Below are 47676 nucleotides of genomic sequence, written 5' to 3'. Positions count from 1 at the left end.
GCGGCCATGTCGAGTTCGCGTCGCTCAACCACGGGACGTTGGCAGCCGCGACGGTGGATGCGCTGAAACTGGCGGAACAGTCGCCGCAATTGCAGGGTAAAACCGTGGAGCTGCGCGTGTTATTCATCTCGGCACTGCACGTTGTGGCCATCTGGCTGCACGCCGACGGCGAAGAGCTGCTGATCCCGATTGAACCGACCCCCAAGGAGCTGGCGGTCACTCAGTTGTACAGTGAGGTGGCGCTGCTCGCTTTGCTCAAACCGGCGGCTGATCAGGCCCGTCAGCGCTTCGACGCAGACACCCGTGGCGAGTTGGGCAGTTGATAAAACCCTAGGGTAAGAAAACCCGGACAGTGTCCGGGTTTTTTATCGAAACGAGTCAGCTAACGCAGGTCCGTCAGGCGTGATAAGGACCCAGAGGCGGGCGGAGTAAAACTCACATAGGTTTTTTGAGATCATCCGGCGGTTTTTTTCTACTGGACTCAGCCAATGCTTTTTCTTTTTGCCACTGACGGCGTAAAGACCGTATTTTCTGAAACGCACGCTGGGTGGTATTGATCCAGCCAGTGGGCCTGGGGTCTACCAGCATACTGAGCGCCCGCGCATAATCGAGTGCCAGGCCTGGCGTCCAAGCCATGGTTTGCGCGCGTTTACGGATTTGAATGGCCACCCATAATTCCGGCGTAGTGAATATTTTTCCCAGAATACGGTAGAGGCCGTAATGCCCCCAGATACGCCCTAAAGACCCTTCCAGAGCCGCTTCAAGCACCTGTATGACGCTGCTGGAACAATTGCGGTGGGTGAGGTTATAGGTGGTGTCTTTACGGTATGTCTCCCAAAAGTCATGCAAGTGCTGTGGGTCATAGTTACGCAGGTGTACTTGAACGGTAGACGGGCACCATGCCTGCGATTCCGTGAGGTAATCGGACTGAAACTCTCCCGGCATGTTGTTATCGTCGGTGGCCCGCAACAGGCGCATGAACTGGTCGGGCGAATGGTCGATGTCCTCCGCTGGGTAAAGGCTCACGTACAGACCATCCGGCGCTTCCAGTGCGGCGTGCCCCGTTGATATCACCCCATTCTTGTCCACGGCGGCGATATACCGTTCTATCAATGGGCGGCGCACAACTTCAGCATTCGCTACACCGAGGGGCGTCCATATATGGACGATAAGGGCCTGGGCATTGTCGCCTGTCGCACTGTCCCGCTCGGTTGGCTTTTTGTGACTTGGCCCAGGAATGGGACTCTGCGCATCACCCTCCAGCGCAGGGTTGGAGACCATTCGGCGGGCGCGGCCAGCAACAAGCAACATATTCCAACCTGCAAAAAACAATCCCAGCCCGAGGCAGTAGGGGACCGTGCCGATATAGTCTGTCGGGTAGGGTTGAAAGAAGAAGATGGCCAAAGCGATTTCGACCCCGCCGCCGAACATTGCGATGCGCCAGGTTCGGTAGCGGACAACATAAGCGGACACGATCTGCAGTAAGCCGTCGGCTAAAAACAGCGTGCCGAATATCATCGAAAGAATAAAGTTGCCGTGGTGGTGGCCCGCCAGGATCAGTGATGCCGCCAGCACAAAAGAGAAGCCTTTGAGGTAGCGCAGCTTGCGCTGCCCGACGATCCCACTGTGAGCGACGATCAACGTCGCACTGCCCTCGAGCAACAATAACCAGGCGAAGGGGTTTATCGGGAAGTACAGTGCATCATCCAGTGCATCAATAAACACGATGCTGCCGGCAAGGATGCCGACAACCCCAATGGCTGTCAGCGTGCGCCAATATGACCGAAGGTAATCAACCCCTAATAGCAGTATGACAAGCCTGACCATTGCATCATCCTCTACCTTTCAGACAGGCGTGGAGGGCGCCACGAAGTCATGAATGCCGTGGTATTGCGAGCGTCGTCCGCGCATGGCCGGTTCCTCGAACTGCCCCCCTGAGCGTAGACGATGGATTTACAGCGGGGTCAGCACATTCATCACGGTGTCCAGCGCCACGCGGGTGTCATCCAGTTGCACCAGCGAGGCGTGCCGGGCGCCGAGGGCGTCACGGTTCTGGATGGCGGTGAGGATGGCCTTGTGGCGGGGCAGGCTGAGGCCCTGGATGTCCGGGCGGCGGTTGGTGATGTTGATCGACTCGCGCAACGGCAGCGACAGCATGTTGCACATATAGGCCAGCAAGTCGTTGCGGGTGGCGTCGGCAATCGCACGGTGGAAGTCCAGGTCGGCCTGCAACAGGTCGTCGTGAGTCTTCGCGGTTTCCATGCCCACGTAGGCTTTTTCGATAGTAGCGATGTCTTCGTCGGTGGCGGTGGTCGCGGCCATGGCGGCGATTTCCGGTTCGAGGATGCGCCGCACACCGGCCAGGGTGTTGAAGAACTCACTGTGGGGCGTGGACTGCATCAGCCAGGACAACACGTCCGGGTCCAGCAGGTGCCATTTCAAGCGTGGCCGCACCACCGCGCCCACCCGTGGCTTGGAATACACCAGGCCCTTGGCGCTGAGCACCCGCGTCGCCTCACGCAACACCGAGCGGCTGACCTTGTACTCCTCGCAGAGCGTGGCCTCCATGGGCAGGCGTTCTTCGGGTTTGAAGCGGCCGGAAACGATGTGCATGCCCAAGTCCTGAACGATCTGGGCATGCATGCTCTTGCGCGGCTTGGGCGGCTGGTGATCCATAACGAACGGGAGGCTCTGGCTAAATAGGCGGCATCATAGCATCCCAATTAGTGGGAATGACGCGGGACTTCAGCCCCACGGCAGCCCACCAGGAAGTCAAAGTCGCAGCCTTGGTCCGCCTGCAGCACGTGGTCGATGTACAGCTGACGGTAGCCCCCGACGATCAGCTTCTGCGGTGGCGCCAGGTCGGCCATGCGCGCGGCCAGCTCTGCGTCGGGTATGTCCAGGTGCAGGCGGCCATTGGCGCAATCGAGTTCAATCCAGTCGCCTTCCTTCACCGTGGCCAGCGGGCCGCCGGCAGCGGCTTCCGGCGCCACGTGCAGCACCACCGTGCCGTAGGCGGTGCCGCTCATGCGCGCGTCGGAAATACGCACCATATCGGTCACGCCCTGGGCCAGCAGTTTGGCCGGCAAACCCATGTTGCCGACTTCGGCCATGCCCGGGTAGCCCTTGGGTCCGCAGTTTTTCATGACCAGGATCGAGTTGGCATCCACGTCCAGCGCCGGGTCGTTGATGCGCGCCTTGTACATGTCGAAGTCCTCGAACACCACCGCACGGCCTCGGTGCTGCATCAACTGTGCGCTGGCGGCCGACGGTTTGAGCACGGCGCCCAACGGGGCCAGGTTGCCGCGCAGCACGCAGATGCCACCGTCAGCGCGGATCGGGTTGTCGAGGGTGCGGATCACTTCGTCCTGGCCGTAGATCGGCGAGTCCTTGGTGTTCTCGCCCAGGGACTTGCCGTTGACGGTCAAAGCATTCGGGTGCGGGATCAGGTTGGCTTCGCCGAGGCGGCGCAGCACGGCAGGCAGGCCGCCGGCGTAATAGAACTCCTCCATCAGGAAGCGCCCCGAGGGTTGCAGGTCGACGATGGTGGGTATGCCACGGCCCATGCGTGTCCAGTCATCGAGGTCGAGCTCGACGCCGATACGCCCGGCAATGGCTTTCAAGTGGATCACCGCGTTGGTCGAGCCGCCGATGGCCGCATTCACGCGGATCGCGTTTTCAAACGCTTCCTTGGTGAGGATCTTCGACAGCTTCAAGTCTTCGCGCACCATCTCCACCGCGCGCATGCCGGACATGTGCGCCAGCACGTAACGCCGCGCATCCACCGCCGGGATCGCCGCGTTGTGGGGCAGGGAAGTGCCCAGTGCCTCGGCCATGCACGCCATGGTCGACGCGGTGCCCATGGTGTTGCAGGTGCCCGCCGAGCGCGACATGCCACCCTCGGCCGCGAGGAAATCGTCCAGGGTAATCGTGCCGGCCTTGACCTGTTCGCTGAGCTGCCACACCACGGTGCCCGAGCCGATGTCCTGGCCCTTGTGCTTGCCGTTGAGCATCGGCCCGCCGGTGACCACGATGGCCGGCACGTCGCAACTGGCCGCGCCCATCAGCAAGGCCGGGGTGGTTTTGTCACAGCCGGTCAACAGCACTACGCCGTCGATGGGGTTGCCGCGAATGGCTTCTTCCACATCCATGCTCGCCAGGTTGCGGGTGAGCATGGCGGTGGGGCGCAGGTTGGATTCGCCGTTGGAGAACACCGGGAATTCCACGGGGAAGCCACCGGCCTCGATCACTCCGCGTTTGACGTGCTCGGCAATCTGGCGGAAATGCGCGTTGCACGGGGTCAGCTCAGACCAGGTGTTGCAGATACCGATGATCGGTTTTCCGTGGAACTGATGGTCGGCGATGCCCTGGTTCTTCATCCAGCTGCGGTACATAAAGCCGTTCTTGTCGGCGGTGCCGAACCACTGGGCGGAGCGGAGGGCGGGCTTTTTATCAGGCATGATGGCTTCTCTTATTGTATGACTATATGTTCTATATGTGGCTAAACATAAGCGCAAAATCGAGGCTTTGGAAGTGTTGTTTTGTAAATAGTCCTACTATATAGTCCGTCTTAACTGAGGCATGGCCCTGGCGGATTTTCGCGAGAGGCAGCTCCCGAGCTTCTATAAAAACAACAATCGGAGATCGACCCCATGAGCCAGGAACTGCGGCTTATTCGGCGCATCACGCTGAAACTGATTCCCTTCCTGATCCTGCTGTACCTGGTCGCCTATGTGGACCGCTCGGCAGTGGGCTTTGCCAAGTTGCACATGGGCGCCGACGTCGGTATCGGTGACGCCGCGTATGGCCTGGGCGCGGGGCTGTTCTTCATTGGCTACTTCCTGTTCGAGATCCCCAGCAACCTGATGCTCGACCGCTTCGGTGCCCGGCGCTGGTTTGCCCGCATCATGCTCACGTGGGGCGCCATCACCATCGGCATGGCATTCGTGCAGGGCCCCCACAGCTTCTATGTGATGCGCTTTTTGCTCGGCGCGGCGGAAGCCGGGTTCTTTCCGGGCGTTCTCTACTACATCACCCAATGGTTTCCGGTACGCCATCGCGGCAAGATTCTCGGGCTGTTCATCCTGTCCCAACCCATCGCGATGATGATCACCGGCCCGGTGTCCGGCGGCTTGCTGGGTATGGACGGCATTCTTGGGCTGCACGGCTGGCAGTGGCTGTTTATCGTGATCGGCACCCCGGCGCTGCTGCTCACCTGGCCCGTGCTGCGCTACCTTCCGGACGGCCCCAAACAGGTCAAGTGGATGAGCGAGGACGAAAAGACCTGGCTCACCGGCGAACTCAATAAAGACCTGCAAGCCTACGGCCAGACCCGCCACGGCAACCCACTGCATGCGCTGAAAGACACACGCGTGTTGTTGCTGGCGCTGTTCTACCTGCCGGTGACCTTGAGCATTTATGGGCTGGGGCTGTGGCTGCCGACGTTGATCAAGCAGTTCGGCGGCAGTGACCTGGTCACCGGGTTCATCTCCGCGGTGCCGTACATCTTCGGCATCATCGGCCTGCTGATCATCCCGCGCAGTTCCGACCGTTTGAACGACCGCTACGGCCACCTCGCCGTGCTCTATGTGCTCGGCGCCATCGGCCTGTTCCTCAGCGCCTGGCTGAGTGTGCCGGTGCTGCAAATGGCCGCGCTGTGCCTGGCGGCGTTTGCGCTGTTTTCCTGCACGGCGGTGTTCTGGACCTTGCCGGGCCGGTTCTTTGCCGGTGCGAGTGCGGCGGCGGGCATTGCGCTGATCAATTCGGTGGGCAACCTCGGCGGCTACATCGGCCCGTTTGTGATTGGTGCACTCAAGGAATACACCGGCACCCTGGCTTCCGGTTTGTACTTCCTGAGCGGGGTGATGGTGTTCGGGCTGGTGCTGACCGGCGTGGTCTATCGCCTGCTGGAGCGCAAGCACGTGCTGCCTGTCGACCAATTCGCCGCCAGCGCGCGTGGCGCCACACGTACTTAATCGAGGAGTCACTTCATGCGTTTAGTTCAGTTCGAGTTACGTAACGGCGAGCGCCGCGTCGGCGTGGTGGAAGGCCGCACATTGCGCGAAGTGCAGAGCGCCCGCAGCGTGCGCGAGTTGGCGCTGGCCGCTATCGAAGCCGGCGAGGGCCTGGCGCAACAGGTCAAGCGCCTGGGCCTGGGTGACAGCTACGACTACGCGGCCCTGTTGGCCGACCTGAAAATCCTGCCGCCACTCGACCACCCGGACCCGGCGCACATGTTGATCAGCGGCACCGGCCTGACCCACCTGGGCAGTGCTTCGGCGCGAGACAAGATGCACAAGCAAGTCGGTGACGACAGCGCCATGACCGACACCCTGCGCATCTTCAAATGGGGCGTGGAGGGCGGCAAACCCGCCGCCGGCCAAGCGGGCGTACAACCCGAATGGTTCTACAAGGGCGACGGCAGCATCGTCGTGCGCCCGGGCGCAGCATTCCCGGTGCCGCCGTTTGCCGAAGATGCCGGCGAAGAGCCGGAGATCGGCGGCCTCTACGTGATCGGCCACGACGGCAAGCCTTATCGCCTTGGCTTCGCCGTAGGCAACGAGTTTTCCGACCATGTGATGGAGCGCAAGAACTACCTGTACCTGGCTCACTCCAAACTGCGCAGTTGCAGCTATGGCCCCGAATTGCGCGTGGGCGAGTTGCCCCAGCACCTGGCGGGCACCAGCCGCATCCTGCGCGACGGCGAAGTGATCTGGCAGAACGAATTCCTCAGTGGCGAAGCCAACATGTGCCACAGCCTGGAAAACCTCGAATACCACCACTTCAAATACCGCCAGTTCCTCACGCCGGGCGATGTGCATATTCACTTCTTCGGCACCGCCACCTTGTCATTCGCGGACGGTATACGTACCCAGCCGGGGGATGTGTTCGAGATCAGCCAAGCCGAATTTGGCGCGCCGTTGATCAACACGGTAGGTAAGGCCGATGCGGTGTTCGAACCCGGCAATGTCATCAGCCTTTAAGGAGAACAACATGACCTCGTTTCTCGGCCACAACTACATCGGCGGCCAGCGCAGTGCCAAGGGCAGTGTCACGCTCAACAGCGTCGACGCCAGTACCGGCGAATCCTTGCCCCAGGCCTTCTACCAGGCCACGCCCGAGGAGGTCGACGCCGCCGCCCGGGCCGCCGCCGCCGCTTACCCGGCGTACCGCACGTTGAGTGCCTCGCGTCGCGCGCAATTCCTGGACGCGGTGGCCGACGAGCTGGAGGCGCTGGGTGATGATTTCATTGAGTTGGTCTGCCGCGAAACCGCGTTGCCGGCTGCGCGTATCAAAGGCGAGCGCGGACGTACCAGCGGGCAGATGCGTTTGTTTGCCACAGTGTTGCGCCGTGGCGACTTCTACGGCGCACGTATCGACAACGCCTTGCCCGACCGCCAGCCGCTGCCGCGCCCGGACTTGCGCCAATACCGTATCGGCCTCGGCCCGGTCGCAGTGTTTGGCGCGAGCAATTTCCCCTTGGCGTTTTCCACGGCGGGTGGCGACACCGCTGCCGCGCTGGCGGCGGGTTGCCCGGTGGTGTTCAAGGCCCACAGCGGGCATATGGCGACGGCCGAGCGCGTCGCCGATGCAATCATTCGGGCGGCCGAGGCCACCGAGATGCCGGCGGGTGTATTCAACATGATCTTCGGCGGCGGCGTCGGCGAAGCACTGGTCAAGCACCCGGCGATCCAGGCAGTCGGCTTCACTGGTTCGCTCAAGGGCGGTCGCGCACTGTGTGATATGGCGGCGGCCCGCCCGCAGCCGATCCCGGTGTTTGCCGAGATGTCGAGCATCAACCCGGTGATTGTGTTGCCCCAGGCGTTGCAGGCTCGCGCGGAAACAGTCGCCCGCGACCTGACCGCGTCGGTGGTGCAGGGCTGTGGGCAGTTTTGCACCAACCCCGGCCTGGTGATCGGCATCGCCTCGCCGCAGTTCACGGCATTCACCCAGCAAGTGGCACAACTGATCGGCGATCAACCGGCGCAAACCATGCTCAACGCCGGCACCTTGAGCAGCTACGGCAAGGGCTTGGAAAAACTGCTCGCACACCCTGGTATTCAGCACCTGGCGGGTAATGCCCAAACCGGCAATCAGGCGCAGCCGCAGGTGTTCAAGGCCGATGTGCGTTTGCTGATCGACGGCGATGAAGTGCTGCAGGAGGAAGTGTTTGGCCCGACCACCGTATTTGTCGAAGTGGCCGACCAGGCCCAACTCAGCAAGGCTTTGCACGGCCTGCACGGGCAACTGACGGCGACGATTATCGGCGAGCCCACTGACTTTGCGCAGTTCGCTGAACTGACGCCGTTGTTGGAACAAAAGGTCGGCCGCATCCTGCTTAACGGTTACCCAACCGGTGTTGAAGTGTGCGATTCGATGGTCCACGGTGGCCCATACCCGGCGACCTCCGATGCCCGTGGCACCTCGGTCGGTACCCTGGCCATCGACCGTTTCCTGCGCCCGGTGTGCTTCCAGAATTACCCTGATAGCCTGCTGCCCGACGCGTTGAAAAACGCCAACCCGTTGCGTATTCAGCGGCTGGTGGATGGCACGCCTTGCCGCGACCCGCTGTAACACGTACCTGAGAACCCTGCTCCAGGAGGCAACATGCCGTGTACCGCAGTCACCCCGCACCGTGCGCAGTTGGGCGAAGGCCCGTTCTGGGACGTGCCGACCCAGGCACTGTATTGGGTCAATATCGCCGGCAAACAGGCGCTACGCCTGATGGGCGGGCAATTGCAGGTCTGGCAGTTGCCGGAGCATGTTTCGGCATTCATCCCGTGTGAAAGCGGCGATGCGCTGGTGACGTTGAGCAGCGGCGTGTATCGCCTGAACCTGGCAACAGAGGCCTTGACCCTGCTCTGTGTCGCCGACCCGCAACCCGGCAACCGGGGCAACGAAGCGCGCTGTGATGCTCACGGCCGGCTGTGGCTGGGCACCATGCAGAACAACATCGGCGAGCAAGGTGAGGACCTGCCCATCACGCGGCGTTCCGGTGGCCTGTTTCGCATCGATGCCGACGGGCACGTCACGGCTTTGCTGCATGGCCTGGGCATTCCTAACACCTTGCTGTGGAACGAGGACGGCACCCAGGTGCATTTCGGCGACAGCATGGACGGCACGTTGTATCGGCATTCGATCCAGGCGGATGGCCAACTCGATCCGGCACAGGTGTGGTTCGGTCCACATGCTCGTGGCGGCCCGGACGGCTCGGCGATGGACCGCGAGGGCTATATCTGGAATGCGCGCTGGGACGGCAGTTGCCTGCTGCGCCTGACGCCCGAAGGTGAGGTGGACCGCATCCTCGAACTGCCTGTCAGCCGGCCCACCAGTTGCGTGTTTGGTGGCCCCGACCTCACCACGCTGTATATCACCAGCGCCGCCAGCCCCTTGGACCATCCGTTGGATGGCGCGGTATTGGCCATCGAGGTCGATGTGCCAGGCAAACCCTGTCACCGCTTTGCCGGTTAAACCCAAGACTTAAAAAACAACAACAAGGAGTCACCCCTATGAATCGTCGTCGTGGTATCCGTTCCCTGTGCTGCGCCGCTGTCGCGGTGTCGGCCCTGAGCTTGAGTGGCCTGTTGCTGGCCGCTGAAGAAGTGAAGATCGGTTTCCTGGTCAAGCAGGCCGAAGAGCCCTGGTTCCAGACCGAATGGGCCTTCGCTGAAAAAGCCGGCAAGGAGCATGGTTTCACCGTGATCAAGATCGCCGTGCCCGATGGCGAGAAAACCCTGTCGGCCATCGACAGCCTGGCTGCCAACGGCGCCAAGGGCTTTGTGATCTGCCCGCCGGACGTGTCCCTCGGGCCTGCCATCGTTGCCAAGGCCAAGGCCAACGGCCTGAAAGTGATTGCGGTGGATGATCGCTTCGTCGACGCCAAGGGCAACTTCATGGAAGACGTGCCGTACCTGGGCATGGCGGCCTTCGAAGTCGGCCAGAAGCAGGGCGCCGCGATGGCGGCTGAGGCGAAAAAACGCGGCTGGGACTGGAAGGAAACCTACGCGGTGATCAACACCTTCAACGAACTCGACACCGGTAAAAAACGCACCGACGGCTCGGTCAAATCCCTGGAAGACGCCGGCATTCCCAAGGACCATATCCTGTTCACCGCCGCCAAGACCCTCGACGTACCGGGCAGCATGGACGCGACCAATTCGGCGTTGGTCAAACTGCCCAGTGGCGCCAAGAACCTGATCATCGGCGGCATGAACGACAACACCGTGCTGGGCGGCGTACGCGCCACCGAAAGTGCCGGCTTTGCCGCGGCCAATGTGATTGGCATCGGCATCAATGGCACCGACGCCATCGGCGAATTGAAGAAACCCAACAGCGGCTTCTTCGGCTCGATGCTGCCGAGCCCGCACATCGAGGGCTACAACACCGCGAAGATGATGTTCGACTGGGTTACCACCGGCAAGGAACCGCCGAAGTACACCGCCATGGACGAAGTCACGCTGATCACCCGCGAGAACTTCAAGCAGGAGCTGGAAAAAATCGGTTTGTGGAACTGATGCATTTCCTCGGCGGCCCCGGCAGCGGGGCCGCCTGATCCGTGTGACGAGGTGGTTATGCACGCGCAAGTACAGACACACAACGCCGCTGCCCGGTTGTGCTTTAACGGTATCGGAAAAACCTTTCCCGGGGTCAAGGCGCTGGACGGCATCAGCTTCACCGCCTACCCGGGACAGGTGCACGCCTTGATGGGCGAAAACGGCGCAGGCAAGTCGACGCTGCTGAAGATTCTCGGCGGGGCCTATGTGCCCAGCAGCGGTACGTTGCAGATTGGCGAGCAGGTGATGGCGTTCAAATCCGCCGCCGACAGCATCGCCTGCGGCGTCGCGGTGATTCACCAGGAATTGCATCTGGTACCGGAAATGACGGTTGCCGAGAACCTGTTTCTGGGGCATTTGCCATCACGCTTTGGAGTGGTCAATCGCGGCCTTCTGCGCAAGCAGGCATTGGCGTGCCTGAAAGGCCTGGCCGATGAAATCGACCCTGAGGAAAAACTCGGTCGCCTGTCCCTCGGCCAGCGTCAACTGGTGGAAATCGCCAAGGCGCTGTCCCGTGGCGCGAGCGTGATTGCTTTCGATGAGCCGACCAGCAGCTTGTCGGCACGGGAAATCGATCGGCTGATGGCGATCATCACGCGCCTGCGTGACGAGGGCAAAGTGGTGCTCTACGTGTCGCACCGCATGGAGGAAGTGTTCCGTATCTGCAACGCCGTCACGGTGTTCAAGGATGGCCGCTACGTGCGCACCTTTGACGACATGAACGCGTTGACCCATGACCAGTTGGTGACCTGCATGGTCGGTCGCGATATTCAGGATATCTACGACTACCGTGCGCGCGAACATGGCGAAGTCGCGCTCAAGGTTGAGGGGCTGCTGGGCCCGGGCTTGCGTGAGCCAGTGAGCTTTGAGGTGCGCAAGGGCGGGATTCTTGGCCTGTTCGGGCTGGTGGGCGCGGGGCGTACCGAGCTGTTTCGGCTGCTCAGCGGGCTGGAGCGCGCCAGCGCCGGCCACCTGCAACTCTGTGGGCAACCACTGCAGTTGCGCTCACCGCGCGATGCCATCGCAGCCGGTGTGCTGCTGTGCCCGGAAGACCGCAAGAAGGAGGGCATCATCCCGCTCGCCAGCGTCGCGGAAAACATCAATATCAGCGCACGCGGTGCCCACTCTGCGTTCGGTTGGCTGCTGCGCGAGGGCTGGGAAAAGGGCAATGCCGACCAGCAGATCAGCGCCATGAAAGTCAAAACCCCGAACGCGGCGCAGAAAATCATGTACCTGTCCGGCGGCAATCAGCAAAAGGCCATTTTGGGCCGCTGGTTGTCGATGCCCATGAAGGTCTTGCTGCTCGACGAGCCGACCCGTGGCATCGACATCGGTGCCAAGGCCGAGATCTACCGGATCATCCACCACCTCGCGGCGCAGGGCATTGCGGTGATTGTGGTGTCCAGCGACCTGATGGAAGTCATGGGCATTTCCGACCGCATCCTGGTGCTGTGCGAAGGCGCCCTGCGCGGCGAACAACGCCGTGAACACGCCACTGAATCCAACTTGCTGCAGCTGGCCTTGCCGCGCGGCCCGGCGAACTGAGAGATGACGATGACAACCCAACACAACGCGTTGCCCACGGCACGCAAACCCCTCGATGTGCGTGCGCTGCTCGATAACTGGGCAATGTTGCTGGCGGCGATAGGGATCTTTGTCCTGTGTGCCTTGCTGATCGACAACTTCCTCTCGCCGCTGAACATGCGTGGGCTGGGCCTGGCAATTTCCACGGTCGGTATCGCCGCCTGCACCATGCTGTTTTGCCTGGCGTCGGGGCATTTCGACTTGTCGGTGGGCTCGGTGATTGCCTGCGCCGGGGTCGTGGCGGCCATCGTGATGCGCGATACCGACAGCGTGATGCTGGGCATTGGCGCAGCGCTACTGATGGGGCTGATCGTCGGCCTGATCAACGGCATCGTGATCGCCAAGCTGCGGGTCAATGCGTTGATTACCACCCTGGCAACCATGCAGATCGTGCGCGGCCTGGCCTATATCTTTGCCAACGGCAAGGCTGTGGGGGTGTCCCAGGAGCAGTTTTTCATCTTCGGCAACGGCCAGTTGCTGGGGGTGCCGGTGCCGATCCTGATCACCATCGTGTGTTTCCTGTTTTTCGGCTGGCTGCTCAACTACACCACCTATGGGCGCAACACCATGGCCATCGGCGGCAACCCGGAAGCGGCGTTGCTGGCCGGGGTGAATGTGGACCGCACCAAGATCCTGATCTTTGCCATGCATGGCGTGATTGGTGCGCTGGCGGGGGTAATCCTGGCTTCACGCATGACCTCCGGCCAGCCGATGATTGGCCAGGGTTTCGAGCTGACGGTGATTTCCGCCTGCGTGCTCGGCGGGGTGTCGTTGAGTGGCGGGGTGGGCATGATTCGCCACGTGATTGCGGGGGTGTTGATCCTGGCGATTATCGAGAATGCGATGAACCTGAAGAACATCGACACCTTTTACCAGTATGTGATTCGCGGTTCGATCCTGCTGTTGGCCGTGGTCATCGACCGCATGAAACAACGCGGATAGCCCGGCTCTGTGAAGGTCAAAAGTGTGGGAGCGGGCAAGCCCGCTCCCAGCGTTTACTTGGCGGTGAACTTCAGGATGGTGTTTTGGCTGTAGGTCTGGCCCGGGTTCAGGCGTGTCGACGCAAACTTCGGCTGGTTAGGCGCATCCGGAAAGTGCTGGGTCTCCAGTGTGAAACCGCTCCAGTGCTGGTAAGTCTTGCCGGCCTTGCCCTTGACCGTGCCGTCGAGGAAGTTGCTGGTATAAAACTGCACGCCAGGCTCGGTGGTGTAGAGCTGTAAATGCCGGCCAGACGCTGGGTCGTGTACTTCGGCGGCAAGTTTTTTGATATCGCCCTGGGTGTCCAGCGCCCAGTTGAAGTCAAACCCGCCCTGTTTCGGCTCGGCGAATTTGAGCTGCGGATGGTCGTCCTTGATGTGCTGGCCGATCGGCGTGGGTTTGAGGAAGTCCATCGGCGTGCCCTTGACCGGCGCCAGTTCGCCGGTAGGAATCAAGGTGGCATTCACCGGCGTGTAGTGGCTGGCGTGCAAGGTCGCGACGTGCTTGAGGATGTCGCCGTTACCCGCGCCGGCGAGGTTGAAGTAACTGTGGTTGGTGAGGTTGAGCACCGTGGGTTTGTCGGTGGTGGCCGTGTAATCGATGTGCAGTTCGTTGTTGTCGTTGAGGCTGTACGTGACCTCGGTTTTCAGGTTGCCCGGGAAGCCCATCTCGCCGTCCTTGGACAGGTAGGTGAGGGTCACGCCGACCGAGTCCTTGCCCTTGACTGGCTTGGCTTGCCACACGTGCTTGTCGAAACCCTGTGCGCCGCCATGCAGCGAGTTGGGGCCGTCGTTGAGCGGTACCTGATAGTGCTTGCCGTCGAGTTCGAAGGCGCCGCCCGCGAGGCGGTTGCCAAAGCGCCCGATGGTCGCGCCAAAAAATGCGCTGCCGGCCTGGTAACCCTGTACATCGTCAAAACCGAGCACCACGTCCTCGGCCTTGCCGTTTTTATCCGGTACTTTCAGCGACTGCAACACGCCGCCGTAGGTGATGACCGTGGCTTGCATGCCATGGCTGTTGCGCAACACGTACTGTTCGACGGCGGTGCCGTCATTGGTTTTGCCGAAGGGTTTTTGCTCGCTGGTGAGGCCTGCGGCCTGGACACCGCCGCTGGCAATCATCATGGAAAGGGCAAGGCCGGAAAGCAGGTGACGAGGGTGCTTCATGGTCGAACTTCCTTTTGTTGTTTTCAGTGGAATAGTTCTACTAATGTGCGATATTTTGTCGATGGGACAGCAGATTTATAGCCTTTTACTGCCTTTTTGCAAAATAAAATAAGACTAATTGAGTGAGGCAATCGTTATATGAATATTCCGCAGGCTGTGTATCCCGACCTTAAGGGTAAGACCGTGCTGGTCTCTGGAGGTGCCTCGGGCATTGGCGAATTCATGGTCCGGGCCTTCGCCGCGCAGGGCGCCAGGGTGGGCTTTGTGGACCGCGCGCAAAGCCAGGGCGAGCGATTGGCGGCGTTATTGAGTTCCCAGGGGCACACCGTGCAATTCGTGCAGTGCGACATCACCGATGAAATCGCCTTTCAGGCAGCGATAGAGCGTTTCGAACACTCGCTCGGCCCCATCACCGTGCTGGTCAACAACGCCGCCAATGATGTGCGCCACACCCTGGAAGAAGTTGATTCGGCGATGTTCGACAGGTTGATCGCGGTCAACCTCAAGCACGCCTTCTTCGCCGCCAAGGCGGTGGTGCCGATGATGAAAAACGCCGGCGGCGGGGCAATCATCAATTTGGGCTCGGTCGGCTGGATGATGGCCTCTGCGGGCTACCCGGTATACGCGGCCAGCAAGGCCGCCGCCCATGGCATGACGCGGGCGCTGGCACGGGAGCTGGGCCCCAGCCGCATCCGAGTCAACACCCTGGTACCTGGCTGGGTCATGACGGAAAAACAACTGGCGATGTGGGTAGACGACGCGGCCCGGGAGCTGATCAGCCGCAGCCAGTGCCTGCCGGGCAGTGTGCTGCCGGAACACATCGCCAATATGGCGTTGTTTCTCGCCTCTGATGTGTCGGCGATGTGTTCGGCGCAGAACTTTATTGTGGATGGCGGTTGGGTGTAGATCCGTTATTCGATCGGATAGTTGCGAAAGGCCGGATGTTGCTCGAGCCGACTGGCATGGCGTTGCAGGTTGGGAAACGCATCGACCTCGAGCACCGTCGGCAGTTTGAGTTGGGTGAACGACCAGGCGACAGCGGCGGTCAGTGCAGCCTGGGTCAACGGTTCGTCGGTGGGTTGGGCGAGGTGTGTTTCCAGCAGCGAATAGGCCGCCACCAACTGCCCGGTCACGCGCTCGATCCACGGCTCGTGCAGTTTTTCTGCTGGGCGCAGGTGGTGTTCATAGACGATCTGCACGGTTTTCTCACACGCTGCCAGGGCCAACCCGAGCACTTGCAGCGCGTGGGCGCGTGCCTCGGCGTGTTGGGGCAAAAGCTTCTTGTCGGCCGGCGCGAGGGCTTCGAAATAGTCCAGGATCAGGCTGGAATCCATCAGCACCGTGCCATCCTCCAGCACCAGGCTGGGCGCCTTGACCACTGGGTTGATCCGTGCGAATTCGTTGAAGGTGCTGAACACGGACAAGGGTTCATGCACAAAGTCTACGCCGTACAACTCCAGGGAAATTGCCACGCGGCGAACGTAAGGCGAATCCAGCATACCGACCAGTTTCATGCAGCCTCCATTGCTATCAGGATCATTGGCTCAAGAGAGTAAGGGCGCTTGATCGGCGTGCGCAATGGCCTAACGCAACTGCCCATAGGCGCTCACCAATTGCTCCAGGCTGAACGCCAGGTTGCGCCCACTGGGGTTGGGCAACACCCACACCGACGCATCGCCCAATAATTGCGCTTGCAAGCCCCAGGCTATCTCGCGCTGGCCAGACAGCGCGCTGTAACCGGCCTTGCCGAGAAATGCCACGACGCGTGGCCGGTAGTGGCGGATTTTCTGCTCAAACGCTGTCGCCGCTTCCTTGAATTCATGCCGTGCCAACTCGCTCGCACTCGCCGTCGGGCGCTCCACGACAGTGGTCAAGCCGCAGTGGTAGTGCAGCAAGGTGTGACCGTCCTCGGGAAGCATTTCATGGGGCGTGAAACCGGCCAGGTGCAGGGTGCGCCAGAAGCGGTTGCTGCGGTTGGCAAAGTGCTGGCCGACCGCGGCAGAACCCTTGCCGGGGTTGATCCCGCAAAACACGACGGTCAGGTGCTCGGCCAGGATGTCTTCGAGTCGTTCGCTCATGTCGCGTCTGCCTGTAAATGGGTCAGCAGCCATTCGGTAAAGCGCCGCGCCTGCGGGGCATATTCGCTGTCACGATGGGTCAGCAGCGCCCAGTTTGGGCCACGAATGGTGGCATCTACCAATGGCGTGAGCAAGCCATCTGGCTGAGCAATTGGCTGATGGCCCGGGCACCGGCATCATGACCGAAAGCAGTTTGATCAACCGCAACTGCAACCCTGGCTGGAGCAAGGTTATCAATGCGATTGCAGCGGGCGGTGGTGGTATCCACTGCGTGACAAGCCATCAGCCGATGGCTTAGACGTCCTTGGCCAACAGGGGCTGGCACACTCCGCGGAGGCGATAACGTCCAGGCCCGGTGCAGTTCACGCAGGCGCACCTGCAAAACCCGCAATTAAGCGCTAATGTGGGCCTGATCAAGGCGCTGGGTGGCGGCTGGAACGTGGCCCGATTGGCTGCGTCGAACCGTATTGAAACCAAGGAGAATTAAGCATGACCGATTACGTACCCCCGAAGGTGTGGACCTGGGACACCGAAAGTGGCGGCACCTTCGCCAGCATCAACCGGCCCATTGCCGGTGCGACCCATGACAAGGCATTGCCGGTCGGCAAGCACCCGCTGCAACTGTATTCCCTGGCCACGCCCAATGGGCAGAAGGTCACCATCCTGCTGGAAGAACTGTTGGCCCTGGGGCATACCGGTGCGGAATACGACGCCTGGCTGATCAAGATCGGTGATGGTGACCAGTTCGGCAGCGGGTTTGTGGCGGTCAACCCGAACTCAAAGATCCCGGCATTGATGGACCATAGCGCTGACACACCGATTCGGGTGTTTGAGTCTGGTGCGATCCTGCAATACCTGGCGGAGAAGTTCGGGGCGTTCTTCCCGACTGAGCCTGCGGCCCGTGCTGAGTGCCTGTCGTGGCTGTTCTGGCAGATGGGCAGCGCGCCGTATCTGGGCGGGGGCTTCGGGCATTTCTATGCGTATGCCCCGAGCAAGATGGAGTACCCGATCAATCGGTTTGCGATGGAAACCAAGCGCCAGTTGGATGTGCTGGACCAACGCCTGGCGGTGAGTGCGTACATTGCCGGGGATGAATACACCATCGCCGATATTGCGATTTGGCCCTGGTACGGTGGCTTGGTTAAAGGCCGCTTGTATGGGGCGGCAGAATTCCTTTCGGTGCAGGATTACACGCATGTGCTGCGTTGGGCTGAAGCGATTGAAGCGCGACCGGCGGTGCAGCGCGGGCGCAGGGTGAATCGGGTTTCCGGGGAACTTGCGGAGCAGTTGCCGGAGCGGCATGCCGCAAGCGACTTGGACTGATTGCAGTCACCCTGGCGGCCTTCGGGCCGTCCTTTGCGATTGCCAGGGCGTATGGCCGACCAGCTCGGAGCGCTGGCCGACCGCACGCCTGCGGCTTAGCTCAATGCGTCTTAACTTAACAGCCCGGTGCTGACTGCGACGATCAGGAAGATCCCCAGCAGCGCGCGGTAGATCACGAACGGCCAGGTGGAGAACCGTTCCAGGAACTTCATCAGGCCCCAGATCGCGAAGAACGCCGAGACGCTGGCAACCACCAGGCCGAAGATCAAGTGCGACCAGGCGTGAGCGGGCAGGTCGGCGTGCAGCAGCACCCACAGCTCTTTCAAACCGGCGAGGGCGATGGCCGGCAAGCCCAGCAGGAAGGAAAAGCGTGCGGCTTCTTCACGTTTGAAGTTGAGGAACAGTGCGGCGGTCAGCGTGGAGCCCGAACGCGAGACACCGGGAATCAGCGCGCCAATCTGTGCAATGCCGACAATCAGTGCATCGCGCAGGCGCATTTCGCTCATGTCCCGCGTGTGGCGTGCCCGCACTTCGGCGACTGCCAGCAACACCGCCATGACGACACAGGAAATGCCGATCACCATCAGGCCGCGCAACGGCGAGTTGCAGGTGTTGAGGGTCGAGGACAAGGCCAGCCCGGCAATCCCGATCGGGATGGTCGCCAAAACAATCGCCACCGCCAGCTTGAACCACCGGTCGTTGTAGTCACCCCGGCGCACCGCGCTGATGCTACCCGTGGTCACCTGGCGCACATCGCGCCAGAAGTAACTGACCACCGCCGCCAGCGCCGCCAACTGCATCGCAGCCGAAAACGCCGAGCCCGGGTCTTGCCAGCCGAGCAGGGCAGGCACCACGCGCATGTGGGCGGTGGACGACACGGGCAACAGTTCGGTAATGCCCTGGATCACGCCCAGGATGAAGATCTGCAGGTAATCCAGGGAAGCAAAACCCACATCCAGGCCGGCGGAACAGACGTTTGTCAAAGTACATGTCCTTGAAAAAATAGGGGAGAGCGAGCAAAGTTTATTCTAAATGTTTCAGGATTTTGGACGGGCCCCGACAAATCCGCAATCGGTTCAGCAAACAGAAAGGTTAGGCAATGTATTGGCCTGCCGCCGTGTTTTGTGAACAATGGCGCCCTGCTTTTTCTGACCGAGAGCCTCATGCCTGAAACCACTGTCGAATTGATCCAGACCGGCCCCGAAGCGTCTGAGCTGATCCGCAATCTTTACCAGTACTACGCCTACGAGTCGTCGGACTGGGAGCAGGAAGATGTGGAGGCGGACGGCCGTTTCTACATCCATGACGAGCACCTGACGCGTTATTGGCAGGACCCGCTATGGAGCGCCAATCTGCTGCTGGTCGATGGGTATATCGCCGGCTTCCTGTTGATTGAAGGCAGCGAACTGCCCGGCATCAATGCCCTGGAACTGGCTGACCTGTTCATCCTCAAGCGCTATCGCCGCAAAGGCATCGGCCGCGCCATCGCGACCCAGGTGTTGAGCAGCGGCCAGAACAATTGGCTGGTGCGTTTTTACGATCAGGATGAAGTGTCCCAGGCGTTCTGGCGCGCCGTGCTGGACGACCTGCCACGCCCGGCGCAGACCATTGAGCTGGATGATGACCCGCAGTTGGTGAATTACTTGATTACGCGGGCGGCGCTGCATTGAACGCTTGCTGCATCGCCTGAGGCGGCTGCCCGAACGCGCGCAGAAACGCCTGGCGCATACGCTCGCGATCACCGAAGCCGGTTTCGCGGGCCACCACTTCGACCGGGTGACGGCTGGTTTCCATCATTGCCCGGGCGGCTTCCACGCGCAGCGATTCGATGGCCTTGGCGGGTGTTTGCCCGGTTTCTTCGCGAAACACTCGGCTGAACTGGCGCGGGCTGAGCCGGGCCACATCGGCCAGGGCCTCCACTGACAGGTCGTGGGTCAGGTTTTCGCGGGCATAGGCCAATGCCAGTTGCACGCGGTCTGACTTGGGGTCCAGTTCCAACAAGGCCGACAATTGGGATTGCTCACTGCCTCGACGTTGGGCAATCACCAGTTTGCGCGCAATACGCCGGGCGAGGTCGCTGCCCAGGTCGGCTTCTACCATCGCCAGTGCCAGGTCCACGCCGGCGCTCATGCCGGCGCCCGTCCATACTTGGCCGTCGACCACGAACAACTTGTCTTCTTCCAGGTGAATATCCGGGTAGCGCTTGCGAAACGCGGGCGCGTGAATCCAGTGGGTGGTGGTGCGCTTGCCTTCCAGCAGGCCCGCTTCGGCCAGCACGAAGATGCCCATGCACAAGGAGGCGACCCGCCGTGATTGAGCGGAGGCGGCCTTTACCAGTTCCAGCAGGTTGGCCTCCGGCAGACGAAACTCCAGATAGCCGCTGACAATCAGCGTGTCATAGCCCTGCGGCCGGATGGGCGTGGTATTCACCGAAAAGCCCTGGGACGTCATGACGGCGCCGCCGCTCTCCGAAACCAGGTGGAACTCATAGGCTGACTCACCCCTCAGCAGGTTCGCGCACTCGAACACCGAACCCAGGCTGAGGCTCAGGGACTGGAAGTTCGGGTAAACCATCAGCGCAACGCTGTGCATCGTCATTCTCCAAGGGGGCGGGAGAGGGGATTGTCGGCGGGTGTCGGCGAAACGGCAACCGACTTTGCGTCATGTCCGGAAACCTTGCGGATATGACATTGTTGAAGTTTTTCTCGACGCCTAACATTCCCTCAACGAACTAGACGACTGGTCTAATCGGACGGGAAGAACAATGAATAACGACACTAAAAGTACAAGGCAGGCGATCCTGGATACGGCGCAATTAATTGTCGGCCGCAAAGGGTTTTCTGCGGTGGGGTTGAACGAAATACTTCAAGCCGCTGACGTACCGAAAGGCTCGTTTTATCACTACTTCAACTCTAAAGATGCCTTCGGCGTTGTCTTGCTGGATACCTACTTCGATCACTATGTGAAGGGCATTGAGCAACTGTTTCAACAACCCGAACTGTCCGGCTGCGCCAAATTGATGCGTTATTGGCAAACCTGGGTCGACAACCAGACCGGCTGCACCGATGCGGGCAAATGCCTTGCCGTCAAACTCGGTGCCGAGGTGTCAGACCTTTCAGAGCCCATGCGTTTGGCCCTGGATCGAGGCACCGCACGTACGATTGCTTTGCTTGCGCAAGCCTTGCTGCAAGGCGTCGAAGACGGCTCGCTGACGGTTCAGCAACCCCCGCAACGCCTGGCCCAACGCCTGTACGCGCTGTGGCTGGGGACCAGCGTGATGAGCAAGATCACCCGAACATCCGCGCCGTTTGACGAGGCGCTGCTTTTGACCCGACACCTGTTGGGTTGCCCTGCACACACCGACGCTTACACCTACTGAAACCCATCGATCGAGGCACTGGAAAATGAAAGTATTAATGGTACTGACCTCTCACGACCAGCTTGGCGATACCGGCCGTAAAACCGGCTTCTGGCTTGAAGAGTTTGCGGCTCCCTATTACACCTTCAAGGACGCCGGGGCCGAGTTGGTGCTGGCCTCTCCGGCGGGCGGCCAACCACCGCTGGACCCAGTCAGCGACCAGCCTGACGCGCAGACCGAGCAAACCCGACGTTTCGCCGCTGACCCGGCTGCGCAGCAGGCCCTGGCCAACACCGTCAAGCTGGACACGGTCAACGCCGATGACTTCGACACCGTGTTTTACCCAGGTGGGCACGGGCCGCTGTGGGACCTGGCGGAATCGAGCACGTCCATCGCGCTGATCGAGTCCTTCGAGCGTGCCGGCAAGCCCATCGGCTTTGTCTGCCATGCGCCCGGCGCATTGCGTCACGTCAAGGCCGTCAATGGCGAGCCGTTGGTCAAGGGTCGTCGCGTTACCGGCTTCTCCAACGCTGAAGAGGCTGCGGTTGGCCTGACCGATGTGGTGCCGTTCCTGATCGAAGATGATTTCAAGGCACTCGGCGGCCACTATGAAAAGGGCGCCGATTGGCAATCCTTTGTACTTGAAGATGGTTTGCTGGTGACCGGGCAGAACCCTGCCAGTTCCAGTGATGTGGCTAAAGCACTGCTGAAACTCACCGCATAACTTAATTAAAACGCTTCATTCATTGACGGCTCTCAAGAGCCGTCAATGCGTTAGCGCGCCTTGAATTTGGAAGTTCTTAGATGACAAGTAGTTTGAATACCCCAATAAAACTGGGTCACCACACCTTGAACAACCGCGTTGTGCTGCCGCCGTTGACGCGCCAGCGCAGTGCCCAACCGGGTGATATCGCGACCGACTTGATGGCCGAGTATTACCGCCAGCGCGCCACCGCCGGTTTCATGGTCAGCGAAGGCACGCAGATCGAGCCGCGCGGCCAGGGTTACGCCTGGACGCCAGGTATCTACAGCCCGGCGCAGATCGACGGCTGGCGCAAAGTGACTGACGCGGTACACGCCGACGGCGGGGTGATCTTCGCCCAGCTGTGGCATGTCGGCCGCGTGTCCCACAACGCGCTGCAGCCAGAAGGCGCCGCACCGGTCGCGCCGTCGGCTATTGCAGCAGAGCAAGCAAAGGCCTTTATCGAAACCGGGCCTGGGGTTGGCGAGCTGAAACAGCCGCCTGTGCCACGCGCCTTAAGCGTGCTTGAGATCGAGGAGTTGGTGGGGCATTACGCCCAGGCCGCGCGCAATGCGTTGGACGCCGGGTTTGACGGGGTGGAAATCCACGCGGCGAATGGTTACCTGGTCAACCAGTTCATCTCGGCCCACGCCAACCAGCGTGATGATGAATACGGCGGCTCGCTGCACAACCGCCTGCGCTTTTTGCGCGAGATCGTCGAAGCCGTGACGGCCGTCGTCGGGCCGGAGCGTCTTGGTGTGCGTTTTTCACCGTTGTTCAGCGGCACCGACCAGGACCGCGTGTATATCGGCCTGGTGGAAGAAGACCCGCATCACACCTACATCGAAGCGATCAAGGTGCTGGAAGCGTCGGGCATTGCCTACGTGTCCATCGCCGAAGCCGATTGGGACAACGCGCCTGACCTGCCTGAAACCTTCCGCCAAGCGGTACGCAGCACCTTCAGTGGCCGGATCATCTACGCCGGGTGTTACACCGCTGAACGCGGTGCAACACTGGTGGAAGCCGGGCTGGCAGACCTGATTGCATTCGGACGTCCGTTCATTGCCAACCCGGATTTGCCGCGGCGGCTGTTCAACGGCTGGCCGCTGAACCCGCTGCGCGCCGAGGGCATGTACGGCGGTTCGGAGCAGGGCTACACCGATTACCCGGAGTACGCCGAGTAATCACTCCACCCGCAACACAATCTTGCCAATGTGGTCGCCGCCTTCCATCCGCGCATGGGCCTGGGCGGCGTCGGTGTATTCGTAAACTTTGTCGATGATCGGCAGGCATCGCCCGGCGGACAGCACTGGCCACACGTATTCGCGCAGTTGTTCGGCGATTGCGGCCTTTTCGTCCTGGGTGCGTGCACGCAGCAGCGAGCCGGTGATGACGGCGCGTTTGCCGAGGATGGTCAGCAGGTCGACGTCATTGGCCTTGCCGCCGCCGAGGAAACCCAGCATCACCAGGTGCCCGTCCATGGCCAGGGCCTTGAGGTTGTTGTTGAGGTACGAGGCTCCCATAATGTCCAGGATCACGTTCACGCCTTTGTCGCCGGTCTTCTGTGCGATGACCTCGGCGAAGTCCTGCTCGCGGTAGTTGATGGGCTCTGCGCCCAGCTTGGCAATCGCCGCGCATTTGTCGGCACTGCCGGCGGTGGCGAATGCCTGAATCCCATACTCGCGGCAGAGCATCAGCGCGGTGGTGCCGATGCCGCTGGTGCCACCGTGGATCAGCACGCTCTGGCCGGTGTGCGCGTCGCCAAGGCCGAACAGGTTGGCCCAGACGGTGAAAAAGGTTTCCGGCACGGCAGCGGCTTGAATCCAGTCCATACCCTCGGGGATCGGCAGGGCCTGGCTCGCAGGCACGGCGCAAAACTGCGCATAGCCACCGCCGTTGGTCAGGGCGCAGACCTTGTCGCCCAGGCTGTAGTCGGTCACGCCATCGCCCAGTGCGACCACTTCACCGGCCACTTCCAGGCCGGGGATCGGGTTCATGCCGGGTTTCATCGGGTACTTGCCGGCGCGCTGCAGGGCGTCAGGGCGATTGACCCCGGCGGCATGCACGCGAATCAGGATTTCACCAGCGCCTGCCACGGGCACGTCGGCTCGGCGTGGTTGCAGGACTTCTGGGCCGCCGGGGGCGGTGATTTCGATCAGGGTCATTTCTTTGGGCAGGGTCATTGTGTAATTCCTATAACCGGGAGCGTATGGAGTGGGACCACAGTACGCGAGCGTTGATTCAACCGGAACGCTGTCATGTCAGCACATGCCTGCAAGTCTACCGGCGTTTGTGCCGACACAATCGCACCGGCTCCGGCGCACAGGCGCCGGGGGATTCTACGGGGACAGGCATTTATGAACGAATCAAAGTACCAGGCTCTGGGGCTGTTGTTTCTGCGCGTCAGCGGCGCGGTGTTTCTGTTGTGGGTACATGGTTTGCCCAAGCTGCTGCACTACAGCGACCAATTGGCGTTGATCGAAGACCCGTTTCACCTCGGCGCCCACGTCACGCTGTGCCTGGCGATTGTTGCCGAAGTGCTGTGCCCGCTGCTGATTATCGTCGGTGTGCTGGCGCGCCTGGCGTGCTTGCCGATCCTGGCCGTGCTGTGGGTGGCCTTGCTGGTGGTGCATCCGCAATGGACTTTGTTTGAGGGGCAGTTTGGCTGGCTGCTGCTGATTATCTTCACCAGTATTCTGATCGCAGGACCGGGTCGGTTGGCGCTCAGCCAGCGGTATGCCTGATAAAAAAGGCCGGGCAAGCCCGGCCAACAAGGAGCGGGTGGTTCAGCCGTTTCAGCGCTTCAGGAACGCCAGCAAGTCTTCGTTCAACTGCTGGGTATGCGTGGCCGCAAAACCGTGCGGCGCATCCTTGTACACTTTCAGTTGCGCGCCCTTGATCATCTCGGCTGCCACTTTGCCGGTGGTCTCGAAGGGTACGACCTGGTCGCCGTCACCGTGAATCACCAGGGTCGGCACGTCGATCTTGGCCATGTCCGGGCGGAAGTCGGTTTGCGAGAACACGGTGACGCAATCAACAGTCGACTTGAGCGACGCCAGCAACGCGATTTGCAGGGTCTGGGTCAGTACGCCCTCGGAGACTTTCTGACCCTTATTGATGCCATAGAACGTCGGGTTGAAGTCGGCGATGAATTGCGCGCGATCTTTCAGTAGCCCGGCCTTGATGCCGTCGAACACTTCGGTCGGCACGCCCTGCGGGTAATCCGGTTTCTGGCCGAAGATCGGCGTTACGGCGCCCAGCAATACCAGGCCGGCCACGCGAGCCGTGCCATGGCGTGCGATGTAGCGTGCCACGTCGCCGCCACCCATGGAGAAACCCACCAGGGTCACGTCCTTGAGGTCCAGGTGTTCGATCAGTTGGGCAATATCGTCGGCGAAGGTGTCGTAGTCGTTACCGGTCCACGGCTGGTCCGAACGGCCGAAACCACGGCGGTCGAACGCAATGGTGCGAAAGCCACGGCTGCTCAGGTATTCCATCTGGTATTCCCACATGTCGGCATCCAACGGCCAGCCATGGCTGAACAGCACGGGTTTACCGCTGCCCCAGTCCTTGAAATAGATCTGGGTACCGTCTTTGGCAACGAATGTACTCATGGAAAACGCCTCGCGTGTCGGGGGGGAATGTCAGCCTCACTATTGCGTTAAACCGGACGAAGGGCTTGTACGGATGTGCTCGGTTGAACGGTTCAGCGTCTATATTGGTCCACTGATCTCTACCGTCAGTTCAACAGGTGAACCAAATGGCCAAGACTTACAGCTACGCCGCTCGGGATTCCAAGGATGCGCTCAAACCCTTTACCTTTGAGCGCCGTGCGCCAGGGGCGGATGACGTCCAGATCGATATCCTCTACTGCGGCGTATGCCACTCCGACCTGCACACCGCGCGCAATGAGTGGCACAACACCTTGTACCCGTCGGTGCCCGGCCATGAGATTGTCGGCCGCGTGACAGCGGTCGGTGCCAACGTGACGAAATTCAAGGTGGGTGACCTGGCCGGCGTCGGTTGTATGGTCGACAGCTGCCAGCACTGCGCCTCCTGCGCCGAAGGCGAGGAGCAATACTGCGAGAACGGTTTTACCGGCACCTACAACGGCCCGGTGTTTGGTGGGGAAAACACGTTCGGTGGCTACTCGGACACTATCGTGGTCAGGGAGAAGTTCGTCCTGCGCATCTCCCATGACGATGTCAACCTGGCGGCGGTGGCGCCGCTGCTGTGCGCCGGCATCACCACCTACTCGCCGTTGCACCATTGGAAGGTGGGCCCCGGCAAAAAAGTCGGCGTGGTCGGCCTCGGCGGGCTGGGGCATATGGCGGTGAAGATCGCGCATGCCATGGGTGCCCATGTCACGCTGTTCACCACCTCACCGAACAAACGCGAAGATGGCCTGCGCCTGGGCGCCGACCAGGTCGTGGTGTCGAAGAACCCCGACGAAATGGCCAAGGTCGTCAACAGCCTGGACTTCATCCTCAACACGGTTGCCGCGCCGCATAACCTTGATCCTTTCCTCAACCTGCTCAAGCGTGACGGCACCATGACTCTGGTCGGCGCCCCCGACAGCCCGCACCCGTCGCCTACGGTATTCAACCTGATCTTCAAGCGCCGCAGCCTCGCCGGCTCGTTGATCGGTGGTATCCAGGAAACCCAGGACATGCTGGATTTCTGCGCCAAGCACAAGATTGTCTCGGACATCGAGATGATCGATATCCAGGGCATCAATGAGGCGTATGAGCGGATGCTCAAGGGCGATGTGAAGTATCGCTTCGTGATTGATATGGAGAGTTTGAAGAAGGAAAGCCACGCGGCTTGATAGAGCCGTCTATTCACAGCAGCACATTGCTTTTTGTGGGAACTGGCTTGCCTGCGATACAGGCACCTCGGTCATTCAGTTGCATCGAGGTGATCCCATCGCGGGCAAGCCCGGCTCCCACATAAAGTTATCCGCCATTTTGGTGTTTGGTTTTTTAAGCCGACAAGTGCTCATACAAAATCGTCGCACCCACCAGCATCAGCACCACGCCACCGACCATCTCGGCGCGCTTGCCGACCACCGTCCCCAGCACCCGACCGAGCATCATGCCAAGGGTCACCATGGTCATGGTCGCAAGGCCTATCGCCGCTGAAGCCAGCAGAATATTCACGTCGACAAATGCCAGGCCCACGCCCACCGCCATTGCGTCGATGCTGGTCGCAAATGCCGTCACGGCGAGGATCATGAACGAATGCTGAGTGGGTTTTTCAACCTCGTCATCATCCGGCTTGAGCCCGTTGTAGATCATGTGCAAGCCCAGCGCGACCAGCAGGCTAAAGGCGATCCAGTGGTCCCAGCTTTCTACCCAGCGCGTGGCGGCATGGCCGATAGCCCAGCCGATCATCGGCGTGATGGCTTCGATCACGCCAAAGATCAAGCCGGCGCGCAGGGCTTCGGTCAGGCGTGGTTTGTGCAGGCTGGAGCCTTTGCCGATGGCCGCCGCAAAGGCGTCCGTGGACATGGCAAGGGCGAGAAGAATGAGGGAAATGGGGTTCACGGTAAGGCTTCCAGTCGGGCTGTATGAGTCAACGACACAACCACACGCCCGACGTTAGGCATGGATGTGTCGCTGGTCTCACCAACCTCAACGGTGTTCGTACCACGGCAGGTTGCCGAATATGTTGATACGAACGCTTCTGCACGGGTCAGAAGCCGGTTACTCCCCAACGAAGCGCAGCATCCTAGACGATCAAATATGAAAAAACTGTCAACGCCCTTCAAACGCCGGTGGGCGACGTTCGGCAAATGCTGCCAGCCCTTCACCAAAATCTGCACTGGCGCAGGCCTGGCGGCGCAGTTCGGCGATCTGCTCCATGGCCTGCACGGGTATGGGTTGCAGGTCTTCGAGAATGCGCAATTGCTCCTTCACCGCCTGAATCGCCAACGGCGCCTTGGCGGCGATGCCTTGGGCGATTTCCAGGGCGGTGGCTTCCAGGGCCTCGGTGGGTACCAGGCGGTTGATCACGCCAAAGCGTTCGGCGCGTTCGGCGTCGAGTTTCTGCGCGCAGAAGAACAGTTCCTTGAGCACATGAATCGGCAGGTTGTTGAAGAATCGCAGCAGGCCGCTGGTGGTATAGGGCAAGCCGATGTTGGCCGGGGTCATGGCGAAGCTGGCGCTGTGGTCGGCCACCACCATGTCGCAGCTCATGGCCAGGTCGACGGCGCCGCCCCAGGCCGAGCCCGAAATCGCCGCGATCACCACGCCGGGGTAGGCGCGGATTCGCCGCAGTACTTGCTCCAGCGGTTTGCCATAGGCAACGGGGTCGCGGTCGCGGGCCACTTCGCCAATATCATGGCCGGCGCTCCACACTGTCTGGCCGACGTCGGCACCGAGAATCACCACGCCGATGCGCTGGGCGGCGAGGGTGACCAGGCTTTCATCCAGGCTGTCGAGCAAGTGCGCACTGAGGGCATTGCGCTGAGTGGGGTTGCTGAAGGTCAGGCGTGCGATGCGCGTGTCGATAAGGTTGAGCGTCACAGTGGCAGTCATGATGCGGTTCCTGATGAACATTCGGATGGGCTGGCCTGCACGAGCACGTTGGTCTTGAGCAGGCTCTGTATGGACGCCGGCTCAAAGCCCGCTTCGCGCAATACCTCGATGCTGTGTGCGCCGGGCAACGGCGGTGGCCACGTCACGCCACCATAATAATTTTCGACACCAACTCCACCACCGTCTTGGCCTGCAACTTCCTCATCAACCGCGCCCGATGCACTTCCACCGTGCGGTGGGAGATTGCCAGGCGCAGGGCGATTTCCTTGGACTTGAGGCCGTTGACGATGTGCATGGCAATTTCCCGCTCCCGGGGCGTGAGGTCGCCGGTGCCCTGGTGGGTGCGATCGAGGCGTTCGAAGTGCCAGATCATCAGCTTGAACGGGTCTTTGGGCGTGAGCGTGTAGCCGTGGGACTTGGCCCAGAACACTTCGCCGCTTTTGTGCTGCATGAAACGTTCGTCGGAGTAGCGGCCGTTTTCACTGTCCAGCAACCAATCGTGGCTGCGCTTGCCGATGGCGTGGTAGTCAGCCTGGGAGGGGTAGATCAGCAGGGTCAGTTGGTTGACCAACGCGTCGCGTGAATAGCCGAACAACTGCAGGAAGGCTTCGTTGCAGTCGACGATCACACGGTTGCTGGTGACCAGTTGCGGTGCGGGGGACAACTGGAACGCCAGACGCCCGATATCTTGGAGTTGTTGTGCAAACACAGTCATTGGGCATCCTGCCTCGTTGTTTTTCTCACCTCGGGCTACTTATCCATGTAAGTAGTTACACGAATTGGCGCCGGCCCAGTGGTGGGTCATTGTAAGGAATGTCCGTATCAAGAACAGAAGAAATTGATTATGCCTGCTGATTGCGTCTCCATTGTTGCCGCCGGTCATTCGCGTTTTGGTCGCCTGGAAGGCACCACCCTTGAAGACCTGATCGTGCAGGTTACCCGCGAAGCCCTCACGGATGCGGCGATTGACGCGTCAGAAATCGATGCGTTGTTCCTGGGCCACTTCAACTCGGGGCTGGTGCCTGACGGGTTCGCCTCTTCGCTGTTGTTGCAGGCCGACCCCGGCCTGCGCTTCAAACCGGCCACCCGCTGTGAAAACGCCTGCGCGTCCGGCTCGGCGGCGATCCAGGCCGGGATCAATGCGATCCTGTCCGGCAGCGCGGAACTGGTGTTGGTGGTGGGCGCCGAAAAGATGACCCACACCTCCACCGCCGAGGTCACCCAAGCCTTGGCCGGCGCCGGCTATCAGAACGACCCGGCCGAAGCCGGCATGAGTTTCCCGCAACTGTTCGGTCGGGCTGCCCGGCAATATGCCGAGCGCTACCATTGCCCGCTGGGCTCGATGGCGGCCATCGCCACCAAGAACCACTCCAATGCCATGGCCAACCCGTTGGCGCAGATGCACCGGGTGATGGATTTCGAACACTGTAACAACGTGTCCAAGAGCAACCCGTTTGTGGCCGAGTCATTGCGCCTGACCGATTGCTCACTGATCAGGGACGGCGCCGCCGCGATCATTCTGGCCTCGCCCAAGCGCGCGCGGGCGTTTCGCCGCGATGTACAGATCTGCACGATGACTCAGGTCAACGACTGCCTGCCGATCGCCCAGCGCGACATCCTGGCCTTTGAGGGCCCGCAAAGGGCGATCCACACGGCATTGCGCGGCGCGAATATCACCCTGGCCGACTTGAGTTTCGCCGAGGTGCATGACTGCTTCACCATCGCCGAACTGCTGATCTACGAAGCCATGGGCCTGGCGCCCAAAGGCGAGGGCCATCGCGTGCTCGACAGCGGCGTGGTGCGCGCCGGTGGGCGGCTGCCGGTGAATCTTTCCGGTGGGCTCAAGGCCAAAGGGCATCCGGTGGGCGCCACGGGGGTGTCGATGCATGCCCTGGCGTTTCGGCAATTGACCGGTGAGCCGATTGGCCTGGCGGTGCCTGACCCGGAGTTTGGCCTGGTGTTCAACATGGGCGGCATGGCGGTGGCCAACTACGCCTCGGTCCTGCACGCACGCAGGTGCTGAGCCATGAACATTGCCAACTGGCTGCACGATACCCAGCGCCGTGATCCGCAACGCCCGGCGTTGTTCGAAGGTACCCGGCAAATCGCCGATTACGCCACCTTTGCGGCCCATGTTCGTCAACGCGCCGCGCACCTGGTGGACCAGTACGGCGTGACGGCGGGGGATGCCGTCGCGGTGCTGATGAAGAACAGCTGTGACTACCTGGAATTGCTCTACGCCATCTGGTGGCTGGGCGGGGTGGTCGTGCCGATCAACGCCAAGCTGCATCCGAGCGAAGCGGCCTGGATTGCCGATAACGCCCAGGCGCGCCTGATCTTTACCGACGGCGGCCGGGTGTTTTCGTCATCACGGGACTTGCCTCAGCGCTGTAAGGAGCTGGACGGCCACACGCTGCCGCCGACCCGCGGCTGGCCGACGCTGGAGCAGCCGGTGGCGCGTGAGGATAAGGACCTCGCCTGGCTGTTCTACACCTCCGGCACCACCGGGCGTTCCAAGGGGGTGATGCTGAGTCATGGCAATCTGGTTGCCATGTCGCTGTGTTATGCCACGGATGTCGACCCGGTCAGCGCCGCTGACGCCGTGGTGTATGCCGCACCAATGTCCCACGGTGCCGGGCTCTACAACTTTATTCATGTGCGTTGTGGCGCGCGGCATGTGGTGCCTGCGTCCCATGGTTTTGATGCGGCCGAGCTGTTCGGGTTGGCCGTCGAGTTGGGCGATGTATCGCTGTTTGCCGCGCCGACCATGGTCAAGCGCATGGTCGAACAGGCGCAGCGCCAGGGTTATGGCGGCGCAGGCATCAAGACCATCGTCTACGGCGGCGGCCCGATGTACCTGGCTGACCTGTGCGCGGCCGTCGATACGTTTGGCCCGCGCCTGGTGCAAATCTACGGCCAGGGCGAGAGCCCGATGACCATCAGCGTGTTGCCCCGCGCGCTGATCGCCGACCGCCAACGCGAGGGTTGGTCGACCCTGGCCGCCTCTGTCGGCCAGGCGCACGCTTGTGTCGAAATCCGCATCCTCGACGCGCAGCACCAGCCGGTGCCGACGGGGGAGCGCGGCGAGATTGCAGTGCGCGGTGCCACGGTGATGCAAGGCTACTGGCGCAACCCAGAAGCCACCCGCCAGACCCTGGTCGATGGCTGGCTGATGACCGGCGATATCGGCTTTCTCGACCCGGCCGGCTACCTGACCCTGACGGACCGCTCCAAGGACGTGATCATCACCGGCGGCAGCAACGTGTACCCGCGCGAAGTCGAGGAAGTGTTGGCGCAGCATCCCGAGGTGTTCGAGGTGTGTGTGGTGGGTGAGCCGGATGCGCAATGGGGCGAATCGGTGGTGGCTTTTGTGGTCACGCGCAACGGGCAGACGCTTGACGATGCCCGGCTCACCGCGTGGTTTGTCGAGCGCATGGCCTCGTTCAAGAAGCCGAAGAAATACGTGTTCCGCGACGAGTTGCCGAAAAACAGCTACGGCAAAATCCTCAAGACCGACTTGCGGCAGTGGTTGAAAGCAGCGAGTATCGCCGCGCTTCCCTAGACCCGCTATTCATGGACAGATCATCAGACAAGGAGTCCCTTCGATGGGCAATCAAGCGCAAGACACGGTCCGCAAGCGGCGCCGTGCGTTTCTCGGTGCCACTTCCGGTCACTTGATCGAGTGGTACGACTACGGCGTCTACGGCTTTCTCGCCGTGTACATCGGCCAGGCGTTTTTCGTCTCCGATGACCCCACCACCAGCCTGCTCGCCAGCTTTGCCGCCTTCGCCCTGAGCTTTTTCATCCGGCCCTTGGGTGGGCTGTTCTTCGGCCCGCTGGCGGACAAGATCGGCCGCCGCAAAACCCTGATCATGGCGCTGGTGATGATGACCGGCTCGACGGTGATGCTCGGCGTGTTGCCGACCTACGCGACGCTGGGCATCGCGGCGCCGATCCTGCTGATCCTGGTGCGCTGCGTGCAGGGTTTTTCGGCGGGCGGTGAGATCGGTACTGTTACCAGCTTTATCTCGGAATACGCCGGGCCGGGTCGACGCGGGTTCGCGACCTGCTGGTTAATGGTCACCGCCGTGCTCGGCCTGCTGCTGGGCGGCGCCGTGGCCAATGGCATGACCTGGATCCTCGGCGCCGACGTGATGCAGGAATGGGCCTGGCGCGTGCCGTTCCTGATCGCCGCGCCGTTGGGCTTTATCTCCATGTACATCCGCCTCAAGCTGGAAGACAGCCCCGAGTTTCTCGCCCTGCAACGCGCCGGCCAAACCTCCCGCGCACCGCTGCGTGAAGTCTGGCAATGGAAGCGGGCGATCGCCCTGGTGTTCTTTATCATCACCTTGCACAGCTCGATCTTTTACCTGGTGCTGACCTTCGCTTCGACCTACATGGCCAAGATCCTCAAGTTCGACAGCGGTACCACCTTGCTCTACGTATTTGTCGCCAGTTTTTCGGCGGCCTTCGTGATGCCCTTTGGCGGCGCATTTACCGATAAATACGGGCGCAAGCCGTTCCTGATGGTGATTGGCACCTTGGCCACGTTGGCGATGTTCTGGCTGTTCAAGTCGGCGCCGACCGCAACGGCCGCGTCGTTCTTCGCGCCCTTGATGGCAGTGGCGATTCTGTTCGGGCTGTATGCCTCGTCGACGTATGCGCTGATGAGCGAACTGCTGCCGACACGCATCCGCTCCACCGGCATTGCGGTGGCGTACAACGTGCCGGTCGCCGTGTTTGGCGGCAGCGCGCCGCTGATCTCTACCTGGCTGATCAAGGTGACGGGCGATATAACCTCGCCGTGGTATTTCTACGTGGCCACCGGCGTGGTGTCACTGATTGCCCTGGTGGCGCTGCGCAAAGAAGATTTTGTCGCCAGCGGCAGTCCGGTCGTGCCGTCGGTGGGGGCCACACAGTTACAGGCCCGGGCTGCCACCGCCACGGTGAGTGCAGAAGCCCCAGTGGCGTAACCTCAGCGCGGCAACACGCCGCGAAACGTTGCGCTTAACGTGCGCAATGTTTCGCGGGACCGCAGGTCACTGATGCGGCTGTGAAGCACCACTTCACTGACGGGCAATGCGGGCAAACCGCATTGCTCGCTCACGTCCACCGCCCCGGCCGGGGCCACTCGGTGGGCGAGGGCGGCGACACCCAAGCCGGCGCTCACCGCCGCGCCCACCGCCATCACACCACCGCCGACAAACACTTCAGTCCAGTCGATATGGGCTTCATCCAACGCCCTGACCGCCAGATGCCGAACCCCACACGGCGGCGCCATGGTTGCCAGGCGCAAGGGCAGGCCGGGGTTGTGTTGCCAGGTCGGCGCAGCAAACCAGCCAAAGCGTTCCACTGCCAACACTTCGCCGTCCCGGCGGTCGCCTTCGTTGCGCACGATCACCGCGTCCAGCTCGTTGCGGTCGAACGCGGCCACCAGATCGCGGGAGGAGGCGATGCGTATTTCGAGGATCAGCAAAGGGTCGTACGCGGCGAGGCGGCCGAGCCAGGTGGGCAAGTCCGGCCCGGCGACGTGGTCGCTGATGCCGATCACCAGACGCCGCGAGGGCTGGGTACCCATGTCGCCCAATGCGCGTTCATGGGCGTTAAGCAGGGCGCGAGCGGCCACGATGAACTGCTCGCCCTGGGGCGACAGCCTTACGTGGCGGGGCGTGCGCTCCAGCAGTCGATAACCGAGGCGTTCTTCCAGGCGCTTGAGCTTGAGGCTGATGGCGGCCTGGGACGTGTCGAGGGCCTCGGCGGCACGGGTGAAACTGGCGAAGTCGGCGACCCGGACGAAGGCCTGCACGGTGTCGATATCCAGGGGTTTGAGCGCATCAGTCATATCAAATCCTTATCGCACATATATCGGCTGATATCTTGTTGAAATCACTGCCACTGCGCAAGCTCAAACCTCATCTTGCACAGGAGCTTCGCCATGTTTGCCAAACAGTATTCACACCGCCTGCCTGCCGATTACGACATGGGGGTTATCCGCCGCCGCGCTGAGCAATTGGGGCCGTTGTGGGATCACGCTGAAGGGCTGCTGTTCAAGGCATTTATCGCCCAGGAACGCGGGCAAGCGACGGGCAATGTCTATGCGTCGGTGTACCTGTGGGCAGACCCGTTGCAGGCCGCCGACTTCTTGTTGGGCGAGCGTTTCCAGAAGGTGCTCGACAGCTTTGGCCGCCCGCACATCGAAAGCTGGTTGCCGCTGGACGTGCAGCAAGGGCCCGCGCGGCACGCGTTGAGTTTGTACCGGGAGCAATGGTCATTGGAGCCAGGGGCGGATCGAGCCGGGATATTGACCGAGGAAAAACGACGTAACCAGCAGTTGGCTGACAGCCCGGATACATTCGCGGTCTTCCTGGCGCTGGATGTGCAAGCGTGGCGCCTGGTGCGGATCACGCTCTCGGCCAAGCCGCTGCAGATGGACCACCCGGGCACGGGTTACCAGGTGCTCTATCTGGCGCAAGGCGTTGCGCGATAGCGTCAACTGCGCCAGTCTTGCAGGCTTCTAACTCGTTACCGGAGCGATCTGCGGTGCCAGCCACGCGTTTGACACTGATCTGCCATGCCGCTACGGCGTCGCAAAAGCTGGGGCGGTTTGCCGATGACGAGTCTGTCAGCATGGATTGGCAACACGCAGTGTTGTCCCTGGCCGGGCGCTTCAAGAAAAACCCGCGCCTGGTGTGCGGGCCTGAAGCCAGGACCCGCCAGACGGCCGGGCTGTTCGGCGCTGACGCGCAAGTCGAAGATGCCTTGCGCGATGCTGACTTGGGTGCCTGGAAAGGCCAGGCGATCAACCAGTTGGACGGCGATGCATTGATGGCCTGGGCGACCGACAGCACCAGCACGCCCCACGGCGGCGAGTCGGTGGAACAGGTTTGTGCGCGGGTCGGGCAGTGGCTGCAATCCCTCGAAACCCAACCCGGTCATGTGTTGGCCATCACCCACCCGTTGGTGATTCGCGCCGCCTTGCTCTATGTCATGCAGTTCCCGGTGTCGATGTTCTACCGGATCGACATCGAGCCCCTGTCCGCCACCGAGCTGCGCTTCAACACTGTCTGGCGCCTGCGCCTGGAAACTCACGCCTGACCCGGCGAACATGGCAAAATCCACGCCCCGCAATGAGAGCAAACCATGAAACGCATCCTGATCATCGGCATTGGCGCCGGCAACCCTGACTACATCACGATGCAGGCCGTGAAGGCGCTGAACCGCACCGACGTGTTTTTCCTGATGGACAAGGGCCAGAGCAAAGACAAGCTGATCGACCTGCGCCGCGAGATCTGCGAGACCTACATCACCGAGCCCGGCTACCGCTTCGTCGAGGCCGACTGCCCCGAGCGTGTGCGCGGCGACATCGACTACACCACCGCCGTGCAGGACCTCAACCGCGACAAGCAACACACCTTCGAGCGCATGATCAATGAGCACATGGCGGATGGCGAAGTAGGCGCCTTCCTGGCCTGGGGCGACCCTGCGTTGTACGACAGCACCATCCGTATCCTGCAGGCGATCCTCGCCAGTGGCCACTGTGCGTTTGAGTTCGAAGTGATACCCGGCATCACCAGCGTGCAGGCCCTGGCGGCCCAGCACAAGGTGCCGCTGAATCGCATTGGCCGCTCCATCGAGATTACCACCGGGCGCCGGTTGGCGGCGGGGCAGGCGAGTGATGCGGACACGTTGGTGGTGATGCTCGATGCCGAAGATTCCTACCGTACCGTGGCTGATCAAGACCTGGATATCTACTGGGGCGCCTACCTGGGCACACCGGACGAAATCCTGATCAGCGGCAAAGTCAGTGACGTGGCTGAAGAAATCGAACGGGTGCGCAAGGCCGCACGCCTGGAAAATGGTTGGATCATGGACACTTATTTGTTGCGCAAACCCTGAGGAAACTTCCCCATGTTCAAGCTGTTTGCCCTGGCGCTGACCCTGATGGCCGGTGTCGCCCATGCCGATGCCACGCTGCACACCGACTTGCCGTTGGCGTACCTGGAACAGACGCAGAGCGATTCACGCAACCAACCGTTGGTGATTTTCCTGCACGGGTTCGGCAGCAACGAGGAAGACCTGTTTGGTATCAAGGACGCGTTACCTTCCAGCTGGACTTACCTGTCGGCGCGTGCGCCGATGCCGGTGGACCCGAACGGCTATCGCTGGTTTACCAAGACCGCGGGTGACGGCGATTACAATGGCGAGACCGCCGACTTGCAACGCAGCGCCAGGCTGATCGAAGACTTTGTCGGCAAGGCCACGGCCAAATACCACACGCAAAGCGATCGGGTGTTCCTGGTGGGTTTCAGCCAGGGCGCGATCATGTCCTACGAAGTGGGCTTGCGTCAGCCCGAGTTGGTGCGCGGGATCGCGGCCTTGAGTGGCAGTGTATTGCCAGTGCTCAAGGCGGAGCTCAAGCCCAATGAATCACTGGGCAAGCTGGCGATTTTTATTGGCCACGGTACGCTGGACCAGGCGCTGCCGTATGTGTCGGCGACGCGTGCGAATGAGGTGTTGGTGGGGCTGGGGTTGAAGCCGGAGTTCCACGGGTATCCGGGGATGCCGCACACCGTGAGTGAGGCGGAAGTGCAGGACCTGAAGGCGTGGCTAGAGAAAACCTTGAAGTAAGCGCGATCAAAAATGTGGGAGCGGGCTTGCTCGCGAATGCGGTGTGTCAGTCAACTCATCTTTAACTGATCCACTGTATTCGCGAGCAAGCCCGCTCCCACATTTGATTTGTGTTGTCAGGGATGAGGCTTACTTGCCGCCGGTAATCTGCTTCACCAGTTCGGCGTGCCCCTTCACATCATCCGCCCGCGAAATGGCCTGGATCACCAGCAAGTGCTTGCCGGAACCGCCGAGGAACGTGGAGTTCAAGGTCTTGCCGCCGCCCTGGGTGGCGGTGCTGTCTACCTGGCGCAGGCCCAGGCCTTTGAAGGTCAGTTTTTTCTCGTTTTGCTTCTTGAAGTCGGGCAGGGCGGCGCTCTGGTCCTTGACGAAATCAGCCACGGCGCCATCGAGGAACTGCGGGTCATTGTCTTTGATGGTTGCCCCGTCGTTACGCACGGTTTCGGCGACGATCACCACACTTTTAGTCGCCGAGTTGGCGTACAGCGTGCCTTGGGTGTCGGCGGTGCCGTCGTCAGCCTTGCCGGTTGGCAGCGTGTCGGCGGTGTAGGCCTTGGGCAGGTTAAAGGTGAACTTGCCGCCCAGGGTCGAGATGGTCTGTGTGGCAGCGGGCTTGCTGGCGGCGAACACGCTACCGGCGCTAAGCGCAAGGGCCAGCAGGACGGCGGTCTTGGTGAAAGTGGCCATGAAGCGCTCCAGAGATGAACGAAATTGCGGCGTATTCTGTCAGAAAACTCGCAAGATCGTTCATACATAGCCTCACACCTTGTCGGACTCTTCTTCGAGACGGTCCATCTCAAACAGCCGCGCCAGTTCCGTACGGGCTTCCTGGGCGGACTGCATCACTTTGGCCGCGTCGTCATACACCGCGTGTTGGGCGGCGAGTAACTGCAGGTCGTGATTTTTGAAGCGGGTGATGCGCGCATCGGCCTGGGCCTGGCTCAAGCCGAGGCCGACCAGGGTGCGGCGGCTCATTTCCAGGCTGGAGTAGAACGTTTCGCGTACGGGTGAGGCGTCCAGGTCCACCAGGCGGTGCACGTGCTGGCGGTTACGCGCGCGGGCGATGATTTTCATGTGCGGGTAGCGCGTGCGCACCAATTCGGCGGTCTTGATGTTGATCTCCGGGTCGTCCATGGCGATCACGAAGAATTCCGCCTGATCGACCTTGGCGGCGTGCAGGATCTCCGGGCGCTGCGGGTCACCATAAAACACCGGCATGCCGCCGAAACTGCGGGTCAGTTCGATGGTTTCGACCGAGGTGTCGAGGGCGATGAACGAGATGTTTTGCGCGCGCAGAATCCGCGCCACTATCTGGCCCATACGGCCCATGCCGGCAATCACCACACGCGGCGCATCGCTTTCGATGGCGCGGTATTCCTCGGGCACTTCCACGGGTTTGGCCTTGGACTTGAACAGCTTCGGGCATACCAGTAACAGCAGCGGGGTCACGGCCATGGACAGGGTAATGGTCAGTACCAGCACATCGTAAAGATGCGGCTCGAACAAGCCCTGGTCGCGGCCGATCTTGAACACCACGAAGGCGAACTCACCGCCTGCCGCCAGCACCACGCCCAGGCGCAGCGCACTTTCGCGATTAAGGTCACCCACCAGGCGGCCGACCGCATACAGCAGTGGCAGTTTCAGACCGATCAGCAGCAGGGTCAGGCCGATGACCACCAGCGGCGAGCTGAGCAGCAGGCTGAGGTTGGCGCCCATGCCCACGCTGATAAAAAACAGGCCGAGCAACAGGCCCTTGAACGGCTCGATCTGGGATTCGAGTTCGTGACGGTACTCCGAGTCCGCCAGCAGCAGCCCGGCGAGGAATGCACCGAGGGCCATGGATACGCCCACCAGTTCCATCAGCCAGGCGGTGCCGATCACCACCAGCAGCGCAGTGGCGGTAGACACTTCGCGCAGGCCGGTCTTGGCGACGATACGAAACACCGGGCGCAACAGGTAGCGCCCGCCAATGATCACCACGGCGATGCTGCCGAGGATCTGCAAGACGTGTTGCAGGCCTTGCGCTTCGGTGGTCGGGTGGTCGCTGCCGGCGAGCAGCGGCACCATGGCGATCAGCGGGATTGCGGCGATGTCCTGGAACAGCAGAATCGCAAAGGCCAGCCGCCCATGCGGCTGGTTCAGTTCCTTGCGCTCGGCCAGGCTTTGCAAGCCAAAGGCAGTGGAGGACAACGCCAGGCCCAGGCCCAGCACAATCGCGCTGTTCCAGGTTTGGCCAAACAGCCACAGCGCCACCGCGCCCATCACCAAACCTGTCAGCAACACCTGGGCCAGGCCGACACCGAACACCGCCTTGCGCATCACCCATAACCGTTTCGGCGACAGCTCCAGGCCGATGATAAACAGCAGCAACACCACGCCCAACTCAGAGAACTGCGCCACGCTTTGCGGGTTGCCCACCAGGCCCAAGACCGACGGGCCGATGATCACACCGGCGAACAGATAGCCCAGCACGGCACCCAGTTGCAGGCGCTTGGCCAGGGGCACTGTCAGCACGGCGGCGAGCAGGAACACCACGGCTGCTTGTAACAGGTTGCCTTCATGGGGCATTGCGAACTCCAGAATCTTTAAAACGAATCAACAGGGGGCTATTAGAGCGCTTTTTTACATTTCGAAACTTGTATTTTTGACGCGAAAGCCAATGGCTACTAGCTGTAATCCCATTCTTACACGGGGCTTACGAAAGTATTAATACCATTTAATTCAATGGCTTCTCTGAGGGTCGACTACCGTTTCGAAAAACCAGATCAGTTGTCACCGCGGTCAGGTATTTCGCACTCAATGCGTGTGAGTCAATAGGGTTGGGCTTCTGCGCATTCATGGATGAAAGGCTTGGACCACCAAGGAGTTGGACGTGGATAGAAGACTTGCGACTGCCGTTACACCGCGTATTTCTGCGCTTTCGCTTGCTATCCGCCTCGGCGTGGCGGGGCTGGTGATCGGCCTGGCGAGCCCTCAGGCCTCGGCAGCGTGCACGCCGGCCAGCCCCGCGTTGGGTGACGCCGTGACCTGTACGGGCACCGCAACAATCCTGCTGGACAATACCTTTTCCAGCGCCGTGAATAACCTGACTGTTGGCGTAACCGTTGGCTCCACCATCAATGCGCTGCTGGGTGGAACCGCGATGAACCTCGCGGGTAACAACATCACGTTGAACAACGCGGGCACCATCGACCCCTCGATATTGGGGTTGATCACGCTGCTCAGCAACGGCACGGTGATTGGCAGCGGCGCGTCGGGTACGGTGAGTGTCACCAACCTTGCCACCGGTATCATGAAAGGCACCTCGGGCCTCCTGGGTGTCGGCCTGAGTACCCTCAACGGCATGGCGCTGAATATCAACAACGGCGCCACCGGTACCACCACCATTACCAACAACGGTGCCATCGGCTCCGCTGCGTTGCTGGGCCTGAGCCTGTTTGCTTCCGACGCGCCGGTGATAGCGGTGCAGGGTGGTTCCCGGGTCAACATGACCAACACCGGTACGGTGACCGGGCGCATGGCATTCGAGGCGTCGGCAGGCGGCAACACCTTCTTCAACAGCGGCAACATCATTGGCGGTTTGTCGATGGGGGCCGCCAGCACCAACACCTTTACGGCGGTCACCGGCTCCACTGTTTCCAGCGGCGGTGGTCTTGGGCTTGCCCTGGGCGGCCTGCTTGGGGTCAATCTGGGGTTCGCGCCCACCGGGCAGATTGATGGTGGGTTGGGCGGCAGCAACACGTTGACTCTGCAAAACCCTCTCGGTGTTGGGGGCGGCACGTCGGGCGCGGCCACGGCCTCGAGCGCCACCTACGTCAACTTCAACAACCTGACCGTCAACAGCGGCACCTGGACCTTGCAAGGCCCACTGGTCAGCGGCAGCACCACCCTCAATGGCGGTGTTGCGCAGTTCAATGACAACGGTACGTTCGGCACCGGCGTCCTGACCGCCAATGGCGGGGCGATTCAAGCCAGCACCGCGGGCCTGATGCTCAGCAACTTGATGACCCTGGGCAGCGGTGGCCTGACACTGCTGGGCGCCAATGGCACCACCTTGGGCGGCGTACTTTCGGGTACCGGCGGGCTGATCAAGTCCGGCACCGGCCAACTGATCCTCACTGGCGCCAACACCTTCAGCGGTGGGACAACGCTGAATTCCGGCAGTGTGCAAGTGGGCAACACTCTGGCGCTGGGCTCCGGTGGCGTAACGGTCGCCGGGGTGTCGACCCTATCGGCACCCGGCACGGTGAATCTGGCCAACGCGTTCACCCTCAACAGCGCCTTGACCACGACCGGCACAGGCGCGTTGACCCTCAGCGGCAATCTCGGTGGTAGCGGTGGCCTGAACATAAACGGCAGCGGTGGCCTGACGCTGAGTGGCAATAACGCCGGTTACACCGGCCCTACCAGTTTGAACGCGGGTGGCTTGATCCTCGGCAGTGCCAACGCCCTGGGTTCGGGGGCCTTGAGCGTCAACGGTGTCGCCAGCCTGGACACGACTGCCGCCGGCACGTTGAACAACGACGTGACCCTTAACGCCAACCTGACCACCGTTGGCAGTAACCCGTTGACCCTGGCAGGCGTAATCTCCGGAACCGCCGGTATCATCAAAAATGGCACTGCGGCCCTGACGCTGTCCGGCAACAACACCCAGCAAGGCCCTACCGCATTGAATGGCGGCACCTTGTTGGTAGGCTCCAACACCGCATTGGGTACGGGTGCCTTGAATGCGGCGGCGGGCACCACACTGGATGCTACCACCGGGGTTTCTCTGGGCAACGCCGTCAACCTGGCGGGCAACCTGACGCTCGGCGGCAGCCAGGCAATGACTCTCACAGGTGTCGTCAACGGCATCGGTGGCCTGATCAAGAACGGCACCGGCGCCCTGACCCTCAGCGGCAATAACGGCTTGCTGGGAAATACAACGCTGAATGCGGGCGCTTTGATCCTGGGCAGCAACAACGCATTGGGTCTGGTCGGCACCTTGAATACCGCCAACAACACTACCCTGGATACCACCGGGGCGGTGACAGTGGGCAATGCAGTGAATGTCTCCGGCAACTTGAATCTGGGCGGCAGCAACAACCTGACGTTGAACGGTGCGATCGGTGGGACAGGCGGCCTGACTAAAAACGGCGCGGCCAACCTGATTATCAATGGCGCCAATACCTTTCTGGCGGGCACGGTGCTCAATGGCGGGACTTTGACCGTCAACACTAACAGCGCACTCGGCACCGGCAACTTGACTGTCGGCGGTGCAGGTACCCTGGACAGTGCGGCCGGTATTAGCCTGGCCAACGGCATCGACCTCAACGCCGACCTGACCCTGGCTGGCACCAACGACCTGACCCTGGGCGGCGTGATCGGTGGCACCAACCAGTTGATCAAGAACGGCGCAGGGCTGCTGACCATCAATGGCGCCAACACCTTCCAGGGTGGCGTTACCCTGAATGCCGGCGGCCTGAACCTGGGTAACGGTGCGGCGCTCGGCACGGGCGCGTTGACCGTGGCCGGGGCGAGCAGCCTGGGCAACACAGCGGGGTTGACGGCCAACAATGCAATCAACCTCAACGCCAACCTGACCGTCAACGGCACCAACCCCCTGACCCTGGGTGGCGTGATCGGCGGTGTGGGCGGCTTGATCAAAAACGGCGCGTCGAGCCTGAACCTCACCGGTGCCAACACCTACAGCGGCCCCACCGCGTTGAACAGCGGTTCACTGATTGTCGGCGCCAATACTGCGCTGGGCTCCGGTGCATTGAACGCAGCGGCGGGTACTACGCTGGATGCCAGCGCCGACTCAGCCCTGGGCAATGACATCAACCTGGGCGGCACCCTGACACTCGGCGGCAGCAACGCCTTGACCCTCAATGGCGTGGTGAGTGGCGTCGGCGGCTTGATCAAAAACGGCGCAGCCGACCTGGTCCTCAACCACGCGAATACTTATCTGGGCACTACCACGCTGAATGTCGGCAAGCTGGTGGTCGGTGCCACTGGCGCGCTGGGTAGCGGTGCATTGAATGCGGCGGCGGGCACTGCCCTGGATGCCAACACGGCCGCCACACTGACCAATGCGCTCAATCTTGCCGGGAACCTCAGCATCGGCGGCACGGCCGACCTGTCACTCGGCGGCGTTGTGAATGGCGCAGGCAGCCTGACCAAAGAGGGCGCGGCCAACCTGACCCTCAATGGCAACAACGGCTTCCTGGGCGGTACCACGCTGAACGCGGGTACCCTCACCATCGGCAGCAACTCGGCCCTGGGCCTGGGCAACCTGACCGTCGGCGGTGCCGCTACGTTGGACAGCAATGCGGCCGTCACCCTAGCAACAACGTTGCTCTCAATGCAGGCCTGACCGTGGGCGGCACCGATGCGTTGACCCTGGGCGGCGTACTCAGCGGCGCCGGCCCGTTGATCAAGAACGGCGCGGCCAACCTGACCCTCAACGGCAATAATACCCTAAGTGGCGGCACCACGTTGAATGCCGGGACATTGACCCTGGGTAACGCCAATGGCCTGGGCAGCGGTGCGTTGACCGTCGGCGGCGCGTCGACCCTGGACAACAGCGCGGCCTTTGGCCTGGGCAATGCCATTGCGCTGAACGCCGACCTGACCGTCGCCGGCAACAACAACGTGAGCTTGAGCGGCGTGCTCAGTGGTACCGGTAACCTGATCAAAAATGGCCCGTCAGACCTGACGTTGAGTGGCAACAACACGTTTACCGGTGGCGTGAATGTCGTATCCGGCAGCGTGACCACGCTCAGTACCGGTGCGCTGGGCAACACCTCCGGCGCCAACATCAGCGCCGGGGCCGCACTCAACCTCGGCGTGGACACCAGCCTGGCCGCCCTGACCGGCAGCGGTTCTGTTCAAGTGGGCGCAGGCACAACGTTGAGCGTGGGCGGCGTCAACGCCACCAGCACCTTTGGTGGCGACCTCAATGGCGGCGGCGGTTTGACCAAGGTCGGCAGCGGTACGCTCAATCTCACGGGTATCAATGGCATCACCGGTAACACGGCCATTAATGCCGGCACCTTGAATCTCAGCGGCTCCCTGGCGAGCAACCTGGTCAACATCAACAGCGGCGGTACGCTGACCGGCACCGGGTCAGTGTTGAACGCTATGAATGTCAACAATGGCGGGCACCTGGGCCTGAGCAGCGGCAACACCTTGTCGGCCGGCTCTCTGGTATTGGCGTCGGGTGCCAATCTGGATGTGGCATTGAATGCACCGTCCACCAGTTCCTTGCTCAACGTGGGCGGCAACCTGACCCTCGACGGCAACCTCAACGTGACGGATGCCGGTGGCTTTGGTGTGGGTGTGTATCGCCTGATCAATTACACCGGTGGCCTGACCAACCTGGGCCTGGATGTGGCCAGCGTACCGGCCGGTTATGCCTTGGGCGACCTGGTGGTACAGACCTCCGTCGGCAACCAAGTCAACGTGGTGGTTTCCGCGCCGACGGGCAACATTCGTTTCTGGGATGGCAGCCAAACCATTGCCAACGGCAGTGTGGATGGCGGCACCGGCACCTGGACCAGCGCGGGCACCAACTGGACCAATGCCGGCGGCACGCTTAATCAGCCATGGGTCGGTGACTTTGCGGTGTTCCAGGGCGCAGCGGGCACGGTCACCGTGCAGGGGCCACAACGCTTCACCGGCCTGCAATTCGCCACCGACGGCTACAACCTGGTCAGCGGCACCGGTGCGCAATTGACCGCCGTCAATGGCACCACGGGCAACACCGCCATCCGGGTTGACCCAGGCGCTACGGCAACCATCGGCGTGAATATCGACGGCGTTGGCACCCTCAATAAACTCGACACCGGCACCCTGGTGCTGGGCGGCGCCAACACCTACTCCGGTGGCACCACGCTCAATGGCGGCACCCTGGTGGTCGGCAGTAACACGGCGCTGGGTTCCGGCCAGTTGACGACGGCGGCCGGTACGACACTGGACAGCAATGCCGCGATAGCACTGGGCAATACCGTGCTCTTGAACGGCAACACAACCGTGGCGGGCAGCAACGCGCTGGCCCTCAATGGCGTGATCGGCGGCGTCGGCGGATTGATCAAAAACGGCTTGGCCAATTTGACCCTGGGCGGCAATAACACCTTCCTCGGCCCGGTGGCCTTGAATGCGGGTGGGCTGATCCTGGCTTCAAACAGTGCCTTGGGCACCGGCGCATTGAATGCGGCGGCGGGCACCACGCTTGATACCGGCAACGCAGTGGTCCTGGCCAATGCGGTAAACCTGGCAGGCAACCTGGGCATTCTCGGCAGCGCCGACCTGACCCTCAACGGGCTGGTCAGCGGCGCCGGTGGCCTGACCAAAAGCGGGGCGGGCAACCTGACCCTTAACGGCGGCAATGCCTACCTCGGCGGCACGCAGTTGAATGCAGGCTCGTTGACCTTGGGCAACGGCTCGGCGCTTGGCACTGGCGGTTTGACCGTTAACGGCGCGGCGACGCTGGATAACAGCGCCGCGCTGGCCCTGGCCAATAACACCACACTGAATGCTGCACTGACGGTGGCTGGCAGCAACGACTTGACCCTGGGCGGTGTGGTCGGCGGCACCGGTTCGCTGGTCAAGAACGGCAGTGCCAACCTGATCCTCAACGGCGCCAATACCTACAGCGGCGGCACCACTCTCGCCGGCGGTACGCTGACGGTGGGCAACGTGACCGGCCTGGGCTCCGGCGGCTTGACCGTCAGCAACGCAAGCACGCTGGCCAACAGCACGCCGCTGGTGCTGGCGAATGCTGTCAACCTTAACGGCGACCTGACCGTGGCCGGTAACAACAGCCTGACCCTGGCCGGTGTGCTGGCCGGCAACGCGGCGCTGATCAAAAACGGCGCAGCGGACTTGCTGCTGACCGGCAACAACACCTTCAGCGGCCCTCTCAACGTGGTCGGCGGCAGCGTGACCACGGTGGGCAACGCTGCGCTGGGCAATACCTCCGGCGTCAACCTCGGCACCGGCGCCAGCCTTAACCTGGGCGGCAATGCCAGCCTCAATACCCTGGCCGGCAACGGCGCGGTTCAGGTGGCGGGCGGCAGTACGTTGGCGGTGGGTGGCAGCAACCTCGATAACACCTTCGCGGGCACGCTGAACGGTACCGGCAACCTGGACAAAAACGGCACCGGTGTCCTCAACCTGAGCGGCATCAATGGCCTCAGCGGCGCCGCCAACGTCAATGGCGGCAGCCTGAATGTCAGCGGTTCGCTGGCCAGCGCCAGCGTGGCGGTGAATAACGGCGCCACACTGACCGGCACGGGTGCGTTGGCGGGTGCCGTGACGGTGGCTGACGGCGGGCACATCGGCTTGGCCACCGGCAGCGCGCTGTCGGTGGGCTCGCTGGTACTGGGCAATAATGCCAACCTGGATGTCGGTCTCGGTGTTCCAGTCGTGGGCGGTGGCAGCGGGCTGCTGAATGTCGGCGGCGATCTGACTTTGGGCGGCAAGCTTAACGTCACCGATATCGGCGGCTTTGGCAGCGGCGTCTACAACATCATCAACTACGGCGGGGCACTCACCAATAATGGCCTGGCCATCGGCACACTGCCGGGCAGTGTGATCCCGAGCGACGTGCAAGTGCAGACGGCCGTCAGCAATAAGGTCAACCTGCTGGTCACAGCGCCCAACACCACGGTGCAGTTCTGGGACGGCGCTAATCTGATCGGCAACGGCGCCATCGACGGCGGTAACGGCACCTGGAGCGCTGGCACCAGCAATTGGACTAACGTTGACGGCACGCTCAATCGAGGTTGGAACAACAGCTTCGCCGTGTTCCAAGGTACGGCGGGTAACGTGACGGTGGATGGCACGCAAAACATCACCGGCCTGCAGTTTGTCACCGATGGCTACAACCTGGCGTCCGGTACGGCGGGTGCGCTTAACCTGGTCAATGGCGGCACTGGCAACACGGCAATCCGCGTCGACCCGAACGTTACCGCCACGCTGGGTGTCACCCTTGGCGGCGCCGGCACTCTGGCCAAGCTAGACACCGGCACGTTGGTGCTGAACGGTGCCAACACTTACACCGGTGGCACCGCGCTGAATGGCGGCACGCTGGTGGTTGGCAATAACAGCGCGCTGGGCACTGGCGCGCTGCTTGCGGCTGATGGCACCACCCTGGACAGCAACGCGGCTGTCTCGCTGGGCAACGCTGCGATACTCAATGGCGCGCTGGCCATCGGCGGCAGCAACGCGCTGACACTCAATGGGGTGTTCAGTGGCAGCGGTAGCCTGCTGAAAAAAGGCGCGGCGACATTGACGCTTAATGGTGCCAATACTTACACCGGCGGTACGGGGTTGAATGCCGGTCAATTGGTCCTCGGCAATAACGCCGCGCTGGGCACTGGCGCGCTGACCGTCGGCGGCGCTGCGAGTCTGGACGGCAGCACCGACCTGCAACTTGCCAACGCCATCAACCTGAGCGGCCCGCTGACCCTGGCCGGCAGCAACGCGCTGGCACTTAACGGCGTAGTCAGCGGCACTGGCAGCCTGGTGAAAAATGGCAACGGTGCGCTGTTGCTGACCGGCGCCAACACCTACAGCGGGGGTACTAGTCTCAACGGCGGCACCACCACCGGCAACACCACCAGCCTGCAAGGTGCGATTGCCAACAACGCGACCCTGACTTTCGAGCAGGGCGCCGACGGCACCTACACCGGTAATCTCACCGGCGCAGGCGTACTGAATAAAACCGGCACGGGCGCGTTGCT

Annotated in this window: 40 protein-coding genes and 3 pseudogenes (1 of these 43 running past the window's edge); 26 read left to right on the top strand and 17 right to left on the bottom strand. The window is 61.7% G+C overall.

All coding sequences use genetic code 11. The features are described 5' to 3' along the window. Positions 1–323, top strand: a pseudogene (locus ACI77D_RS14130) (hypothetical protein); the annotation flags it as partial. Between the two features lie 112 nt (positions 324–435). On the opposite strand, the gene ACI77D_RS14125 reads toward ACI77D_RS14130, so the two are convergent. From ACI77D_RS14125 to ACI77D_RS14115, 3 genes are all read right to left on the bottom strand, one after another. Next, a complete protein-coding gene (locus ACI77D_RS14125; RefSeq protein ID WP_407016812.1) occupies positions 436–1827 on the bottom strand; it encodes an HdeD family acid-resistance protein in 1392 nt (463 codons plus the stop codon). A 126-nt stretch (positions 1828–1953) separates the two neighbouring features. Continuing rightward, on the bottom strand, positions 1954–2676 hold the full coding sequence (locus tag ACI77D_RS14120; RefSeq protein WP_064452821.1) for a FadR/GntR family transcriptional regulator: 723 nt from the start codon (positions 2674–2676) through the stop codon (positions 1954–1956). Between the two features lie 47 nt (positions 2677–2723). Further along, a complete protein-coding gene (locus ACI77D_RS14115) occupies positions 2724–4460 on the bottom strand; it encodes an IlvD/Edd family dehydratase (protein WP_128588064.1) in 1737 nt (578 codons plus the stop codon). A 192-nt stretch (positions 4461–4652) separates the two neighbouring features. Here ACI77D_RS14115 and ACI77D_RS14110 point away from each other — a divergent pair, with 192 nt between their 5' ends. From ACI77D_RS14110 to araH, 7 genes are read left to right on the top strand one after another with little or no spacing between them, the layout of a single operon-like run. Further along, a complete protein-coding gene (locus ACI77D_RS14110) occupies positions 4653–5975 on the top strand; it encodes an MFS transporter (protein WP_064452819.1) in 1323 nt (440 codons plus the stop codon). Between the two features lie 15 nt (positions 5976–5990). Beyond that, positions 5991–6983 (top strand): AraD1 family protein, encoded by a 993-nt coding sequence (gene araD1, locus ACI77D_RS14105; protein ID WP_064452818.1) that lies wholly within the window; start codon positions 5991–5993, stop codon positions 6981–6983. A gap of 10 nt (positions 6984–6993) precedes the next feature. Continuing rightward, positions 6994–8574 carry an aldehyde dehydrogenase (NADP(+)) gene (locus ACI77D_RS14100; protein WP_064452817.1) on the top strand — a complete coding sequence of 527 codons (1581 nt, stop codon included), beginning with the start codon at positions 6994–6996 and terminating at the stop codon, positions 8572–8574. 33 nt (positions 8575–8607) lie between these two features. Next, positions 8608–9471, top strand: a complete 864-nt coding sequence (locus ACI77D_RS14095; RefSeq protein WP_407016811.1) for an SMP-30/gluconolactonase/LRE family protein — start codon at positions 8608–8610, stop codon at positions 9469–9471. A 38-nt stretch (positions 9472–9509) separates the two neighbouring features. Further along, positions 9510–10514: a substrate-binding domain-containing protein gene (locus tag ACI77D_RS14090; RefSeq protein ID WP_064452815.1), complete on the top strand. Its 1005-nt coding sequence runs from the start codon at positions 9510–9512 to the stop codon at positions 10512–10514. Between the two features lie 57 nt (positions 10515–10571). Beyond that, a complete protein-coding gene (gene araG, locus ACI77D_RS14085; RefSeq protein ID WP_407016810.1) occupies positions 10572–12098 on the top strand; it encodes an L-arabinose ABC transporter ATP-binding protein AraG in 1527 nt (508 codons plus the stop codon). 9 nt (positions 12099–12107) lie between these two features. After that, positions 12108–13079 (top strand): L-arabinose ABC transporter permease AraH, encoded by a 972-nt coding sequence (gene araH / locus ACI77D_RS14080; protein WP_064452813.1) that lies wholly within the window; start codon positions 12108–12110, stop codon positions 13077–13079. A 53-nt stretch (positions 13080–13132) separates the two neighbouring features. Here araH and ACI77D_RS14075 read toward each other — a convergent pair whose 3' ends face one another. Beyond that, positions 13133–14281, bottom strand: a complete 1149-nt coding sequence (locus ACI77D_RS14075; RefSeq protein ID WP_064452812.1) for an aldose epimerase family protein — start codon at positions 14279–14281, stop codon at positions 13133–13135. A gap of 138 nt (positions 14282–14419) precedes the next feature. Between ACI77D_RS14075 and ACI77D_RS14070 the strand changes: the two genes are divergently transcribed. Further along, positions 14420–15187, top strand: a complete 768-nt coding sequence (locus tag ACI77D_RS14070) for an SDR family NAD(P)-dependent oxidoreductase (RefSeq protein ID WP_407016809.1) — start codon at positions 14420–14422, stop codon at positions 15185–15187. 5 nt (positions 15188–15192) lie between these two features. On the opposite strand, the gene ACI77D_RS14065 is transcribed toward ACI77D_RS14070, so the two are convergent. From ACI77D_RS14065 to ACI77D_RS14055, 3 genes and pseudogenes are all read right to left on the bottom strand, one after another. Further along, positions 15193–15795, bottom strand: coding sequence for a glutathione S-transferase (locus ACI77D_RS14065; protein WP_221295001.1), 603 nt, complete (start codon positions 15793–15795; stop codon positions 15193–15195). Between the two features lie 69 nt (positions 15796–15864). Next, complete coding sequence (gene mug / locus ACI77D_RS14060; RefSeq protein WP_407016808.1) at positions 15865–16359, bottom strand: G/U mismatch-specific DNA glycosylase; 495 nt, start codon at positions 16357–16359, stop codon at positions 15865–15867. Next, a pseudogene (locus tag ACI77D_RS14055) lies at positions 16356–16508 on the bottom strand (LysR family transcriptional regulator); the annotation flags it as partial. The gene mug and the pseudogene ACI77D_RS14055, both read right to left, overlap by 4 nt. Positions 16509–16537: 29 nt before the next feature. On the opposite strand from ACI77D_RS14055, the gene ACI77D_RS14050 reads away from it, so the two are divergent. The 3 genes from ACI77D_RS14050 to yghU are packed head-to-tail and all read left to right on the top strand — an operon-like array spanning position 16538 to position 17682. Next, positions 16538–16657 carry an agmatine deiminase family protein gene (locus ACI77D_RS14050; RefSeq protein ID WP_167353704.1) on the top strand — a complete coding sequence of 40 codons (120 nt, stop codon included), beginning with the start codon at positions 16538–16540 and terminating at the stop codon, positions 16655–16657. A gap of 57 nt (positions 16658–16714) precedes the next feature. Further along, entirely contained in the window at positions 16715–16846 is a 132-nt protein-coding gene (locus ACI77D_RS14045) for a hypothetical protein (protein WP_257784278.1), read from the top strand. Positions 16847–16848: 2 nt separating this feature from the next. Then, a complete protein-coding gene (gene yghU, locus ACI77D_RS14040; RefSeq protein ID WP_407016807.1) occupies positions 16849–17682 on the top strand; it encodes a glutathione-dependent disulfide-bond oxidoreductase in 834 nt (277 codons plus the stop codon). 110 nt (positions 17683–17792) lie between these two features. Here the strand turns inward: yghU and ACI77D_RS14035 are convergent, their stop codons facing one another. Beyond that, positions 17793–18665 carry an undecaprenyl-diphosphate phosphatase gene (locus ACI77D_RS14035; protein WP_064452807.1) on the bottom strand — a complete coding sequence of 291 codons (873 nt, stop codon included), beginning with the start codon at positions 18663–18665 and terminating at the stop codon, positions 17793–17795. Positions 18666–18845: 180 nt separating this feature from the next. On the opposite strand from ACI77D_RS14035, the gene ACI77D_RS14030 reads away from it, so the two are divergent. Then, the gene (locus ACI77D_RS14030) at positions 18846–19352 is read left to right on the top strand and encodes a GNAT family N-acetyltransferase (RefSeq protein WP_237140851.1); all 507 of its coding nucleotides are present in this window, start codon (positions 18846–18848) and stop codon (positions 19350–19352) included. Here ACI77D_RS14030 and ACI77D_RS14025 read toward each other — a convergent pair. Next, positions 19330–20274, bottom strand: a complete 945-nt coding sequence (locus ACI77D_RS14025) for a GlxA family transcriptional regulator (protein ID WP_064452805.1) — start codon at positions 20272–20274, stop codon at positions 19330–19332. The genes ACI77D_RS14030 and ACI77D_RS14025 overlap by 23 nt on opposite strands. Positions 20275–20446: 172 nt before the next feature. Here ACI77D_RS14025 and ACI77D_RS14020 point away from each other — a divergent pair, with 172 nt between their 5' ends. From ACI77D_RS14020 to ACI77D_RS14010, 3 genes are all read left to right on the top strand, one after another. Beyond that, positions 20447–21061 carry a TetR/AcrR family transcriptional regulator gene (locus ACI77D_RS14020; RefSeq protein WP_064452804.1) on the top strand — a complete coding sequence of 205 codons (615 nt, stop codon included), beginning with the start codon at positions 20447–20449 and terminating at the stop codon, positions 21059–21061. A 25-nt stretch (positions 21062–21086) separates the two neighbouring features. Further along, positions 21087–21764, top strand: coding sequence for a type 1 glutamine amidotransferase domain-containing protein (locus ACI77D_RS14015; RefSeq protein WP_128588082.1), 678 nt, complete (start codon positions 21087–21089; stop codon positions 21762–21764). A gap of 80 nt (positions 21765–21844) precedes the next feature. After that, on the top strand, positions 21845–22966 hold the full coding sequence (locus tag ACI77D_RS14010) for an alkene reductase (RefSeq protein WP_407016806.1): 1122 nt from the start codon (positions 21845–21847) through the stop codon (positions 22964–22966). Here the strand turns inward: ACI77D_RS14010 and ACI77D_RS14005 are convergent, their stop codons facing one another. Further along, positions 22967–23965: an NAD(P)H-quinone oxidoreductase gene (locus ACI77D_RS14005; RefSeq protein WP_221294996.1), complete on the bottom strand. Its 999-nt coding sequence runs from the start codon at positions 23963–23965 to the stop codon at positions 22967–22969. Between the two features lie 174 nt (positions 23966–24139). Between ACI77D_RS14005 and ACI77D_RS14000 the strand changes: the two genes are divergently transcribed. Beyond that, the gene (locus ACI77D_RS14000; protein WP_064452800.1) at positions 24140–24526 is read left to right on the top strand and encodes a DoxX family protein; all 387 of its coding nucleotides are present in this window, start codon (positions 24140–24142) and stop codon (positions 24524–24526) included. 51 nt (positions 24527–24577) lie between these two features. Here ACI77D_RS14000 and ACI77D_RS13995 read toward each other — a convergent pair whose 3' ends face one another. Then, positions 24578–25396: an alpha/beta fold hydrolase gene (locus tag ACI77D_RS13995; RefSeq protein WP_128588087.1), complete on the bottom strand. Its 819-nt coding sequence runs from the start codon at positions 25394–25396 to the stop codon at positions 24578–24580. Between the two features lie 146 nt (positions 25397–25542). On the opposite strand from ACI77D_RS13995, the gene ACI77D_RS13990 reads away from it, so the two are divergent. Next, positions 25543–26610 (top strand): NAD(P)-dependent alcohol dehydrogenase, encoded by a 1068-nt coding sequence (locus tag ACI77D_RS13990; RefSeq protein ID WP_407016805.1) that lies wholly within the window; start codon positions 25543–25545, stop codon positions 26608–26610. A 154-nt stretch (positions 26611–26764) separates the two neighbouring features. On the opposite strand, the gene mntP is transcribed toward ACI77D_RS13990, so the two are convergent. From mntP to ACI77D_RS13975, 3 genes are all read right to left on the bottom strand, one after another. After that, complete coding sequence (mntP, locus tag ACI77D_RS13985) at positions 26765–27328, bottom strand: manganese efflux pump MntP (protein ID WP_407016804.1); 564 nt, start codon at positions 27326–27328, stop codon at positions 26765–26767. 210 nt (positions 27329–27538) lie between these two features. Further along, the gene (gene scpB / locus ACI77D_RS13980) at positions 27539–28321 is read right to left on the bottom strand and encodes a methylmalonyl-CoA decarboxylase (protein WP_262665062.1); all 783 of its coding nucleotides are present in this window, start codon (positions 28319–28321) and stop codon (positions 27539–27541) included. A gap of 142 nt (positions 28322–28463) precedes the next feature. Further along, on the bottom strand, positions 28464–29036 hold the full coding sequence (locus ACI77D_RS13975) for a LuxR C-terminal-related transcriptional regulator (protein WP_064452795.1): 573 nt from the start codon (positions 29034–29036) through the stop codon (positions 28464–28466). A gap of 129 nt (positions 29037–29165) precedes the next feature. Here ACI77D_RS13975 and ACI77D_RS13970 point away from each other — a divergent pair, with 129 nt between their 5' ends. The 3 genes from ACI77D_RS13970 to ACI77D_RS13960 are packed head-to-tail and all read left to right on the top strand — an operon-like array spanning position 29166 to position 33294. Further along, entirely contained in the window at positions 29166–30344 is a 1179-nt protein-coding gene (locus tag ACI77D_RS13970) for an acetyl-CoA acetyltransferase (RefSeq protein WP_407016803.1), read from the top strand. A gap of 3 nt (positions 30345–30347) precedes the next feature. Next, the gene (locus tag ACI77D_RS13965) at positions 30348–31883 is read left to right on the top strand and encodes a class I adenylate-forming enzyme family protein (RefSeq protein WP_407016802.1); all 1536 of its coding nucleotides are present in this window, start codon (positions 30348–30350) and stop codon (positions 31881–31883) included. Positions 31884–31926: 43 nt separating this feature from the next. Continuing rightward, entirely contained in the window at positions 31927–33294 is a 1368-nt protein-coding gene (locus tag ACI77D_RS13960) for an MFS transporter (protein ID WP_407016801.1), read from the top strand. A 2-nt stretch (positions 33295–33296) separates the two neighbouring features. Here ACI77D_RS13960 and ACI77D_RS13955 read toward each other — a convergent pair whose 3' ends face one another. Then, positions 33297–34163 (bottom strand): LysR family transcriptional regulator, encoded by an 867-nt coding sequence (locus ACI77D_RS13955; protein WP_221294990.1) that lies wholly within the window; start codon positions 34161–34163, stop codon positions 33297–33299. A 93-nt stretch (positions 34164–34256) separates the two neighbouring features. Between ACI77D_RS13955 and ACI77D_RS13950 the strand changes: the two genes are divergently transcribed. The 4 genes from ACI77D_RS13950 to ACI77D_RS13935 are packed head-to-tail and all read left to right on the top strand — an operon-like array spanning position 34257 to position 36949. Beyond that, entirely contained in the window at positions 34257–34808 is a 552-nt protein-coding gene (locus ACI77D_RS13950) for a DUF4865 family protein (protein ID WP_128588093.1), read from the top strand. A gap of 53 nt (positions 34809–34861) precedes the next feature. Continuing rightward, positions 34862–35416 carry a histidine phosphatase family protein gene (locus ACI77D_RS13945; RefSeq protein ID WP_407016800.1) on the top strand — a complete coding sequence of 185 codons (555 nt, stop codon included), beginning with the start codon at positions 34862–34864 and terminating at the stop codon, positions 35414–35416. 45 nt (positions 35417–35461) lie between these two features. Continuing rightward, complete coding sequence (gene cobF / locus ACI77D_RS13940; protein ID WP_128588097.1) at positions 35462–36217, top strand: precorrin-6A synthase (deacetylating); 756 nt, start codon at positions 35462–35464, stop codon at positions 36215–36217. Between the two features lie 12 nt (positions 36218–36229). Beyond that, positions 36230–36949, top strand: a complete 720-nt coding sequence (locus ACI77D_RS13935; protein ID WP_064452787.1) for an alpha/beta hydrolase — start codon at positions 36230–36232, stop codon at positions 36947–36949. A 129-nt stretch (positions 36950–37078) separates the two neighbouring features. Here the strand turns inward: ACI77D_RS13935 and ACI77D_RS13930 are convergent, their stop codons facing one another. Together ACI77D_RS13930 and ACI77D_RS13925 are read right to left on the bottom strand one after the other, a co-directional pair. Beyond that, positions 37079–37636, bottom strand: coding sequence for a hypothetical protein (locus ACI77D_RS13930; RefSeq protein ID WP_064452786.1), 558 nt, complete (start codon positions 37634–37636; stop codon positions 37079–37081). Between the two features lie 72 nt (positions 37637–37708). Next, a complete protein-coding gene (locus ACI77D_RS13925; protein ID WP_064452785.1) occupies positions 37709–39517 on the bottom strand; it encodes a monovalent cation:proton antiporter-2 (CPA2) family protein in 1809 nt (602 codons plus the stop codon). A gap of 304 nt (positions 39518–39821) precedes the next feature. Between ACI77D_RS13925 and ACI77D_RS13920 the strand changes: the two are divergent. Next, positions 39822–47676 (top strand): annotated as a pseudogene (locus ACI77D_RS13920) (autotransporter-associated beta strand repeat-containing protein); it runs 2644 nt beyond the window's last position.

The organism is Pseudomonas sp. O39, assembly GCF_045447295.1.
Lineage (GTDB): Bacteria > Pseudomonadota > Gammaproteobacteria > Pseudomonadales > Pseudomonadaceae > Aquipseudomonas > Aquipseudomonas antarctica_A.
This window is presented reverse-complemented; position numbering and strand designations above follow the sequence as displayed.

What these genes read in the sequence shown, in the direction of transcription:
- ACI77D_RS14125 (WP_407016812.1), bottom strand. Translation starts at nt 1,827, where the DNA reads ATGGTCAGGCTTGTCATACTGCTATTAGGGGTTGATTACCTTCGGTCA.
- ACI77D_RS14120 (WP_064452821.1), bottom strand. Translation starts at nt 2,676, where the DNA reads ATGGATCACCAGCCGCCCAAGCCGCGCAAGAGCATGCATGCCCAGATC.
- ACI77D_RS14115 (WP_128588064.1), bottom strand. Translation starts at nt 4,460, where the DNA reads ATGCCTGATAAAAAGCCCGCCCTCCGCTCCGCCCAGTGGTTCGGCACC.
- ACI77D_RS14110 (WP_064452819.1), top strand. Translation starts at nt 4,653, where the DNA reads ATGAGCCAGGAACTGCGGCTTATTCGGCGCATCACGCTGAAACTGATT.
- araD1 (WP_064452818.1), top strand. Translation starts at nt 5,991, where the DNA reads ATGCGTTTAGTTCAGTTCGAGTTACGTAACGGCGAGCGCCGCGTCGGC.
- ACI77D_RS14100 (WP_064452817.1), top strand. Translation starts at nt 6,994, where the DNA reads ATGACCTCGTTTCTCGGCCACAACTACATCGGCGGCCAGCGCAGTGCC.
- ACI77D_RS14095 (WP_407016811.1), top strand. Translation starts at nt 8,608, where the DNA reads ATGCCGTGTACCGCAGTCACCCCGCACCGTGCGCAGTTGGGCGAAGGC.
- ACI77D_RS14090 (WP_064452815.1), top strand. Translation starts at nt 9,510, where the DNA reads ATGAATCGTCGTCGTGGTATCCGTTCCCTGTGCTGCGCCGCTGTCGCG.
- araG (WP_407016810.1), top strand. Translation starts at nt 10,572, where the DNA reads ATGCACGCGCAAGTACAGACACACAACGCCGCTGCCCGGTTGTGCTTT.
- araH (WP_064452813.1), top strand. Translation starts at nt 12,108, where the DNA reads ATGACAACCCAACACAACGCGTTGCCCACGGCACGCAAACCCCTCGAT.
- ACI77D_RS14075 (WP_064452812.1), bottom strand. Translation starts at nt 14,281, where the DNA reads ATGAAGCACCCTCGTCACCTGCTTTCCGGCCTTGCCCTTTCCATGATG.
- ACI77D_RS14070 (WP_407016809.1), top strand. Translation starts at nt 14,420, where the DNA reads ATGAATATTCCGCAGGCTGTGTATCCCGACCTTAAGGGTAAGACCGTG.
- ACI77D_RS14065 (WP_221295001.1), bottom strand. Translation starts at nt 15,795, where the DNA reads ATGAAACTGGTCGGTATGCTGGATTCGCCTTACGTTCGCCGCGTGGCA.
- mug (WP_407016808.1), bottom strand. Translation starts at nt 16,359, where the DNA reads ATGAGCGAACGACTCGAAGACATCCTGGCCGAGCACCTGACCGTCGTG.
- ACI77D_RS14050 (WP_167353704.1), top strand. Translation starts at nt 16,538, where the DNA reads ATGACCGAAAGCAGTTTGATCAACCGCAACTGCAACCCTGGCTGGAGC.
- yghU (WP_407016807.1), top strand. Translation starts at nt 16,849, where the DNA reads ATGACCGATTACGTACCCCCGAAGGTGTGGACCTGGGACACCGAAAGT.
- ACI77D_RS14030 (WP_237140851.1), top strand. Translation starts at nt 18,846, where the DNA reads ATGCCTGAAACCACTGTCGAATTGATCCAGACCGGCCCCGAAGCGTCT.
- ACI77D_RS14025 (WP_064452805.1), bottom strand. Translation starts at nt 20,274, where the DNA reads ATGCACAGCGTTGCGCTGATGGTTTACCCGAACTTCCAGTCCCTGAGC.
- ACI77D_RS14020 (WP_064452804.1), top strand. Translation starts at nt 20,447, where the DNA reads ATGAATAACGACACTAAAAGTACAAGGCAGGCGATCCTGGATACGGCG.
- ACI77D_RS14015 (WP_128588082.1), top strand. Translation starts at nt 21,087, where the DNA reads ATGAAAGTATTAATGGTACTGACCTCTCACGACCAGCTTGGCGATACC.
- ACI77D_RS14010 (WP_407016806.1), top strand. Translation starts at nt 21,845, where the DNA reads ATGACAAGTAGTTTGAATACCCCAATAAAACTGGGTCACCACACCTTG.
- ACI77D_RS14005 (WP_221294996.1), bottom strand. Translation starts at nt 23,965, where the DNA reads ATGACCCTGCCCAAAGAAATGACCCTGATCGAAATCACCGCCCCCGGC.
- ACI77D_RS14000 (WP_064452800.1), top strand. Translation starts at nt 24,140, where the DNA reads ATGAACGAATCAAAGTACCAGGCTCTGGGGCTGTTGTTTCTGCGCGTC.
- ACI77D_RS13995 (WP_128588087.1), bottom strand. Translation starts at nt 25,396, where the DNA reads ATGAGTACATTCGTTGCCAAAGACGGTACCCAGATCTATTTCAAGGAC.
- ACI77D_RS13990 (WP_407016805.1), top strand. Translation starts at nt 25,543, where the DNA reads ATGGCCAAGACTTACAGCTACGCCGCTCGGGATTCCAAGGATGCGCTC.
- scpB (WP_262665062.1), bottom strand. Translation starts at nt 28,321, where the DNA reads ATGACTGCCACTGTGACGCTCAACCTTATCGACACGCGCATCGCACGC.
- ACI77D_RS13975 (WP_064452795.1), bottom strand. Translation starts at nt 29,036, where the DNA reads ATGACTGTGTTTGCACAACAACTCCAAGATATCGGGCGTCTGGCGTTC.
- ACI77D_RS13970 (WP_407016803.1), top strand. Translation starts at nt 29,166, where the DNA reads ATGCCTGCTGATTGCGTCTCCATTGTTGCCGCCGGTCATTCGCGTTTT.
- ACI77D_RS13965 (WP_407016802.1), top strand. Translation starts at nt 30,348, where the DNA reads ATGAACATTGCCAACTGGCTGCACGATACCCAGCGCCGTGATCCGCAA.
- ACI77D_RS13960 (WP_407016801.1), top strand. Translation starts at nt 31,927, where the DNA reads ATGGGCAATCAAGCGCAAGACACGGTCCGCAAGCGGCGCCGTGCGTTT.
- ACI77D_RS13955 (WP_221294990.1), bottom strand. Translation starts at nt 34,163, where the DNA reads ATGACTGATGCGCTCAAACCCCTGGATATCGACACCGTGCAGGCCTTC.
- ACI77D_RS13950 (WP_128588093.1), top strand. Translation starts at nt 34,257, where the DNA reads ATGTTTGCCAAACAGTATTCACACCGCCTGCCTGCCGATTACGACATG.
- cobF (WP_128588097.1), top strand. Translation starts at nt 35,462, where the DNA reads ATGAAACGCATCCTGATCATCGGCATTGGCGCCGGCAACCCTGACTAC.
- ACI77D_RS13935 (WP_064452787.1), top strand. Translation starts at nt 36,230, where the DNA reads ATGTTCAAGCTGTTTGCCCTGGCGCTGACCCTGATGGCCGGTGTCGCC.
- ACI77D_RS13930 (WP_064452786.1), bottom strand. Translation starts at nt 37,636, where the DNA reads ATGGCCACTTTCACCAAGACCGCCGTCCTGCTGGCCCTTGCGCTTAGC.
- ACI77D_RS13925 (WP_064452785.1), bottom strand. Translation starts at nt 39,517, where the DNA reads ATGCCCCATGAAGGCAACCTGTTACAAGCAGCCGTGGTGTTCCTGCTC.